The organism is Parapedobacter defluvii (genome assembly GCF_014642075.1).
GTDB lineage: Bacteria > Bacteroidota > Bacteroidia > Sphingobacteriales > Sphingobacteriaceae > Parapedobacter > Parapedobacter defluvii.
Genome location: NZ_BMIK01000005.1, coordinates 173,014 through 230,684, shown reverse-complemented (window position 1 = coordinate 230,684; position 57,671 = coordinate 173,014). Strand labels below are relative to the sequence as shown.

The window sequence follows — 57,671 nt, the reverse complement described above, 5'->3', positions numbered from 1 at the left end:
AATCCCAGCCATTGCTGCACACCGATTGAGGGCTTTATCTCCTTCTGAGGCACAAAAATTTCAGCTCCCGGTTTGATGGGAGGATAATTATTAAAAAACAGAAAGCGGTTCGTGCTTTTCACCGATCCATTTGCATATAGTACATAAACGCTTTTACGCAATGCACGTGAAGAAAAACCACCTGCTTGGGAAATATACTGTCTGAAATCTTTTGAAGGTGAGTACACAGCTGTAGACGGAGCTAATACTTCGCCGGAAATCTTCACAGTCTGTAATTCTTTCGGTACATGAATAACATCTCCATCTTCCAGGATAAGATCACCCCGATAGCCTGGCCTTTTCAGAATGTACTCCAAATTAATACCCACGAGATCGTTGTCAATATTTTTGTCGATATTAAGCTCGTTAAAAACCGAGGCATCGCTTTGTAGTTGTTGCAGCGCGAGCAGTCGGCTGTATTCCGCTTGTTTCTTCCGCTCTCTTTCAGCCACTTCCGCTCCCGTTTCATTCACTGTCGGTCCTTTACCGATCCATCCGCCACGCTTCAGCGATGCGCCATCCACATAAGCAAAAGGAGTGAGTCCGCCTGCTCGGTTAATAAGATCCGAAATACGCTCGTCTTTACGATTGATCGTATATAAACCTGGATATAACACTTCTCCCACTATGCGCACCGTCTTCTGTGTTTCATAACCGGTTGACGTACGGACCACCACCCGGTCAAAAGGCATCAACACGAAATCCTGATCTTCCTTACTCAATCCCTTATCGGCGTTCACCTGAAAGACCTCGGCGATGTGGGCTGATTGGGATAAAATGTCGGCATTTGTTACGCGCCTGGATATCTCGATCCGGCTACCGGATGCACTCTCACGGAAGCCTCCTGCCTGTATAATCAGGTCCTGTAGCGTAATCCCTTCCGCATAAGGGAACCTACCTGGTGACCTGACTTCACCATCAATGTCTATCGTATAAGCTTCGCGCAGGTCAAAGATGGAGGATATCGTAACAACGTCTTCCCGCTTCAATTCGATATCTGGTTCTGTGCCTGCAACAATGCCAGCCACATCGAATGATAGCTGTTCGTGTTGCGAATCGTCTTTCAAGCGCAGAATATTTCCCCGGTTTAAGAAAGCGTCTTCCTTCAGTCCCTCTGCCTTTTTGATTAACATAGATACAGTCAACCCCGGGCTCAGTTCATAGTCTCCCGGGCGAAATACAGCCCCCGCTATGCGCACCCGGTTCTCAAACCGGGTTAAAATGCGGTCCACCATATAAATATCCCCTGCCTGCGGTCTATAATGCGCATATTGGCTGCTGAGCAAATCCTCAATACGCTGTTCTGTTGCAGTTCTCTTTGTAATCTTAATCCTTGCCCGGTAAGCATTTTCGGTGAATCCGCCGGCATATGCCAACAGATCTTCAAATGTTTCACCTTCCTTTAGTTCAAATATCGCTGGACGCTTTACTTCACCCCGTACCTCCACTTTACTTTCGTAAGGCGGAACCATCAGCACATCCTGATCTTCTAAACGGACATTCTCTTTGAAGTTGCCTGAAATCAGAAAATCATAAATATCCAACCTGGCAATTTCCTTGCCCCCTCTGATCAGCCGGACATTTCTGAATGAACCGTTTTTTGATGGCCCTCCGGAATAATAAAGTGCATTGAATACCGTGGCTACTGAAGGAAGGGTATAAGTACCTGGTTTAACAATTTCTCCGGTTAGAATTACCTTAATACTTCGGATATTACCCAATGCAACCGTCACTTTTGTCCCACCTGTTCGAATTGCACTGTATATGGTGGCCATTTCGCTTCGAATACGTGCTGTGGCCTGTTCAATGGTCATTCCGGCGACCTGTACTATACCTACATATGGAATATTAATCATCCCTTCGGGAGTAATATTTAATGAATGATTTTCTTCGGATTTACCATAGATATCAATCAATATCTGATCACCTGGTCCAAGTACATAATCTTGCGGCGTAGCAAGTCGAAGGTTGGGTTCAAACAATGCCGGAGCTCCTTGAAATAAAGAAGCCCCAAAAACTGGTAATGTATCCTTAACCGTAGTATCGGGGGGAGTTGGTTTGGCAACTACCGTATCTATCATTTGGCGTTCCGGACGGTTTTGTACGGGACTGACTATTTGTGGACGGGTATTTGACGAGGCTTTCAGCGTTGCAATTCTAGTGCGCAATTTTTCAATCTCGGAAGCGGGCATCCCGCGCTGCAGTGCCGCCTGCGTCATTTCTTCTTCCGACAATCCCATAGACTCCGCCTGCCTTAGGTATGCCAAGATCTGTTCGTCCGATAAATCATCTACACGTACCTGAGAAAGGTTATCGGCACTGATAGTTTGGCTATAACAATTATATCCAAAAACCAGTAAAACAGAAACGAACAATATACTCAAATAAAAACCAATATAAATCTTCATAAATTGCAAAATAACTCAACGGCCTGTTAACAACTTGCGCTATGTTGGTATAGCCGAGCGTCAATCAACTAACAAAGAAACTGATTTTTATTTATACTAACGCCTTATACGATTTGAATTTCGTAAAATTAAGCATAAAAATTTTGTGTGAGCTTCTGTTTAATTTCAGATGCATTTACCGTATTAATTCGAAAGTAACGAACCACCCGCTATAACAATAACCAATTAGCCTATCGCATAAATTTAAAACCTATACATAAGTGAAGTAGCAAAATGCCAATTTGATCGATCCATGTGCTCGAAAGCCCAAAAACCTTCACTTGAATCCTTTAGCTCATTCAAATAATTATATGAATGAGAATATCGGAGTTTTCCCGAAACAGCGATTCGATCAAAATCCCATACGCCCACAGCAGCAACACCCAAATCAACCCAAGGTCTTCTTATATCACGATAAGCTTTGTAAAAAAAATCATTGTTATTCGTCAACCGATCAACTTCCACCCCCAGCTGTTTCAGCCCTCTTAACCAGCTAATTCCAATTGACTGTATGTTACTTCCGGGACCTATTCCCGCACCAAGTACTTGCCCTTGATTGGTATATCCATGCCTTACCCTATAATCTGTATACCACGAAGGGCTATTCCGCACATTCCGTGTTCTCGTTTTTTCCATTTGAGTACCTTCAACTTCTACTTGGATCATATCGCCCCGATGTGTATTCAATGGTACCAATTTTCTGAACCCAACAACATATGCACGGGAATGATCCAATTCAACCAACAGATCTCGTTGATCCCATGGAGGATCGGTACGTCCGTACTCAAAATAAATTTCAGCGTTCCCCTTCGGCATAACCCATCTAGCAAATATAGATGAATACACATCCCTATTCATCCGATCCTCTCTACTCTGTATTTTTTCAGGGGCATTATACGCATTCCTTGAACCCGGACCAAAAAGGGGCAGATACCCTTTCAGCCCACCCCCCAAATTTTCACTGTAAACAATAAAACTCCGAGCTAACCCAATGGATAATCCGGACAACCATTTAGGTTGGTAAGCAAGCACAATACCGGAAATGTACCGCCAATCATCAGGCTTAGGATTATAATATTCCTCCTTAAACTGCATTTCCTCTAATGGAGCTGGAACAAATCCACTGGCAGGAAGTTTGCCTGCTATCAATTGCCCCTCGAACGACCCTATTCGGGTCAATATCGGCCTTGTCGTATTCAATGTCAAATGAACAAAACCTGGTGCATTATTGGTCATCAATAACGAATTTTTACGCCCCGGGCCCCACCATATATTTTCCGTAGAAATCCCAAAGGAAACAGGATCATAGTTAAAACGTAAGCTGCTTTGACCTGGGAAAATTTTGGTGTACCTTCCATCACCAAAATACTCTGGAAGATCAATGTGATTGTTTAGGTCATACCAAATCGACCACATGTATTGATCGCCCCCCCTATAACCAGGGTTCTGTTTATTGGCTGCCGTTATGAATTCCGGATTTAATTGGATCGAAAACCACTTATATTCCGCATAAATTCCTGCACTGATCATCGTTTGATATCCTACCGAGGGTATCATAGGCCCGTCATTCCAACCATATCGATAAGTTGAATTGATTTGTTGCTTCCAAATTACCGGCATCAATTTAATCTTACCCTCACCATTTGCGAAATGTCCACCACCTAAAATATGCTGGGAGTTTTCATCCATCGGCCCTATCGATGCAGGCAACGGTCTGATAGCAAAGGAAATGGATGGGTCAAGTATTCCTTTTAGTTGATTAATTCGCTGTTGTTCTTCCAGCACAGAGTTACCAAGAGGTACCTGAGCCCAGCTCAAATCGTTTAAGCCAGCCAGAACAATCAATAAAACAACAGCAAATCGTGAAATGCTATACATAGTCTATATATGCTAATTTCAAAACTTATAATACAGCCCCAATTGAAACTGAACGTTAAACTTATCATTCCCACTAAAACTCCAATAACTATTGGCATTTGGGTTTGGCTTCACCTCTTGGTATTGATAATTCATGGCTTTAATAAAATGCAACTGGCTACTGAGTAAAAAGTTCTTGTAATCCCATTCCCCATATAGCGCCATGCTGATATCAACCCAATTTCTACGCATATCGTCAGAAATTAAATAGAAGAAATCATTATAATGTACATAACGTTGAAACTGTACACCGAGCTGTTTCATCGCTTGTATCCAAGAAATGTTCAACGTTTGCAGGTTACTCCCTGGATCGATACCTGCACCAAGCATCTGCCCAAGATGTGTATAACCATGCCGTACTTGCCCGTGACGATACCAAGGCCCCCCTCGTCTGATATCTTCCGTCGGACCTTCGGACTGCATCACCTCTAGGTTGACATTTAAATAATCGTCACCAAACCAATTAAGAGCCGTCATTTTACGAAATCCGAAAATATATGCCCGGGAGTGTTCTAACATCACGAATAAATCCCTTGAATTCCAGGGGTGGTCGTTTCGTCCGTACTCAAAATAAGCTTCGGCATTTGCCGACGGTATGAGCCAACGAACAAACGTCGATAATAGTTGATCACGGTCAATCCCTTCTCCCTCATTAGCTGCACTGTCACCTTCTCCACCATAAGACGACTTAACAGCAGGTTCGAAAAAGGGGAGATAATTTTTGAGACCTCCGCTTAGTGCTGCGCTATAAGCAACAAACGACCTTGAAAGCCCGATTGATAACCCGGGCAACCAAGTTGGTTGATAAGTCAATATGATCCCCGATAAATAACGCCAATCATCAGATTTAGGCCTGTAAAAGCCTTCATAATGATCCGAATTACCCATTTCTTTTGGGGGAAAACCCGATCCATCAAGCCTGCCCGCTATTATCTGACCTTCAAAATTCCCTATTGGTGTCTTCACCGGCTTCGTTGTGTTAAGCGTGAGATGAGCAAAACCTGGAGCCGTATTGCTTAACATCAATGAATTGTACAATCCTGGTCCCCACCAAAGATTTTCCGTAGACAATCCAACCGATACGGGATCGAAGGTAAGACGTATGCTGCTCTGGCCGAGAAGTGCCTTTGAATACCATCCCTCACCAAAACGTTCCGGTTTGTCAATAGTATTTCCCCAACGTGAGTACCAAGCTGACCATGCCTGCCGGGATTTTGCGTTAAATCCTTCATAGCGCTTGTTTTGTGCCAAGACATATTCCGGCCTCAACTGGATGCTTAAAAACTTATACTTAGCATAAACCCCTCCACTTAACATCATCTGATAACCTGCCGAAGGAATCATAGCCCCATCATTCCAACCATAAGGGATCGTGCTATTAATTTGGTGTTTCCATTGAAATGGTAAAATTTGCACATCGAGTCCCTCCTCTTTGTCAATCAGATGGGCTCTAGAGGCTTCGTCTCCTGGCAAAAAAATATTACGTCTGTTAATGACATTGTTTGTCAGCGGTCTGACGGAAAATGTAACGGTTGAGTCAAATTTTCCCAGTAGTTGTTCTCGACGGTAAAAGTCTTCCAATATGGGAGTGCCTACGGGGAGGTTCTGTCCCGACGCAGCATACCCTCCCGTCATCAAGAAGATTGTGGACACAACCACTCGGAACATATTACGATTAACAACCATATGAATTATTTGTAACGATGTTTGGTAAAGATAAACTATTGAACATAGAAAATCCCTTTTAATAAAACTACACTGAACATTCTATTTCTTTTAGATGAGGAAACGCGGCGATTTGTCGGTAATACATTTCTAACACTTGTCTCTCCGAAAACAACGCTTCTACCCTTGTCCTTGCCCGTTTTCCCATATTTCTTTTTTCGTCATTTGAAAGCTTAACAAAATCCTCCAATTTATGCGCCAGGGAATCGATGTCTCTCGGGGCAACAAGATAACCGGTTTGCCCGTCACTAACAACCTCTCTGCATCCCACGTTATCCGTTGTAATGGATGGCACTTCCATACTGCCCGCCTCTAGTAAGCATCTTGGTATACCCTCACTATAATAAGAAGGAAATACTAAACAATTCACTTTTTCCAGAAAGGGACGCACATCATCCGTATTCCCCCAATATTCGATGATTCCCTCCGCTTCCCATTCATGAACAGTTTTCCGGGTTATCGCAGTTGGATTAGCAGTATCCGTGAAGCCTAATAGCGCGCCTGTCACATTTAGGCCTTTTTCCTTTAATAAGGCTATCGCTTTGACAAAATCTTCCACTCCTTTGTCATATAATAACCTCCCAGCATATAAAAACTTCGGCGGCCTGTCATCCGGGAAGGGGATTGTACGCCGGAAATACATGGTGTCCACCCCCTCCCCCGGTATAAGCTGCATCTTGCCTTCATCTAAAATCTGATTTTGTTTAAAATAGTGCAGATCATCAGTGTTGAGAAACCAAACTTTTTCTGCATTTTTTAGCGAAAAGCTATATAACAATTTAACAATACGTGTCAATAATCCTCCTTTAGATATTCCGTAACCCAATCCGGTAATCACAGCGACAACGGGAATACTTACTAATTTTGATGCGACAACACCATAAATATTAGGTTTGATGGTGTATGTAAATACCAAATCGGGACGAAGGCTTTTCAACGCTTTTTTGAATTCCAAAAGTAAACGACAGTCGCCAAATGGATTGAACCCCCGAGCTGCAAGTTTTGTTATTGGCACGAATTTGACACCTAACGATTCAAGGTTCGCCACGTAGTTGTCGTAGGGAGCTAGTACATAAACATCAATTTTCTTCGCTATCAACGTCTTTAACAAGCCCTTTCTGAAATTATACATGCTCCACGCTGTGTTTGCGATAAAAGCAATTTTTTTTCTTACTATCAACTGTATTTCTGTATTCAATCGCTAAAAATATCAAATAATTGAATTTTTCTGATTTCTTTTTCCAAATCATTCTTTTCTTTCGCGGTTAAGGGTATATTCCGCATAGCAGTCAATACGTCTTGTCGACCAATCAATGCCATCAAGTAATACACCCCTGTCTTCAAATGAGTTTTATTCTGTTGCCAATATAACGAAACATTACTTAACACGCCTTTCCCATAAACTGCAAATACCTTTCTCAGGGTTTTCATACTTGCCGCGTAATTTGTTACATTGATTTTTCCTTCTCTTACGATGTACAGGTGTTCACGAACTCTTCCAAAATTCGAATGTCTATATGTTCTACACCACAATTCGTAATCTTCAGCCCTTACATATTCAGGGTCATAGGGGTTTTTAACAAACCATTCTCTTTTTCCTAAAACAGAAGCATGAAGAAGTAAGGCATGTTTAAGAACCTTCTTTTCATGCGTATCGATAACCTCTATCCCACGCTTTCCTACAGGCCGGCCGCACTCATTAATTGTATATGCACCTGTATCCACCAAGTCTATCTCTGGATTTTTTAACAAAAAATCTACCTGCTTAGCGATCCGGTTTGGCAGCATTAAATCATCAGCGTCCATCCGTGCAATGAACTTACCCTTCGCCAACGCACTTACCTGATTTAAACGATATATTAGACCTCGGTTATATCCGTCGTCTATGATTCGTATTCTAGTATCCTTTAATTCTTTGACAAGTTCCAAAGACCGATCAGTAGAACCATCATTCACCAAAATAAGCTCCCAATCAGCAAAAGTCTGGACAAAAACCGACTTTACTGCATCAAGCAATGTAGTTTCATTATTGAAAAAGGGGATTGCTATCGTTACCAATGGAGTTCTCACGATCTAATCATCTGGCTATCAAACATATCTTGAATCCGCTCAAAAGAAAAATACGCTTGCAATTCTTGGATACCGAAAAGATACTGAGCATAATGAGCGTCCCCATTTAAGATCAGTCGCTGTACATGATTTGCCATATCATCGTAACTTTCACAGAGAATGCCAGGGGTTGTGTTGCATAAACCGAAAAGATATTCTGAATATGCATTCTTTATACTTATCAAAGGGATACCAAAGGCTATCGCATCCATCATGGCTCCGCTACTAACCATCTCATATTGGTCATCTAAATACAAAAAAACAGCATAGCGCATTCTCAAACATTGTTCCATATATTTTTTGGCATCAATAAGAGTTAATGAAGATATATATTCAACAAACCCATTATGAAAAGGGCTAATATCGGGGAATACCTGACCGCTAATCAAAAAAATTGCCTTTCCTGACGTTACACTTTCCGCATTTTGCTTAGCCAAATCGAAAAAAAGATGTGAGTTTTTCGCCAGCTTAGCTGTCCCAATATGACCAAAGGCCATTTCTTGAACTTGGTGCTTATTAAACACCGCATGTTTATATTTGTCGTCGTAAGGATGGGGTATTTCGAGTATTGATGAAGGATCAATCAATTTGTCTTCTATCAGTTTTCCTTTAATTAGTTCATTGAGAACCAAAAATTTTCGATTCGGAAATTTCGCCTGAAGCGCTTTACGAACACATATTGCGTAAATTCTATCTACCTGCTTAACATTTTTAGACCTTAGTAATTGTAACTCTCCATGAAGCGTAATGATAATTTTGATATGCCTATATCTGGGAAGTCTCACCCACAAGTGAGTAAAATAATTTGCAAAAGGTGACATGGATGAGAAAAAAACAAGGGAAACTCCATTTTTGAAGGCTCTCCTTATCACACGAATAACATTAAAGCATTCAACAACTATTTTTATAACCCATCTGATTTTCCGCTTTGCTTTTGGTTCCAGAACAGTAATCGCCGAAAAGTCGACCTTCGAATCGTTATTGATGTTATCTGATAATTCCCCCCAATGAGAAGTTGACATATGGCAGTGAATGGCGTGTTTTTGGAAGGAGTTTATAACTAATTGGAGCAATTTACCGTTAATGAAGGCGTGCTCATTATGGGTCTTATTCATTTCACAGAAATATACCATAACTAACGCAAATTAACGCCTAAGATCATAAAATTTATTAAAAATTGTCTGAAATGGGACATAAAGGTCCCAGTAAGGATACATAAATAAATATAGTCTAAATGCTCCAAAAATCAATACTAAAATAAAAAAAAATATCTTGAGCTTAAAGTCATTAAGCGATATCAATAAATAACTCAATAAAAAAATTTCCATGTATAGAAATGGTAATGCAAGTCTTGTAATGACGGGTACACTCAGGATAAAAATAAAATAAATCATATTGCCAAAAACAAGCAGATTTAAATAACCTAGGTATCTAGGCAAAATATCCGTGGAGATATAGCATTGCCCATATATTAGCAACGGCAATATGAAAGTTCGTTTGAGCACTCCTAATGTATAGGATAAGTATGGGTTAGTATGGCTTGTCTCCAATCCTTCATCTCCATACAGTAGTAATTTCTCAGCCGTCGCCGCATCAACACCGATTATATTTACCACTAATTTGATAGCCCACCCCGACACACCAATTAACCCGACCGTAAACCCAACGATCAGCAACGTATATAACGCTGCATTAGTCAATTTGAATCGATAGAACCAATAAGCTAATAGAAAAAAAACAGCAGATATATGAATAGAGGCCGCCAACAATATGCAGCACAAAAAAGGCAGGAATCTTCGATACTCGATGTATTTCAATCCAAATAAACAAATAGACACCGCTGTGAATTGTCGAACGGAGAAAATATCCGCCAAGTAATAACAGTAATACAAAAACAACAAGACAAATAAAACAGAATGGTTTCTACTGAAAACTAACCCTTTAAGTCCAATTGTTATAACGGCTACGAAAAACAAAAACGAAGTATAATTCAGTCCTAATCGCGTTGAAAACAAATTAAGATAAGTGAATCCCGGTTCAAAGAAATTAAGTGTAGAACTATGAACGAAATGTTCAATATCGTCATAGAAATTATGGTAAGAGTCCCAATCGGGTCCCGTATCCCATCGAACTCCGCTTATTACGATGAGCAATATAAGTACTGTAGCAAAGAGTATTTTTTTGTATAAAAGATCTACCTTTACCAAATCCAATATGGTAAGTAGGGAAAGCAGTATAAAAACAACAATATAAATAATCACACTATTTACCTTATAAATACCAGCTATTCTGTCATTTCAACCAACTCTTAACCCAACATTTTATTTCACAATACCCTAAATATAACCAAATTCTAACAAGCGAAGGTTTTACCTCCATAGCGTGTAATACCTCCCTGGCGACTTCCCCTTTTTCTTTTAATTCAAGCACCTCCGAATGAAAAGGTAAATCCAGTATCCAACGGGCTTTTTGATATGCAGTGGTAATATCGATTATCCTCTTTTTCTTGAAAAAATCAGCGACCCAATTGACATATATAGTTTGAGCACGTACTTTTCGATGTAGTGTGAACCTATCGCTATTCAATGTTGTGATATTTAATCCGCTTTTCCGCCATCGGACTTTTACGCCCGGAATGGTTTTAATGGATTTTAAATAACCAAAGCTCATCCAGCTTGCATCGTCAGCACACCATGCCAAATCAAAATTAATAAATCCACCCATTTGTTCATAAGTAGACCTTCTGATGATATATTCCACTGCGAAACTACTTATTTGATAGTTAATTCTTTTAAAGAAAAAATCGCGCACTGCTAGTTTTTCAGGAAAACATTTAGGTGTCTTCAGTAATCTGCCTGTCTGGTCAATGATTAATGTATCAAAATGCAGAACATCATACTCAAGGCTTTCATTAACACATCGGTAAAATGCTTTGACACAACCACTTTCCATCAAATCATCATCAGCAAATAACCAAATCCACTCCTCTCCTTCAGATAATTCCACACACCGATTCCAATGACTCACCAAGTCTCGACTCCCCAAGTTATGTTCAAATCGATGATATACCAAATCTATGGAATCCACAAATTCATCGACAATACTTTTGAGGTCAAACGGGCTATCGTCATCCCCAATATACAGGGTAAAGTGCTGATCATTTTGGTCAGCTATACTTTGTAACGTTTCCTTCAAAAATTCAGGTTTATAAGCTGGAAGCACGATAGCCAATTTATTTTTCATAAACTTCAGTCTAATTCCGACGTATAAAACGAAAAATCACATTTAATCCTTTGGTTACAAGGATATTTCTCCATCCCCAATACTGCACGGAAAAGTACAGCAAGGTTGACAACAATACACCAAATGATAATGTAACAATCGTATTTAACTCAAAACTACCTACAAAGTAATAAACAGGTATAAATATCAACGACGACAAGAGCGCCTTAAACGGAAGCCTCCAATCAGGATTAAAATCGATAATCCGTAACGAAAACCTAATTAAAAAAACTAATACAACCAATTCGGCAACGAATGCGGCAATGGAAGCACCAATATATCCGAACTGTGGGATAAAGATGAAATTGACCGTCAAACTGGCTATCATACCAACACACGCCGCCCTAAAAAAAAGCCGTTCGTTATTCGATGGATTTAATATCTGCATTCCAAATATATTGCTATATCCAATAATTATGATAGTAGGCGCTATAATCTGTAAGGAATGGGTCGCCGGTAAAAATTCATCACCAGCAAACAAGCGGACAATTTCTTCAGCATACAGCATTAAGCCCACAACCAGTGGGATACTGAGCAAAGACACGTAAGAAAATGATTCGGTAAGAAGCTGTTTATTTCGCTCCAATCGTTTTTCATGAAAATTTTTGGCTATAGGTGGAATCATGACCATAGTCACTGCAGTTAAAACTGTAATAAGCACACGAGATACTTTTGTCGAAGTAGTATAATACCCTACCTCGACATCATCTTTCAGGAAACCCAGAATAGTCGTGTCTAATACCGTATAGACCTGAATCACCAAACTAAATGAAAGAATGTAGAGCATAGGTTTTAAATGGCGAAAAAGATTAAGATTAACAACTTTTAATTTCACTATGCCCCAAGCGTAATACATATTAAATAACATGCTGATCAATGCAGTGAGAAATATAATCGCATAGTAAGCGATTGTATCCTGCTCATTTTTGACAAAAATATAGATGAAAAAAATCGCAACTACTTTTGTTAATATCCCCCGGACGGTGATCAACTTAAATTGTTCCATACCTTGGAACAACCATTCCATTGTAAACACTTGTACGTACATAATTCCCACACTGATTATGAATAACGGTCGGTATTCATATAGTTGACCAACAGTCATAAACAAAAACACAAAAACGATGGATAAGATAAGTGTGGTGATGGAATGTATAATAATTATTTCGCTGAAAACAGCGGACCGGGCCATGTCATCCTGTTTATGCTTTGCGATTTCTTGTACCCCATAAACTGGTATTCCCAATGCAGCCAACACTATGAAATAATGAGTAAAATTCTCTACAAACCCGATACTTCCCATTCCCTTAGGTCCCAATACCCTGGAAACATAAGGAAACACTAAAACGGGAAATAAAACCTGGGTAGCAGATAAAACAATGTTATATGCCGCGTTTTTCTTTATATTGCTCACGCCGGTCCTTAGAAATGGGAGTGTTGCTTAATCCGTTGGTTTCTTCCGCCACGTACTACCGTCTGATGGGACAAAAGTACAAGAAAGAAAACAAACGTAGTTAAATTAGCGAGAATGTTCATAATTATCGTAAAACTCTTGGTATCGCCAAGCGTTTAGTATAAATAAAAAATCTATTAAAATGGACACAAAACTAATTACCAACCAAGCATATGTCAATGGAAAATTCGTTAAAGCAAGAAACAGTTTTGAAGTCACTAATCCCGCTACAGGGGAATTAATTACTTCTATTCCTGATTTGGATTTAAAAGTTTGCAAAAAAGCAATTGATGATGCACATATTGCATGGTTAAGCTGGCGAGATACCAATGTCACAACGCGGAGTGGTATCGTCCGGAAGTGGTATAATCTCATCATCGAAAATAAGCAAGAACTCGCCCACATCATGACCCAGGAGAGTGGAAAACCTTTGGCAGAAAGTCTCACCGAAGTGGATTATGGTGCCTCTTTTGTTGAATGGTTTGCGGAGGAAGCTAAACGGGCATATGGTGAAACGATCCCGGCCCCAAAAAAAGGGCAACGGCTCGTCACCATCCGGCAACCCATCGGTGTGGTTGCCGCCATTACTCCCTGGAATTTCCCCCTTGCCATGATTACCCGTAAAGTAGCACCCGCGTTAGCCAGCGGCTGCACGGTGATCTTAAGGCCGGCCTCACAGACTCCCCTTACAGCGCTTGCTGTCGCAAAACTGGCCCATGAAGCCGGATTTCCCGCCGGTGTCTTTAACGTGATCACGGGAAAGGACAGTAAAGGCATGGGTAAGGAATTTGCCACGAATGAGTTGATACGTAAGATATCGTTTACCGGTTCCACGGAAGTAGGCCGATCACTTATGGCCCATGCGGCAGGCACCATCAAAAAAGTGTCACTCGAGCTGGGTGGGAACGCTCCATTTCTTGTATTCGATGATGCTGATTTGGATGCAGCCGTAAAAGGAGCCATCGCAGGTAAATTTCGCAACTCCGGACAAACATGCGTATCCATTAACCGATTTTATGTGCAGGATGCCGTATTTGATAGCTTTGCTGAGAAACTGACCGCAGCCGTAAAGAAACTCAAGGTAGGAAATGGCCTTGATGAAGGAGTGGAGGTAGGTCCGATCATTAACAACGAGGGATTGGAAAAGGTAATGGCCCATGTAAAAGATGCGACTAATAAAGGAGCAACTCTACTTACCGGGGGTAAAATCAAAAAAGACCGCTTCTATCAGCCAACGGTTCTAACAGACGTCTCTCCTTCGGCGTTGATCGCCCAGGAAGAGACGTTCGGTCCTGTCTGCGCGTTGTTTCGGTTCAAAACCGAAGACGAAGGCATTGCAATGGCAAACGATACCGAATTTGGTTTGGCTGCCTATTTTTACAGCACCGATATCCATCGATGTTGGCGGGTTTCTGAACAATTGGAAGCAGGGATGGTCGGTATCAATACGGGTTTGCTATCCAATGCGGTAGCACCGTTCGGAGGTATTAAACAATCCGGAATCGGGCGGGAAGGTTCCAAACATGGTCTTGATGAGTATATGGAATTAAAATACCTTTGTTTTGGTGATTAACGCTCTCTGATTTTCTTGTACCACCTAACCGCAAGCATCAACATAACGGATAGCAGCAACAACCCCAGTACGCCATATATCCAATTGATTGCACTCTTAAGCACTACCGCGAAAACAATTGCAAAAAGTAGGACCGTAGCCAATTCATTCCACAACCTAAGCCGAATGGAAGTCCAACGGCTCGTTTCGTCCCGAAGCCTAAGCATGATCCGTTGGCAGACAAAGTGATAGGTAACCAATCCAAGGACAAAAACGAGTTTCACATGCATCCATCCTGTTTCCAATAGACCCGGTACGATGTAAAGCAGGCTCAGGCCAGCCAACACGGCCAAGTACATGGAAGGCGTTGTGATAATCCACCACAATTTGTTTTCCATTATCACAAATTGTCGATGCAAAACAGCATATTCATCTTCAGGCTTTTGCTTGGCTTCAGTATGATAAATGAATAACCTCACCATGTAAAATAAGCCCGCCATCCAGGTGATGACGAAAATAATATGAACAGCCTTGATGTAGAGGTACAACATCGGATTGAATACTGAGTATAGCATATCGAGTATTGCGTATTGTGATTGGTGAGTATCTCCTTACGCAGTACACTATACGCAAATCTAATAACTAAACTCCCTTACTACTTCGATTGCATATTTCACGTTATCAAACGGAATATCAGGCATAATTCCATGTCCAAGGTTAAAGATAAAACCGTCCTGTCCGCGCATCCGTTCGAATAAATGCAGAATTTTCTCTTTGATCACTTTTTTGTCGGCATACAACACGAACGGATCCAGGTTACCCTGCACGGCCACACCGCTCGGCAAATTATCTTTTACCTGTCGTAGATCCGCATTCCAATCGACTGAAACTACGTCGGGTCCAGCGGCCGCCATAAGCGGCGCAAACACCGAGCTTCCCTTGCAAAAAGAAATCACCGGCACACCGTTGCGTTGCAATTTCGAAAAAATGTAGGCATTATAACGATGTGAAAAGACCTGGTAGTCATCCCAAGCCAATGCCAATGCCCAACTGTCGAACAACTGCAAAGCATTCACCCCCGCCGCTAGCTGCATATTCAAATAGTCAACGGTCACATCTGCAATTTTCTGCAAAATGATATGAGCAAGTTCCGGTTCATTGTGCAGCAACAGTTTGGTACGTTTAAAATCCCTGGATGAGCCCCCCTCGACAAGGTAACTGAGCACCGTAAAAGGTGCACCGGCAAAGCCGATCAGGGGAATTGAGCCCTGTAAACGTTGTTGAATGACCTTGATCGCATCTGCAACATATTGCAATTTATCCAAAACATTGGTTTGTAATGCTTCGGCATCGGCATAACTGCGAACGGGATTGGCAAACCGAGGTCCCACCCCCTGTTCAAAACTAAGCTGCCCACCCATAGCCTCCCCGGTTACCAGGATATCCGAAAATAAGATAGCTGCATCTACCCCCAATAAATCAACGGGCAGCATCGTTACGTCGGCTGCTATCTCAGGGGTCTTACACATTTCCAGAAACGAATATCTGTTTTTTATATCCCAGTATTCTTTCATAAAGCGACCCGCTTGGCGCATCATCCAAACGGGAGGTCGTTCGGTTGGCTGCGAAAAAGCCGCACGAATCAGTAAGTTGTTCTTCAAATTATTAGTCACGATTGATCTTTAGGTATCTCGTTTTCGATTTTATTAATAATGTGTGCTACCCGCGAGGTCACCTCCAATTTACGAGCCACTTCGACGTAGGCTTTCACACGCTCGTAATTTTTTCGCCGAAGGTTAATGTTGGCAAGATTTACCAAAATAATGGCCTTATCATTGGGCCGCCGAAATGGCAAACGAGAAGCTAACTGAAAATGTCGTTCCGCCTCGTCATAATCCTCCGCTTTGAGCGCAAGGTTTCCCATCATAAATTCGTAATAATTACGCCTTCCTTTACGAAGCGATTCAGGTTTCTTGATATCTGCAAGCAGGTATCTTGCTCGTTCAAAATCCTGCTTCTGAAAAGCCTGCGTAGCAATAAACACGGTTCCCTCACGGTAATGGCTCCATGTAAGGTACGCCATAAACCCGATGATCATCCCCGATAATTGGTAGGCACGGGCGTATACCGTCCAAGCCAAAAAAAGAAAGGATATCACCAACACCAATGCACGCACCCTTGAGGTCATCATTAGCTCTGCGGATTGTCGGTAAATTTATAGCCTACGCCGCGGATAGAATGGAAATATACCGGGTGTTTCTGATCCGGCTCAAAATATTTCCTGAATGTAAGAATAAAATTATCGATGGTACGGGTGGACGGATACACATCGTAATTCCAAACCGTTTCCAATATCTGTTCGCGCGAGACCGCCTCATTGCGTCGTTCAATCAATAACTTAAGCAACATAGTCTCCTTTTTGGTGAGTGATGTCACTGTTCCATCAGCGTGATGCAGCTCAAACGAGTTGAAGTAAATGGTTTTATCACCGATGGTGTATGAATTCAATTCTTTTAATTCATCCCCTTTCATGCCCCGGCGCACAAGAATTCCCACACGGAGAATCAACTCCTCCAGATTAAAAGGCTTTACCAGATAGTCATCTGCCCCTTTCTTCAGTCCCGTAATACGGTCTTCGCTGCTGTTTTTAGCCGTCAGGAACATAATGGGTACTTCCGTGTTTTGCAAACGTATGGTCTCGGCTACCTGAAATCCATCGATCTCGGGAATCATTACGTCCAGAATAACCAGGTTAAACCGTTCTTCTTTAAATATTTTCAATGCCTTTTTTCCATCGGTGGCTGTGGACACCCGGTATCCCTCCAACTCTAGGTTAAGTTTAATGGCATCCAGCAAATGTTCCTCATCTTCTACCAGCAAAATGCGCTGTTTAGTTTGTTGCATAATGGTTATTAAATATGACTTCAAAAATGCTTCCGGAGGGCGTATTATCCTTCACACTTATCTGTGCGCGGTGTCTTTCCAAGACTGTTTTCACAATGTATAACCCCAATCCGGTACCTTTGGTTTTACGGGTATCTTCATTTCCTACCCGATAAAACTTGTTAAAGATAAGTTTCTTTTCATTGTCCGCAATACCGATACCATGGTCGGCCACACTGAACAATACATTATCGTCCTGGGCTGCAAGCTTAACCACTACATGCGCACAAGGTGGGGAATACTTGACCGCATTTTCAATCAAATTATTCACCACATTGGTAATAGCGAACCGATCGCCTTCGATTTGGATATTGGGTTGCAATTCAGTTTTGATCACCTGTGATGTACAGGAGTGGATTTGCAATCTACCTGCCACGCTCTTCACAAGTTCCGTCAGGTCGATTTGTTCTTTGGGGAAATTATAACGCAGATTCTCCAGCTTAGTAGCAATCAGCACATTACCAACCAAGTCATCTAAACGCTCAATATCCTTCAGCGAGTTAGACAAAAATTGATCACGCTGCTCCTTACTGAGGTCCCGTTTTAGAATGGTTTGAATGGCTAACTTGATGGATGCAAGTGGAGATTTCAGTTCATGGGTAACCGCCAACAGAAAATTTTGTTGCTGTTGCTGTATTTTATGCTCACGCACAAACGCTTTTTTCAATTTCAACGCGCCCACCACGAATATGAGCATGAAAAAAATCCCCTCCCCGATAATCATAATTTTCCGGTCGGGCTGGTTTTCAATAAGTAACACCCCCCACCACGCCAATTGCGCAGTAGCATAAAATACCAAGAAATAAAATAGCACCAACGGCTTTCGCATACCAAAACTCCTGAAAAGCAACCACAAAAGTATCGATTTACATCGGTTAGTTACAAACTGCGGTCTACATTATGACAATAATACGAAACTCTTATATAAACACAGGTAATCGGATTCAGCGGATTTACACGGATCAGCGACAATAAGCATCAGCAACCATCCACATATCAATATCGTCTGCATTCCGAACTTCGTATCCCAACTTCGTAATTTGTACCTACAACTTCGCACTCAGATATAGATCCTCGCACCCGAAAAGTTTCCACGGAATTCCCGTGGGGTACAATTTTTCTTCTGCTTGAATATTCTGTTGAAATTTGAAATATTGTTAAATCCACAGCCATATGCGATTTCCGCAATCGTTTGGTTCGTATCAATCAATAATCGCGTAGCATGGCCAAGCCGGATTTCATTCAGGCTATCGATAAACGTTTTTCCTGTACTTTTTTTGACAAACCTGCTGAATGAAGCTTCGTGCATATTGACAGAAGCAGCCATATCCGCCAGCGTTACCGGCTCGCTGTAATGTTCATTCAAGTATTCAAAAACCTTTACGATACGCCGGCTGTTCGATCGTGCATGGTCGCCATCAAACCCCGCACTGCTCAGTATCCGAATACCTTCGGACTGCGAGAGCCGGTGGAGAATCGCCATCAATTCCAACACCGAATCGAAGCCGGTCTTGGCTTTAAGCCCAATCAACCGATCCCTAAGCGAAAGAGTGGTTTCACGGCTAAACAGAATACCCTGTTGCGATTTATCAAACATCTTGCGGATAAAGTTCAACTGATTTTTGTGAAGAAAGTCCTCACTGAACAGATTACGATGGAATTGGATGGTCACCTCCGTTATTTCCCGGCTTTCGCAAGCATCATCAAACCAGCCGTGATAGAGATTTGACCCAACCAATACCAGTTCCACGTCGTCGATAGGGGATACATGGTCGCCCACGATACGTCGTGCACCCTTTGCATTGAGGATGAGGTTGAGCTCATATTCGTCGTGAAAATGTAATGGAAAATCAAAATGTTCCTTCACCCGCCAAAACAGTGTAAAACAGTCACTTTCCGTAAGCGGCGTTACTTCCCTGGTGATTTTTTGGGCCATGATATTCTGCATATAATTGGTGTCACAAAAATAAATAAAAAGGTGTTATGTAAAAATGCCATCCGCTGGCACAAAACTATCAGATCTTAGCCCTTTGCTATACCACACTAACCGATTGCAAGAACTTTATTATAAAACGCTAAAAAAGTATTATTTTCGAGCTCCATACATCCCGTATGTTTGCTTTTGTAATAACCAATTATTGACCTGCTATGCACATAATTAAACAAGCTGGTTTTTCACTTGTCACCTTTTACCTCGCAATGGGTTCCGCCATCGCACATTTATCACCCGAAACAGCGGCTTTATTGGGCACCCTGAAGTCAATAAGTGGCAGATACTTGCTATTGGGGCATCAAGACGCTGTAGCTTACGGCGTTAACTGGTCAGCCGAACCGGGTAAATCCGATGTAAGAAGCACAACCGGTGCATATCCGGCCGTGTACGGCTGGGACGTGGGACACCTGGAAATCGGCAAGCCGGCCAATTTAGACAATGTATCGTTCGACCTGATGCGTACCCGTATTATAGAAGCCTACAAACGTGGTGGCATCAATACCATCAGTTGGCATACCACCAATCCGGTAAACGGACAAAGTGCATGGGATACCACCCGCCACAGTGTGAAAGAAATCCTGCCAGATGGAATACACCATAATACCTATAATGAGTACCTCAACCAGTTGGTTGCTTTTTTCAAAAGCCTGAAAACGGAAGAAGGGATTGAAGTACCCGTTATTTTCCGTCCGTTCCACGAACATACGGGAAGCTGGTTTTGGTGGGGCGAAGCATTCTGCACACCGGAAGAATATGTGGCATTATGGCAATACACCATAGACTATCTCCGAAACAAAAATGGATTAGCGAATCTACTTATCGCCTATTCCAGCAGCACAATAACGTCCGAAGCAGATTACCTAGCGCGTTATCCCGGCAACAACTATGTAGACATTGTTGGATTTGACGATTATTGCATGGGTGACGAAGCAGCATATATTGAGCGGATGTCAACGAGTTTAGGTATCCTCACGAAGGTTGCCAAAGAGCTGGATAAAGTTCCCGCCATTACCGAAACCGGATACGAACAGATTCCCAATCCGAACTGGTTTACGCAGGTACTTTACCCCACTATTAAGGACTACCCTATTGCATGGGTACTATTGTGGCGCAATGCCATCAATCGGCCCAATCATTACTATGTGCCTTACCCATCACATCCCGCCGCCGCCGATTTCCGGAAATTCTACCGGATGCCCAAGGTACGGTTTGAAGACGGACTCGGCTCCCTTCATATTTATCAACCATCCACCCACTGATCGCATATGCTGCTCCAACCCATCGATATTATCATCATCCTGCTCTATTTGGCTGCCATGATTATACTGGGCGTCGTGCTAAAAAAGCGTGCACAGCGTGATAAAGAATCCTATTTATTAGGCGGTAAAAAACTACCGTGGTACATGTTAGGCATGTCCAATGCGTCGGATATGTTTGATATATCCGGAACGATGTGGATGGTCACACTGGCATTTGTATATGGCCTGAAAAGTATTTGGATACCGTGGCTGTGGCCGGTATTCAACCAGATTTTCCTGATGATGTACTTATCGGTATGGTTACGCCGCAGCAACGTTACGACGGGTGCTGAATGGTTGGGGACACGCTTTGGAACCAAAGGGCAGGGCATGCTGGCATCACATACGATCGTGGTCATATTCGCACTGATCAGTTGCTTCGGTTTCCTCGCCTACGGTTTCATTGGATTAGGTAAGTTTGTTGAAATCTTCATTCCGTGGAGTAGCATCAGACCGTACCTCCCTTTCACCATCGGGCCGGCGTATGTTCCGCATTTTTATGGCGTGGTTTTCTGCCTGTTCACAATGTTTTATTCCATTCTCGGTGGTATGACCAGTATCGTGATTGGAGATGCTGTCAAATACACAATCATGTCTGCCGCTGCTATTGTCATCGCTGTGATTGCCGCGCATCACTTGGCCCTCAAACCGCTGCTTGTCCCCGAAGGATGGCTTTCGCCATTTTTTGGATGGACGCTGGACGACTTAAATTGGGCAGGCATTATTGATGAAGTGAACAGCAAAATCCGAAGCGATGGATTCGATCTGTTTACCATCTTTTTCATGATGATGCTCTTCAAAGGGGTTTTTGCAAGCCTTGCCGGTCCGGCACCTAATTATGACATGCAAAAAATCCTGTCTACGAAATCTCCAAAAGACGCCGCAAAGATGAGCGGTTTAGTCTCGGTGGTATTACTGCCCATCCGTTACGCCATGGTCATCGGTTTCGCGGTGCTGGGTCTTTTGTATTACGATCAGCTCAATTTGCAATCGGCCAACGGCGTCGATTTCGAACGGATTTTACCTTCGGCTATCCTCCAGTTTGTACCCGTAGGATTAATGGGACTGTTACTTGCCGGCCTGATGGCGGCTTTCATGGGAACTTTTGCAGGCACATTGAATGCTGCACAAGCCTATTTCACGAACGATATCTATCTGAAATACATAAAGCCCAACGCATCAAACACGGCCATCCGTAATACCAATTACATCGCTGGCATTGCCATCGCTGTTATCGGCATTTCCCTCGGCTTTTTTGCGGAAGACGTAAACAGCATACTGCAATGGATTGTATCCGCATTGTATGGCGGATACATCGCAGCTAATATGCTGAAATGGTATTGGTGGCGGTTCAATGCATCGGGCTTCTTTTGGGGAATGCTAGCGGGCATCGTGCCGGCATTGGTGTTTCCCTTGTTATTTGATTTCTTGGATCTATATTATTTCCCCTTACTTTTTGTATTGTCGCTGGCTGGGTCCATCGTAGGGTCGCTATGCACCAAACCTACCGACACCGAAGTGCTTAAGGAATTTTACCGTACGGTAAAACCCTGGGGGGTTTGGAAGCCCATCCGGCTTATGGTTGCTGCCGATGACCCAACCTTCATTCCCAACCAAAATTTTGGCAGGGACATGTTTAACGTCGTGCTCGGAATCATCGGGCAATTGTGCCTCACCATTTTGCCGATGTATTTGGTACTGATGATGAAAGCAGAGCTCCTAGTCACCATCGTTCTGTTAGCTACGGTGGCCATAACCCTAAAGAAAACATGGTGGAATAAACTGGAAAATTAACTAGTTCAAAATAACAATTGTGTCTTTGTCTGTAACTGATTTCGAAGCAAAAAAGGCAGCCCTCATCAAGATGCATGGGGAACTGATTAATAGGAAAAACGAGGCTATATGGCCAGACAATGGTGTATTTACGCGGTTTCGTTATCCGGTCCTTACCGCTGCGCATGCACCGTTGGAATGGCAGTATGATTTTGATCGGTTTGCCAATCCTTTCCTGATGCAACGCATTGGCATCAATGCCACATTCAATGCTGGAGCCATCAAATGGCAGGATAAATACCTGCTGATGGTCCGCGTAGAAGCAACCGACCGGAAATCCTTCTTTGGCATTGCAGAAAGTCCCGATGGTATTGATCATTTCCGGTTCCGCAAGTATCCGGTAAGTATCCCTCAACTCGAAGACCCGGATACCAATGTGTATGATATCCGACTTACTCAACATGAGGATGGATGGGTTTACGGCCTTTTCTGTACCGAACGCCGCGATACCAGTGCACCTGAATCTGACCAATCTGCTGCCATTGCGCAATGCGGAATCATCCGCACCCGCGATATGGAACATTGGGAACGTCTCCCCGATCTAAAAACGAACTCGCCGCAACAACGTAATGTAGTGCTGCATCCCGAATTTGTCGATGGAAAATATGCACTGTACACCCGACCGCAGGACGGCTTCATCGAAGCTGGCAAAGGAGGCGGGATTGCGTTCGCACTGACCGGGAGCATGAAAAATGCGGTCGTGTGTCATGAACATATCATAGATGCGAAGAAATACCATACCGTATACGAAGCCAAGAACGGTCAGGGGCCTTCCCCGTTGAAAACCCCGGAAGGCTGGCTACATTTGGCGCACGGTGTACGCCATACGGCTGCCGGACTACGGTATGTACTCTATCTATTTATGACTGCCCTCGACGACGTCTCCAAAATCATCCATAAGCCCGCAGGATATTTCCTGGCACCGGAGGGCGATGAGCGCATTGGCGATGTTTCCAATGTTGTTTTCTGCAACGGTTGGGTCGCAGATGACGATGGCAAAGTTTTTATATATTACGCGTCATCAGATACACGCCTGCACGTGGCAACAAGTTCAATAGAACAGTTGATTGACTATGCGAAAAACACACCTGAAGATCGGTTTTTTTCCGCACTATCGGTAGAAAATATTCAAAAACTTACCCAGAAAAATGAACGTATTGAGCAACGCAACGCTGCACAATTTAAAAAGTATTGAATTTGAATCGGAGCTCAAACGCATATTGGACTATTGGAGCGATGTAGTCTTTGACGATACCAGCCTCCGCTTTTATCCGAAGGTTGATCATACCGATAAACCACATCCCAACAGCACGGCTGGCTCCGTCATGTATGCACGCATTTTATGGGCCTTTTCGGCAGGATACCATCACACCCGCACCCATCGGTACCTTGAGATGGCAAACATCGCTTATCAATATATCCGGCAGCATTTTATCGACCCGGAATATGGTGGTGTATATTGGTCGGTATATCCGGATGGAGGTGCGGCTGACAATCGCAAACAAATCTACGCTCTCGCATTTACCATTTACGGTTTGGCTGAATATTATAAAATACAGGACGATGATGGCATATTGGAAATTGCCAAAAAGCTTTATGATGTTATCGAACAGCATAGTTGGGATACCGATCAGGAAGGATATATCGAAGCATTCAGTAGAGACTGGACTCCAACCACACAATTAAAATTGAGTGAGAAAGACGACAATGAAAAGAAAACACTTAACACACATCTCCATCTATTGGAAGCTTATACGAACCTATACACTATATGGCCAGACAACACGTTAAAACAACGAATCGAGACGCTACTCGAACTTTTCGAAAAACATTTCGTCAATCAGCAAGGTCACCTGATCCTGTTTTTTAATGAGCATTGGCAAGCGAAATCCTCCCCCCTCCGGTCTTTTGGACATGAGATTGAAACATCATGGCTGCTGTGCGAAGCATCCCACGCGATTAACGGCACACGGATAGCCGACACGATTCGTACTCTGTCGTTGCGGCTAGCTGCGGCCAGCTCGAAGTGGGTAGACACATCAGGAGCATTGCACTATGAATTTAACCCAGCTACAAACAAGCTCGTTGCCGAGAAGCATTGGTGGGTACAGGCCGAAGCGGTAGTAGGCTTCTACCGTATCGGCATCCTGTCTGGCAACCGCCGATACCTGACAACCGCTTCACAGGCTTGGCAGTACATCAAGGGGTACCTCATTGACCAGCAAAGAGGTGAATGGTATTGGGGCAGAGATGAAAACGGACGCATCATGGATCGGGAAGACAAAGCTGGGTTTTGGAAATGCCCCTATCATAACAGTCGGTGCTGTTTGCAGATGATCCACCTACTCGGCCAATGATACAATACATATCTTAATGGTCACAGGATAAAGCTATCAGGTGTCTTTTTTATAATAATATGCAAAAATAGTATTAATACTTCAATAGAAATTAAGTTACATTTGAGACTGTTTAACAACCAATTTTTAACCTTATGATTCCACATTTATTAAAAAAAGCGGAACTACTTTTTTTGGCGTTGGCCATTATTCAGTTGGCAGTTGGGCAAGCCAACACCCAACGGCAGGTAAGCGGAAGGGTAATGGATGAATCGGGAGCGGTGCTTTCGGGTGTCTCGGTCACCGTGAAGGGCCTCCCCCAGTCTACCTCAACGGCAAACGATGGAAGTTACCGGATATCGGTATCCGCAGACGATGCTGTCCTCGTCTTTTCTTATCTGGGCATGCAAACGTTGGAGACAACCGTGGGTAACCGGAGTGTCGTCGATGTTTACCTGCAAACCGCCACCTCTGCATTAGACGAGGTCGTGATCATCGGATATGGTACCAGCAAACGAGGTAACCTAACCAGTGCGCAAACGACGATTTCTGCAGAAGACATCGGCAAGACAGTCAACACAACGATTGAGCAAGCGATCCAAGGTAGGTCCGCCGGCGTGTATATCACACAAAATTCAGGTCAACCGGGTGGTGGAATATCGGTAAATATCCGAGGTATCAATTCAATCAATGGTACGAATGAACCCCTCTACGTAATTGACGGCGTGCAGATGGCCGGTCAAGCGGTATCCTTCGGCGAACAGAGCTCATCCAACCCCTTAGCCGGACTCAATCCAGCCGATATCGAAGACATCCAAGTTCTCCAAGGGCCTTCCGCTACAGCGATTTACGGATCCCGGGCCACGAATGGAGTCCTGCTCATCACCACCAAGCGGGGCCAGGCCGGACAGACTAAAATCGACTATAGTGGCCAATACACCATTCAGACCGGTCCAAAACGGATGGAGGTCATGGACCTCAGACAATATGCTCAAATGGTCAACGAATACCACGAGATTGCAGGTGGTGAAACTCCCCAGCAATTCCTGGATCCTTCGTTGTTAGGAAAAGGTACCGATTGGCAGAAAGAGCTCTTCCGCAGTGCCCCCATGCATAAGCATCAGCTGAGCCTGGGCGGGGGGAACGACCGGATCACTTATTACCTGTCTGGCGAGTATATGGATCAGGAAGGTATAGCGCCTGGCTCAGGTTTCGAACGATATGGCAGCCGATTGAATATCGACGCCAAGCCCAGAAAGTGGTTGTCTTTGGGGGCCAACCTAAGTTTCAGCCAAACCGACGAGAGCCTCACCACCAGCCAGGAGAATATCATCTCAAACGGCCTTCAGCTTACGCCGCAGATTCCCGTCAAAAACCAAGACGGATCATGGGGAGGTGGCGATGACAACAACGGAGCGAACCAATTTGCGCCCGTAAACCCATTGGCTATTGCCAGCCTGACCACCAACGATCTTACCCGCAGGCAGTTTCTCGGCGGCATCAATGTGGGCATCAAAATCATTGAAGGCCTCGAATTCCGTTCTTCGTTCAATACCAACTTCGGCTTTGCCAATTCGGATTACTACATCCCCGTATACAAAATTGGATGGGCTGAAAATGCCACGGCATCGCTCCAGAGCCGGGGAAACCTAAACACCTATTGGAATTGGAATCAATTATTGGAGTACAACAAACAGCTTGGCAAGCACCACATTAACCTGATGGCCACACACGAGGCCCAAGCTTCCAACTGGAAGAACCTGGGCGGTCGCCGGACCGGATTTCTTACAAATGACATTCTAGACTTAGAGGCGGGCGACCCGCTCACTGCATCGGCGACAGGTGGCTCTGGCGACTGGGCCATGGAGTCTTATCTCGGCCGGATCAACTACAATTACGACGACCGTTACATCGTATCAGGAACCATCCGTACCGACGGATCGGTGAACTTCGGCGAAGAGAACAAATGGGGGATATTCCCATCAATATCCGCCGCATGGCGGGTCACACAGGAAGATTTTTTTAATGTTCCCGCCATCAGCGAACTGAAGTTGAGATTCGAAACAGGTACCACTGGAAATCAGGGAGGCAGCGGATACATCTATTCGCCCATGAGACCCGGAGCAACACCTTCTGGAACGGGATTCTTACCCAGCCGCTATAACAATCCTGGCCTGCAATGGGAAGAGACACTCACCTACAACTTCGGTATAAATTTCGGCCTGCTCAAAAACCGCATCGAATTGGAGGCCGACTATTACATCAAACAGACAGACAACCTGTTGATGGAAAATCCCTTACCGTGGTACATGGGTACCAACGGCGTGGGAGCCGTGGCTGCACCTCAGGTCAACATCGGCGCTTTGGAAAACAAGGGATGGGGAATCACACTAAACACGGTCAACATCCGGAACGAACAGTTCACCTGGCAGACAAACTTCAACATTTCCGGATTTAAAACAACCATCAAGAAGTTCTACTCCGATGCGGCACAGATCAACCGGACATCCTGGTGGCTTCAGGACTGGACACAGCAGTCTGTGGTAGGCATGGCCCCCTGGCAGTTCGTGGGTTATATCGAAGAGGGATTGTTCCAATCGATTGAAGAAATCAACAACAGTCCCGTACCAGTTGACAATAACGGAGACCGTATGCCTACCAACGAAAGCAACATATGGGTGGGCGACGTAAAATATAAAGACATCAGTGGCCCTAACGGTTCACCTGATGGCATCATCGACGTCAATGACCTTACCTTCATCGGAAATCCCTATCCGAAGTTCTTCCTCGGTTTCACAAATTCTTTTTCATATAAGGGGTTTGATCTCAGCATCTTGCTAACGGGAGCTTACGGCAACGATGTGTACAATTACATGGCAAAGGTTAATTCCAATCCCAACAACATCAACCTGAGCCGCAACCTGATGATCCGTGCCATGGATTATGCACGTCCGATCGTAGGCGAGAACGGCGAGGTACGACTGGAAAACCCAGGTACCGATGTTGCGCGCATCTCGCATGGTCCCAATGGAAACTACGACCGCCACACCAACAAGTGGGTAGAAGATGGTTCCTACCTGCGCATCAAAAACATTGCGCTGGGGTATAATCTTCCTTCTTCCCTGCTTGCGCGACTGAAAGTCTTGCAAAGCGCGCGGGTGGCCTTCAGTGCACAAAATGTGGCAACATTCACGAAATATACCGGATTTGATCCCGAAGTAGGGGCTTATATCGGTCGTGATGCCAGCAATCAAAACCAAGCCATCGGCCTCGACTTCGGTCGTTATCCGTTGACTCCAATTTATACATTCAGTTTGGGTATGAGTTTTTAATCGATGACAACCATGACACAGACAAGATATACTTTTGCAAAGGCACTCCTATTGACTTCCTTTGTAACTCTTCTAAGCTGCAATAAAAGCTTCCTGGAAAAGCCGCCGACGGATTCCATCGTTGACGCCAGCTTTTATAAAACCGACGATCAAGTATTGGCCGCTACCGCGCTACTGTACAGCCAAGTCTGGTTTGATTACAACGATAAGGCTTCGTATAACTTGGGTGATTTCCGTGCAGGAACAGCCTATTCCGCCTATAACGATCGGGGCAATGTACTCTTCAATACTACCGGGGATACTCCGGAAAACGGCACCGCCTGGCGCTCGTTCTTCATTGTCGTGGGGCAGGCCAATCTGGCCATACAGAACATCCAGAAATATGCAGGAGACGGTGTCTCCCCCGATATCAAGCGGATGGCAATTGCGGAAGCACGATTTATGCGGGCGCTGGCCTACCGCTTTCTCGTCATGAATTGGGGTGCTGTGCCAATCATCGAAAACAACCTCACGCTTCTGGCAGACACCACCATCCAACGCAACACGCCGGAAAGCGTGTGGCGGTACATCACCAATGAAATGCGCGCCGCTGCCGAAGACCTGCCTGAAACCCCTCTCCGTCCGGGACGACTTTCCAAATGGTCGGCAGAAGGTATGCTGGCACGCTTTTATCTCACGCGGGCAGGGGTGGTATCCGGCGGCTCCGGTAGCCGGGATCAGACATTCCTCGATAGCGCAAAATACTATGCTGACCGGGTAATCCGGATGAGCGGAGCATCCTTGCTTACCAACTATGCCGAACTGTTTCTTTATCCCTACGATAACAACGCCGAATCACTATTCTCCCTGCAGTGGACGTTTGCCCCCGGCGCTTGGGGAGTACAGAATTCGACTCCCGCTTACCTGGCCTATAGCGGCGATATCGCAAACGGCGATGGATGGGGTGGCGATAAAGGAGCGACCTGGTGGATGATATCGCTGTATGACGGCATTGTACCTACGGAAACAGGTTTGGCAGGGAGGACACTCGATCAGCGGTTGAAAGCGACATTCATGCTTCCCGGCGCACATTATTCGGAAATCACGCAATCCATTCCGGGTGGCAAGCAAGAGCTGGTTTTCCCCTTCAGTGGTACGGATGTGAATTTTCTCTCCATCAAAAAATACGTTACCGGAAAAGCCGAAGACGTAGGTGGGCAAGCCGCATCGCAGAACTATGGCCACGATACGTATATGCAACGGCTGGCTGAAATTTACCTGATCTACGCCGAAGCGGTATTAGGCAATGGCACCTCTACAACCGATGAAACGGCGATGGAGTACTTCAATAAAGTACATACCCGGGCAGGATTGCCACCGCGTGAAGAGCCGCTGACCCTGGATGCCATCTTGAAAGAACGCTTTATCGAATTTTCCATGGAGGGCATGGCCTGGTATGACCTCGTCAGCCTGCATTACCACAACCCGCAAAAGGCCTACGATATCCTGAATGCACAGGACCGTGAACGATTCTTTACGGAGCCCGACCAGTTTCCTAACCCAACGTCATGGAAATTTATAAAAACGCCTTGGGTAGATCCCGGTACAAGGAATATAAACGCGAACAGCGGTAACTTCCTGCTACCGATTCCGACAGCAGAGTTGAATCAAGCCCCCAACTTGCGTAAACCTCCGGTTGATTATTTCAATAAATAGTCCACTTAGTACAAAAATGAGATGAAACCATTGTATAAATCGATAATATACCTAGCCGTAGCCCTGTTAACCGCAGGCAGTTATAGCTCATGTTCGAAAGAAAGCACCGGCGGTGAGCCGCAGATCCGTTACATCCGTGTTACCGATCCCGACTCCGCCGACTCGCTCTTGGTAGGCGGCTATCAAAGTAACCTCATCGCTATCGTGGGGGAAAACTTAGGAGGTGCCCGGGAGGTCTGGTTCAACGACCAGCAGGCGGTACTCACCGCCACCTATGTGACCAACAACACCATCTTGGTGACTATTCCGAGTCAGGTACCCTCGGAAATCACCAATAAACTGCGGATCATCTTTGCAAACGGACATATCCTTGAGCATGATTTTGAAGTACAAATCAGTGAACCGCTGATTCTTTCCATGGATAATGAGTACACGCTGGCGGGGGAAGTAGCCACCATCCGGGGTAATTACTTTTACGAGCCCCTTACCGTTACCTTCACAGGTGGCGGCACCGGGGAGGTGATAGCTGTGGAAGATGACATTATCCGCGTCAGGATTCCCGCAGATGCACAATCGGGACCGATTACCATCAAAAGCAATTTTGGCGAAACCCCTTCCGATTTCTGGTACCGGGATAACCGGAACATCATCCTTAGCAGCGATCCGTTTACGGGATGGTGGAACGCTTCGTTCGTAGTCAGTAACCCAGGGGCAGGTGATCCCCCGGCCATCAACGGCAATTACATCCGTGTAACCCGCTCCATAGGCGCTTGGGCCTGGACGGAGGTAGCCGGAGGAGCAGCCGATGCCATGGGCGATATCAGCAAGAAGCTGCCCGATGAGGCTATCCTCAAACCGGAAAAATACGACCTTAAATTCGAGGTTAACACGCTGAAACCCTACAATAATAACATGATCAAATTCAACTTCGGTCTCCAAAGCGAAGTGAACGATGCCTATCAGTGGGCGCCACCTTTCGATACCGGCGGACAATGGCAGACGGTCGTTATTCCATTTGAGACCATTATCCAAAGTTACAAAGAGTTGGGTGTCACTCCGGTCGTCAATCCCAACGGATACTGGACCAGGGTGCTTATACATGGTCCAGGAGATTGGGATTGTGATATCGCCTTCGATAACTTTAGGGTGGTCCCGAAAATAGACGAAAGCAAAACTGAATGATGCCTAAAACACAACGACAATGAAACTTAACATACATATCAGGCAGGTATCCGCTTTGTTGGTGGGTATTGTCTTGCTAACAACATTATCATGCGAGAAAAAAGAACCGCTTTCCACTGCGGTGGAATTGCTCAGTTTCGGACCGTCAGGTGTCTCCCATGGCGAACAGATCCGATTCATCGGCAATAACCTCGACAAGGTAACGGCCATTGATCTCGTTGGGGCGAGCATACCGAGCAATGCTTTCATCGAGCATACATCCGAGCAGATCATCATCACCGTTCCCATCGAAGCCGAACATGGCCCGGTTACGCTTAAGACCCCAGCGGGCGATATTGTTTCAAAATCACCCCTAAATCTCAATGTTCCGGTCGAAATTACATCGATGACCGAAACTGTCAAGCCCGGTGAAACCGTTTCCATCCAAGGTGAATACCTCAATTGGATATCAGCGGTGACATTTGAAGGCGGTGCGGTTGTAACAACATTCGAAAGCCAATCTCGCACAGAATTGGTCGTCCGCGTACCGTTGGAGGCACAAACCGGCCTCCTGATCTTCTCCTGTGGGGGTACCGAACCTATTGAACTGGAAAGCGAGACTGAACTAGCCGTCACACTTCCCGCATTGACGGGGTTGTCGCCAAACCCTATTGAACGGGGCAAAACGCTGACCATAAACGGTACGGATCTCGACTTAGTTAACCAAGTATGGCTCAAGGGCGTAGCTGAACCTATCACGGACTTTAGCAACCAATCCGAACAGCAATTGACACTCACCGTACCTGAAGAAGCGACACGCGGTACGGTGGACATTGTGACGTTCTCAGGTATTACCATTTCCAGTACAGACATCCTTTCGTTCGTTGGCGACCCTGCGCCCTTAGATCCGCTGGCATTTCCATTGTTTGTCGATAAGCTGGAAAACAACGCACAGAACTGGGGTTGGGGAAGTACAGTAGATCTAAACAATACAGAAAACGTAAGGGACGGAGATGCAGCCATCAAAGTGAGTTACCAGGGCTCTTGGGGTGCCCTCAAGTTTGCCAATTTCAGCGTGAATGCCGCCGGGTACACGGAATTATCGTTTGCAATCTACGCGACTCCGGAAACCGACGGCCAAAAAATCAATGTCAGCGTCAACGGCGGTACCACCAATGTCATTACCCTCGAAGCCGGTAAATGGGTTGAGTATAAGCTATCCATGTCCGAGTTAGGCGATCCCGCAACGATTACCGAAATCACCATGCAGGAGACAGGTTGGTCCGGCTCAGTTTTCATCGATCATGTAGGACTGCGCTAACGGATTTTGTGCATATGAAGAAGTTAGCTCCGTGGTTGACAGTTCTCGCATTCACAGTGTGGGTTGCTTGTGGAAAGCCGAGCAAGGCGGATGATTCAGAGCCTGATCCGGAGGTCGTAACCCCTACCTTGACAGAAATCCGGGAACAGTTGGTCGATAAAAATGCGACCGATGAAACTGCCGCGCTATTCTACAACCTCAGAACAATGGCCGAAGAACACATTCTCTTCGGCCATCAAGACGCCACCAAGCGTGGCTTGGATAACCCCAACACCGAATGGGCCAACGAAGCGCATCTACCAATCGTATCCACTGAAAAATCGGATGTACAGACTGTTACAGGTGGGTATCCCGCAGTATATGGCCATGATTTCAATCACATCTCCGGTTTCTTTGATCCCGGAAACAGTTGGTTTGCCTATGAAAAGCAGATCGCACGCCAGCTTACTATCGAAGCTTACGACCGCGGCGGTGTCAATACCTACTGTTGGCACTACGCCAACCCGGTGTCAAAAGAAAGCTTCTATTGGAGTGAATCACCGGTAAAGGCAGTCAGCCGGATCCTGCCAGGAGGAGACCACCATGAAGTTTATAAAACCTCACTCGAAACCATTGCGGAATACGCCCGGTCACTGGTCGGTGCCGACGGCAAACCGGTACCCGTAATCTTCAGGCCTTTCCATGAGTTTGATGGCGATTGGTTCTGGTGGGGCCGGGCCCATTGCACAGCGGAAGAATATAAGGCACTTTACCGCTTTACCGTGGAATACCTGCGCGACGAACTCGATGTACGGAATTTTTTATACGCCTGGTCACCCGACAGAAATTTCAACACTGAATCACAATACGTTGAGCGTTATCCCGGTGATGACTATGTAGATCTGGTAGGTATGGACAACTACGGTGATCTGCAATCGGCGGCTACCCTTGCAGCAGCAGCCCAAAAAATGAAAATTGTTTCAGACTTTGCCGAACAACATCGTAAAGTGGCTGCACTCACCGAAACGGGGCTATCAAATCTTACCCAAGCCGATTGGTACACAACGGTGTTGCTCAAAGCACTTCGACTGCGACCTGTAAAACTTGCCTATGCACTTGCGTGGGCCAACCGGAAAGACGCCTTTTGGACGCCTTATCAAAACCATCCGGCGGCCGCAGATTTCAGGGCATTCAAGGCAGACTCATATGTCCTGTTCGGTGATGAAACACCCGCTATGTATAAATTGCCATGAAAAAAATAATTATCGCGTTTTACACCCTTTCCTTACTGGGCTGCACCTTGTTTAAAGAACAAAAAGCCACAACAGAAAAAGCATCTACACCCAGTGAGCAGCATGGATACCTGAAAATTTCGGGAAACCATATCGTAAATCAGCATGGCATATCGCCGCAGCTCCGTGGTATGAGTTTCTCCTGGAGCATCTGGGGTGGCAAAAAGTATTATACCCGAGAGGTGGTCGACTGGTTGGTAGATGATTTTCAGGTTTCGCTCGTCAGGCTATCCATGGCCATTGAACCAGACGGCGGATACCTGCAACATCCCGAAGAGCAGGCCGCACTCATCCAGCGGATCGCGGACCGGGCCATAAAACGGGGAATTTATGTAATCATCGACTGGCACGACCACAATGCCGATAAAAATATCGAACAGGCAAAAGTCTTTTTTACGCATATGGCACGCCGTTATGCAGGCACACCGAACATCATTTACGAAATATGGAATGAGCCCGAACGACAATCATGGCCAACTATCAAGGATTATTCCATTGCCCTTATCCAAGAAATCCGGAAATACGATACCGAAAATTTAATCATTGTTGGAAGCCCCCACTGGGACCAAGATGTAGATATTGCTGCTAACGATCCCATCATTGGTTATGATAACATTGCTTATTCATTCCACTTCTATGCCAGCGACCCTTATCATCAGGACAACCTGCGGAGGAAAGCTGAGACAGCGATGGCCAAGGGCCTTCCCCTGTTTATCACCGAGTGGGGTGTCGGTGAATCGAACGGCAACGGTCAATTCGATCTAACGAAAACGGCACAATGGATGAACTGGATGGAAGAACATCAATTAAGCTGGGCAAACTGGAATATCACAGATAAAGAGGAGACCACGGCAATACTCGCTCCTGGTGCCCCTACTGTAGGCAAGTGGACGCCAGATCACCTTACCCCCGCCGGGAAATACATCCGGCAACAGCTCCGAGAACTGAACGTACCCTAAAAAAAACCGTATCTTTGCATCATGCGGCATACAGGGAAAAAAGATATTTTCTTCGATCTGGATCATACCATTTGGGATTTCGAAAAAAACGCCGAAGAGGCGTTAAGGGAATTATTTGACACCTATAATTTCGATTCACTGGGCATCGATTCTGCCGGCGTGTTTATTGAAACTTATAACCGAAATAATCATCGGTTATGGGCACTCTATCATCACGGAAAAATTACGAAATCTGAACTTCGCGAAGCGCGTTTTGCCGATACATTTAGTGAACTGGAAATCGACCCCCGGTTATTCCCGAAGGCATTTGAAGAAGATTATCTCAGGCTGTGCCCTCAGAAAACCCACTTGTTCCCACATGTACATGAAACCCTCGGCTACCTCTGCGAAAAATATACTCTCCACCTTATTTCAAATGGCTTCGGAGACGCTGCGGAAACCAAGATCACCAAATGTGATCTTAAAAAGTATTTCTCCACCGTTGTGATTTCGGAAACGGTGGGTGTCCATAAACCCGATCCGCGGATTTTCCACTATGCGGTTAATAATGCGAAAACAGCAATTCCCGACAGCGTAATGGTTGGCGACAGTTTGGATGCAGACATACGCGGCGCACAGAATGTCGGCATGGACGCCATTTACTTCAACCCCAAAAGGGAAGAAGTACCAACGGATGTCAGGCGCAGCATCGGCACGCTTTACGAACTTACCCAACTCTTTTGACAGCCATCAAAACTGTTGCTCTCCTCCTCCATAATCTTCGGTATTCTCCCGTTTACGCTCCTCCCGCTTAAGGCTTTGATCGCCAAAACGATAATTAAATGACAGCATAAAGGTTCTGCGCATCCATCGATGTTCAAAATAACGATGGACTCCATTGCTGTGCGTATATCCCCCGAAACGCCGTTGGTTCAATAAATCCCGTGCGTTGAATAGAATACTTCCTTTACGGTTTAGCACATCCAGCTTAAGCCCTGCATCTATCACATAGTTTTCAATACCCTTCCCTTGTGCCATGATACGGGGTGCCTGGTATTCAAAACGGGCTTGAAGGGAAAGCCGTGGGATAAAACGGTAGTTCGTGGTCGCATTGGCATTCCAGCTAAACCCTTTCGAGGGATCGACCCCAAACGCTTCACTGCCTCTGAACCGCGTATGGTATGCATTGACATTGGCCATAACATCCCACTTTTTGGATAGATCCAATCGGGAAATCAATTCCAGCCCAGTTGATTCGTTACGGCTTATATTCTGCCATTGCATCAATGTAACACCTGTATTTTCGTCCACTTCCTGAATAATCGGTTGGGTTACATCATTTACAATGCGGTGATACACAGAAGAGGTGATCAACAAGGATTCCCAGGTTTTTGTATACCCCAATTCAAATGAATGAATATCTTCGGGCAACAGATTAGGATTGCCCTGACGATGATTCAGGTTGTCTGACACATCTACAAACGGATTTACCTGCCACCCTCTGGGCCGGCTTACCCGCCGCGTGTAACTCAATTGAAGTTGATTCTTATTTCCAAATTCCTGCGTGAGGAATACACTGGGATACACGCGGAAATAGTCCAATTGTCCGGAAATTGTCCGCTCATCCTCAGATAGACCTGGAGTAAGCAATCCCAATTCAGTGTCCAAATATGCCTGTTCCGCACGTAGTCCTACTTGGTAACCCAATTTATCCGTCAATTTATTTTGGTAGTTAACATACAAGGCATGTACACTACTCGTCATATCAAAATCGTTGCTGACCCGGTAATCCGGCATTAATCCCTGGGTTGAATCAGACTGAGAATACTGATAATCCATACTACGCCGGATAATCGTGCGATACCCGGCCTCCAACTTATGGTTTTCACCAAATGGCCGTACATAATCCAACTGAATATTGACATTACGCCCATCCTCCTTCGTGTCGTTGATCCTTGCTCTTTCATACCTCCCCGATGGGGGAACAGAATACTCCTGATCAAAAGAATTCACCCCTTCTTCCCCATCGTAGCCAAAAGCAACATTTGCGAGCAGCTCCTCACCATCGTGTTTAAAATCCTGTTTTACGTCCAATGCTACCTCATATCCGAAATCATCTTCATCCTGCCGGGAGAAACGACTGCTGCTACCCGATAGTTGTGGATGATTAAAATAATTATAAAACAAATCTTCATTACGCTCATTGCCACGGAAGCTTAGGTTTCCCGCCAATCCGATGAGTGTTTTTTCGCCGAGATAATAGTCAACACCAAGCTGTACATTGTGGTTAAGGCCGAGGCGGGCACTTTCACTGGTATTGTTGGTCAGGCTATTGTTTGCCAGTAATTCGGTATTATTCACTCCATCTCCAACCATATTCCGTCGGTTAAACGTGTAGCCACCGTAATAATTAACACTATTATTCCGGAAATTCAAGTTGACACCTGCCATGTAATTATTGTAAGAGCCACCTGAAAAATTGGCAGATCCGTTAAAACCTAAGTAGGTATTTTTCTTCAAGACAATATTAATAATGCCAGACTGGCCCTCCGCATCGTATTTGGAAGAAGGATTGGTGACCACCTCGATCCGTTCCACAGCATTGGCCGGCAATGACTGAAGAAATTGAGTCACATCACTACCTGCCAGCGCGGATTCACGGCCATTGATTAAAACACGGACACTGCTGGATCCCCGTAGACTCACTGTGCCATCCATATCCACTTGTAAAGAAGGTACGTTTGCCAGCAAGTCTGTGGCAGTTCCTCCCACGCTCAATGTACTCTCAGCCACATTAAAAATTTTCCGGTCTATTCCCAACTCCATTGCAGGAGGCGCACCTTGTACCACGACTTCTTCTAGCAACTCTCCCGTCGGTTTCAGCAAGATTTTACCCAAATTAACCGCCTCTCCTGCCTTCACCACCACATTTTCCGTTAGGTGATTTTCGTACCCCACATAAGTAATCCGCACAGCGTACGTGCCGGGTGCAATCTCTGTGAATAACACTTTACCGTCATCCACTGTCTGCATACCCTTCACATATGTATTAGATCCCTGCACTAATAAAGCAGCACTGGCAAACCCGATTGGGTCTCCCGATAGTTCGTCGATAACCACTGCCGAAACGGAAGCCTTCCCTGCCTGTGCGTTAACATCCAGCGACGTGGAGAAAATACTTAGTAAAATAACGTAACCGATCTTTATCCTGCTTGCAAAAAACATGTGTTTGTATTAAAAAATTAGTATCTGAGTAACCTGCCGCAAAGATTGTGCTTTTATTGAAACCACACATGTATGGTAACCGCAATATTACAGCACCGATATAGGTTCGCTTAGATTGTTACTTTGGTTCCAGAATTCACTCGATACTGACTGTCAACCCTTCAGACTTAAGAATCTTACGGTATATATCTACTTCGGTATAACTACCCTCCAATACGGGACATTTTCCTTCCGTGTGCACTTTCCACGCAATCTTCTCCGCCTGTTCCGCACTGTATTGCAAATGTTTAACCAAGCAATTGATTACATGCTCAAACGTATTGGTGTCATCGTTCCAAAGTATTAACCGATGGTTAGGCGTTACAGCAGCCAACACCTCTTCAAGCGTATAGGTTTCCTCCTGGGTTTCGACCGTCATCCCACAAAGTTACGCCTTTTTAAAAAAATTCCGTAACATTGTGGTAATAATCCTTTTTAAATCGCGCAGGTATGTACCAATCAAAAATTGCTGGAATGGGCTACTATGTCCCCAAAAACGTTTACACAAATGAAGATCTGACTCGTTTTATGGATACCAGCGATGAATGGATACAAGAACGGACAGGAATAAAAGAACGCAGGTTTGCGAACCGCATGGGCGAGACTACAACGACCATGGCCATCGAGGCCGCTAAAATAGCCATGGATCGGGCCGGCGTTACCACGCATGACATTGATTTCATTGTATTCGCCACCCTAAGCCCTGATTACTACTTTCCGGGTTGCGGTGTGTTGCTTCAACGTGAAATGGGTATGCGCGAAATCGGTGCCCTGGATGTGCGAAACCAATGTTCGGGCTTTGTATATGCGCTTTCCGTGGCCGATCAATTTATAAAAACAGGCACCTATAAAAATATTCTAGTTGTGGGCAGTGAGAAGCACTCTTTTGCAATGGATTTTCAGACACGGAGCCGCAATGTATCGGTAATTTTTGGAGACGGCGCCGGAGCTGTTGTACTACAGCCTACGCAAGAAAAAAATAAAGGCATATTAAGCACTCACCTTCACAGTGACGGAGCGGATGCAGAAATCCTCGCGATGTATTACCCCGGAGCGCACGCCAATAAATGGTTAACAGACAAACCACCGTTTCCCAATCAGGAACTGGGTGGCCTGTTCCTTACTACCGAGCAGTTGGAAAGTGGGGCCACACTCCCCTACATGGATGGTCCTGCGGTATTCAAGAAAGCTATCGTTAAGTTTCCTGAGGTCATCAGAGAAGCACTGGCAGCCAATAACCTATCCGAAAAAGATATCGACTTGCTCATCCCGCATCAAGCCAACCTACGCATCAGCCAATACGTCCAAAAGTTGTTGGGCCTTAGCGATAATCAGGTTTTTAATAACATCCAAAAATATGGTAACACGACAGCCGCATCCGTACCTATCGCCTTGTGTGAAGCTTGGGAAGCAGGGAAAATTAACACGGGTGATCTTGTCTGCCTAGCTGCTTTTGGTTCAGGTTTTACGTGGGCGAGTGCATTGATCAGGTGGTGATTTGAGGTTATCGGAAAGCCAGCTATCAGCTTTCAGCCTTCAACTGTGATCGCTGAAAGCTGATAGCCGAAAGCGGTCTATCCTACCGTATCAAGCGCTTCGAATGGAGAATTCTTGCTGATAAATTCAGGCACAATTTCTTTCATCTTACGAACAACTCCACTGCTGTTTTTCCGTTCATTCAGTGCAATAAGTTCATAAACAAGACGCTTGGCACTTTCGTGATTCAACGGATTGACCCGTGCGATATGTATTTTGTCATGGTGTGTGGGAACCACTTTCTCCCCATCACTTAGCAACTCTTCGTATAATTTCTCTCCGCTGCGTAATCCCGTATATACAATCTCGATATCTTTCTCGGGCTTAAGCCCCGCCAATTGAATCATCTTTCTTGCTAAATCAACGATTTTGACCGGCTTGCCCATATCGAATACATAAATTTCCCCACCTTTGCCCATCGTGCCTGCCTCCAGTACCAATTGTACCGCTTCCGGTATGGTCATGAAATATCTTGTAATCTCGGGATGAGTCACGGTCAACGGCCCGCCTTTTGCTATTTGTGCGGTAAACCTCGGTATCACGGACCCATTGGATCCCAATACATTGCCAAACCGGGTCGTAATGAAACGGGTACCCTTCACCTGTTTGGTTACCCCCGCTGCCGTATCGACCAAGTGAACGGATTGCTGTGCATCCAGGCTTTGCGTATAAATCTCTGCAATACGCTTAGAAGCCCCCATTACATTGGTAGGATTCACCGCCTTATCCGTAGATATCATCACAAACTTCTTCACACCGAAAAGTACTGACAGGTCGGCAACATTCTTTGTTCCTCCCACATTGGTACTCACTGCCTCCCCCGGATTCCGCTCCATCATGGGTACATGCTTATAAGCCGCAGCGTGATACACCAACTCGGGTCGGTAATCGTTGAATATCTGATGCATGCGCTCTAGATTCCGGATGTCGGCAATGGCGATAACGACATTACTTGAAGAAAATGTCTCCTCAATTTCCAGCTGAATCTCGTGCATGGGAGATTCTGCTTGGTCACAGAGAATAAGCATTTGAGGTTCGTAACGCAACACCTGCCGGACAATCTCCGAACCGATTGACCCAGCAGCACCCGTAATCAGTATTCGTTTGCCACAAAGATCATCACAGATTTTATCGTTATTAATTTTAATGGGAGCACGCTGCAACAGATCCTCAATCCGTAAATTCTTTATTTGCTGGATCCGTAACCTGCCGGATACCCATTCCGATGCCGGCGGTACCGTCAGGACTTTAATTCCCAATCGCAAACACCGTTCTACAATCACTTTTTTATCCCTACTTCCCAGGTGATCTTTTACAAAAATCATCTGGTCTATCGCATACTTATCTTTTAACGCAGCAAGGTCCTTTACATGGTAAACACGCTTTCGCTCTATATAGCTATTCAGTTTACCTCTGTTAGTGTCGATAAAACCAACAATGACAAACTTGGATTCCGTACTATTCTCCAGAGCCTGCTTAGCCATAATCGCATTCTGGTCGGCACCGTAAATCAATACACGCACGGTATCCACATCGCGCATCCGCCTCGTCAGCATAAAGTAAATACTCTTCACTGCGATCCGAAGCATGATAAGGAAAGACGTAGCGATAAAAAAATTGATCAACAAGACCAACCCCAATTGTTGATCCCTGATATGTAGCAACGGACCCAATACTAGGTAAGCAACCGCTATGTAAATAGCCGAATTGATCAGCATCGCCGAAAATATTTTCAGCATGTCCCGGGTATCAGAATAGCGGATCAACCCGGTGTGTATACGCATCAGGAAAAATACCGGCAGCGCAATCCCTACATACATACCCGTGTAAACAAAAAAATGCCCCCGGATGACGTCGTGGAAATTAAATTGCTTCGCAACAAAATAAGAGAGGGTAAACGACCAGGCCAATATCAGTACATCCAATAGTAGTATTGCCCAACGAGGCACGGTTTTAAAACGAAGTATCCGTTCTTTCATGTAAGTTTAATCAATGTAGCCACGACCCCTCTTCACGTAGATTAACGAATATAATCTTCTTTTTGCTACAACATGTGTACAAGAATTGCAATTATTGACTAAGTAAATGTAATCACCCCCAACTGCTCAATAACCTTGCCAAATGAAATAATATCATCAGCGAAATAATAACACAAAACTAAATGAATTGTTTACGTAAACCTATACCTAATAATGGGTATATTTTTAGAGATACGCAGTACAAAACTAAAAAGGGCCCTAAAGGCCCTTAAAATATACTTTTTCGGTTAATGTTACCCATTGGAAAGTGCTGCCGCGCCACTCACAATTTCCGTAAGTTCTGTGGTGATGGCTGCTTGCCTTGCTTGGTTATATGAAAGCTTGAGCGACTTCAATAACTCTCCGGCATTATCCGTCGCTTTATCCATCGCGGTCATGCGCGCACCGTGCTCGGAAGCATGCGAATCCAGCACCGCCTTGTAAAGCTGCACTTTGATGGCCTTCGGGATCAACTCATTAATGATCTTTTCCTTTGAAGGTTCGATAATGTAATCCACGTCATTTTTCGGACGGTTTGACTCAACGGTGGCAGGCACAAGCGGCAACAATTGCTCAGTAGTCAAGATTTGAACGGCAGCATTACGGAACCGGTTATAAACCAATTCCACCCGGTCATACGTTCCGTCTGAAAACCCCTTCATGATCGCTTCCGTAATCTTTGAGGTATTTTCAAAATTAAGCGCCGAAAATAGCTCATTGTTATCACCGATTACCTGGTACCGGCGCCTCTGGTAATAATCCTGTGCTCGTTTTCCAATGGCAACAATGCTTACGTTTCCTGCCTGCATTTGCTCACTGTATTTATCGGTGATCAACTGATTAGCTGTTTTAATAGCATTGGCATTGAATGCGCCAGCCAAACCTCTGTTTGACGCAATTACGACAATCAGCACCTTTGTTGGCTTACGGTCAACCGTATAGGGTGAAGTGCCATCTTCCACACTGGCAGATACGTTGGCCAATATCTCTCTTAGCTTCTCCGCATAGGGCCTCAATTGCACAATCGCATTTGTTGCCCGCTTCAGTTTGGCAGCGGAGACCATTTTCATGGCTTTCGTAATCTGCTGGGTAGAAGTAACCGACGCAATACGGTTCCGTACTTCTTTTAAATTTGCCATTTTCTATATCTGAGATATCAGATTTGAGATGTAAGACATGAGATTTGAGATGTCTGATATCTAATGTCTCATATCTCACGTCTACGTTAATACTTATCCGCTAATTCTTTCGCTATCGTATCCAATACGCCGGTAAGCTCGTCGTTGAACTTGCCTTCCTTCAATTCTCTCAACACTTCCGGATGACGCAACTCTAACTGGTGCAAGTATTCTGCCTCGAACTCCTTTACTTTATTAACCGGCACACTGCGGAACAAACCTTTTGTCCCGGCATAGATAATGGCCACCTGCTTTTCTACCGGTACCGGCGAAAATTGACCCTGCTTGAGGACTTCTACGTTGCGAACTCCCTTGTCTAACACAGCCTTCGTGGCGGCATCTAAATCCGAACCAAATTTAGCAAATGCTTCCAGTTCGCGGTACTGTGCTTGATCAAGTTTCAACGTACCGGCTACTTTCTTCATGGACTTAATCTGTGCATTACCTCCTACGCGCGACACAGAGATACCGACGTTGATGGCCGGGCGTACACCCGCGTTAAACAGATTGGACTCCAAAAAGATTTGTCCATCCGTAATGGAAATTACGTTTGTGGGAATATAAGCAGACACGTCCCCCGCTTGTGTTTCAATGATCGGTAATGCAGTGAGCGAACCTCCTCCCTTGACCAGCGGTTTAAGGGATTCCGGTAAATCGTTCATCTGACGTGCAATCTCGTCAGACGTGTTAATTTTAGCCGCGCGTTCCAATAGACGGCTGTGAAGGTAAAACACATCTCCCGGATAAGCTTCGCGACCGGGAGGGCGACGGAGCAGCAATGAAACCTCACGGTATGCCACTGCCTGTTTAGACAGGTCATCGTAAATAATTAAAGCCGGGCGGCCGGTATCCCGGAAAAACTCTCCAATGGCAGCACCTGCCATGGGTGCATAAAACTGCATCGGCGCCGGATCAGCGGCAGAAGCAGATACCACGATTGTGTAAGGCATTGCACCGCTCTCTTCCAACGTACGGACAATATTCGCAACCGTTGAGTTCTTTTGACCTACCGCTACATAAATACAATATACCGGTTCACCGGCATCATAAAATTCCTTCTGGTTGATGATGGTATCTATACACACAGCTGTTTTACCGGTTTGGCGGTCACCGATCACTAGCTCCCGTTGACCACGGCCGATCGGAATCATTGCATCAATCGCCTTAATTCCGGTCTGCAATGGCTCATTTACCGGTTGACGGTAAATTACACCCGGTGCTTTACGTTCGATGGGCATCTCATAGGTATCCCCCAAAATAGGCCCTTTGCCGTCGATAGGCTGCCCCAATGTATTCACCACACGCCCCAGCATGCCTTCGCCCACCTTAATGGATGCGATGCGTCGGGTACGTTTAATGGTATCACCTTCCTTGATTTCATCCGATTGACCCAGCAATACAACACCTACGTTGTCTTCCTCAAGGTTCAATACAATGCCTTGTAATCCGTTATCAAATTCAACCAATTCGCCGGATTGAACTTTAGTCAAGCCGTATATACGCGCAATACCGTCGCCTATCTGCAATACGGTACCCACTTCTTCCAATTCGGCTTCTGATTTAAAGCCCGACAATTGCTCTCTCAGAATTGCCGATACTTCATCTGGTCTTACCTCTATCATTTTAGTTGTATTAGGGGTTTTAGCGATCTAATAGTGATTATCAATTTATAACTTGCGATCCGAAATGACGTTCCAGTTTCTTCAGTTTACCGGCAATGCTGGCATCCACCTGCCGATCGCCGACTTTGACGATAAATCCACCGATCAATGATGGATCTACTTCATTTTTTAAAACCACATCTGCCTTTATCTCGCTCGCAATTACTTTCCGTAACGCGTCAATGTGCTGCGGTGAAAGCGCAACAGCGGAAATCACCGTCGCATGAGCAATCCCTTTCACCTCATCGTACTCACGGATAAATTCTTGGGCCGTGGCATACAGAATTCCGGCACGTCCTTTCCGCACCATGATATGAAAAAAAGCCGTAATAGAAGGATTTATCTTTTTCTCAAATAGTGCGTCAAGAATATTGGCCTTTTTATCCTGTTTCATGATGGGGTTCTTAAGCACCGCCTGTAGTTCTTTATTGGACCTCAGTACGGCAACGAACTGCTCCATATCCTGCTTCACCGACTCCAAGTTTCCTTGTTCCTGCGCCAAATCGATCAGTGATTTTGCGTATCGCGATGCTACTTTGAATTCCGACATGATCTTCCGTTAACGTTGTGTGAAATTAATTTAACTTCACGTCTTTTAGCAAATCGGCTACCAACGCCTCTTGCTTTTGTCCATCTTCAAACTCTTTCTGCAGCACTTTACGCGCAATCTCAAGAGAAAGAGAGGATACCTGATTCTTTACCTCGGCAAGTGCCCGTTTCTTCTGATCGTCAATTTCTTTTCTCGCCTGTTCAATCAATTTCGCTCCTTCGGTCTGGGCGGTTACTTTTGCGTCCGCCACAATTTGATCTTTCAGTTCTTTGGCCTCTTTCAGGATGATATCACGTTCCGCGCGGGCAGCTTTGAGCAACTGCTCATTTTCATTCGTCAGGCGTGCCATCTCATCCTTGGCTTTTTCAGCAGATGCCAGTGCATCTTCAATGGACTTTTCCCGCTCGCCGATAGCCTCCATGATGGGCTTCCAAGCGAATTTCCGCAAAAGTACCAACAATAAAAGAAAAGCGACCGCGGTCCAAAATACCAATCCGATGCTCGGATTACCAATATCAAAACTCATAGTTCAGTTTCTAAAATTCAAATGTCATGCTTGATGAAAGGCCGGACACAAAACCAACCGTCAGGGGTCCGGCCTTTTTTTGATTCAGTTCTCTTCGCCAGATTTATTACAATCCCATCAAAGACACTACGATTGCAAACAGAGCAGCACCTTCGATAAGGGCTGCTGCGATAATCATAGCGGTCTGAATTTTTGATGCAGCTTCCGGTTGCCGTGCAATACCTTCCATTGCTTTGCCACCTACCTGTCCGATACCGAGCCCGGCACCAATCACTGCTAATCCGGCACCAATTGCCGCAATTGAACCTACCATAACAATTTTAATTTAATGTATATATTTAATATAAGGAGTTACAATTTAATGATGTTCTTCTACTGCCATCCCGATAAACAACGCGGTTAATAACGTAAATATGAACGCTTGCAGTGCAGCAACCAGCAATTCCAATACGTTCATAAAAAGCACAAATGCCAATGAAACCGGAGCAATGGCCAAGGACTTGAACACAAAAATCAACGAAATCAAACTGAGTATAATGATGTGCCCTGCGGTGATGTTTGCAAATAAACGAATCATCAATGCAAACGGTTTGGATATCACCCCGACGAGCTCCACAGGAATCATAATCGGATACAGCCACCACGGCACATCCGGTAATAAGATGTGTTTCCAATAGTATTTATTGCCATTGATATTCACAACAATCAACACAATAAAGGCCAATACAAACGTCACTGCAATATTACCAGTCACATTGGCTGCCCCCGGAAATATGGGAATCAATCCCAATAAGTTATTAAACCAAATAAAAAAGAAAATAGTCAGCAAAAGCGGCATAAAGCGTGCATATTTATGACCGATATTGGGGCGCGCAATGTCATCCCTAACAAATAGAATAATCGGTTCCAGAAAAGACTGGAGCCCCCTGGGTGCCTTACCCTCCCGTTTTTTATATGCACCGGCAACGGATGTGAATATGAGCAACAACAGGATGACTGCCAAAAACATCGACGCGACGTTTTTTGTAATTGAAAAATCCCAAACGTTCTGCGAGGCGGCTTCGTCTACTTCGCCGCCGGCTCCCACTACCCTGATCTTCTTCTTGTCGACCAATCGATAAGTATAATATTTCCCCTGATAATCGTGTTCACCGTGATGAAACTCCGAAGAAAGAAAAACTTCTATACCCTTGTCCGTATACAGGATGACGGGAAGCGGGATGGACGTATGACCCCAAAGATGCCAATCGTGCGCATCACTGATGTGCTCCATGATCATTTTGGTAGGCTCAAATTCTTCTTCTCCATGGGCTTCATGGCTGACGGAAGCGGCTGTATCAGCCACCGCCGCTTTGGCTGAATTTGTAACGGAAAAGGTCGCTAAAACGGCGAAAATTGCTAAGAAGCTGATTTTTTTTGAATCGAAAAAGTGCCTAAAATCCATCTATTCCCAATTTTTTACATCTGATTTTGGTCGCGCAAGTTACGCAACAAACATGTAACTTCAAAGACAGTGAACAAGAAATATAATGAAAAAAAATTAAGTGCCGTAAGCATCTTATTTTCAGGATATTTAATTATTAATACAGCCACAATGGCCAAACAGGCAAATAGTTTAATAAAAAGCGCACCGAGCAGGCTATAAACAGACAATTCCCCCCCTTTCCGGATGCCCAGATCACTGAGTATATATGCAACCAAGGTTAAAACGAACACAGCCACAAAAAGTAACCAAAAATGAGGACTAAGAATGGAGGCTTCTCCATACAAAGTAGAGAGAGCGACAGCAGCACAAGCTACCCCCAACCCGAACAAATGATAATATATAATAAAACGGGGAAGCGTCATCTCACCAGGTGATTTCCCCTTTGAAAACAAATTCAGCCGGTCCTTCCAGGAAAACCTCGGTAAAACGATCTGCGGTTTTAGTAAAACGGATATTCAGCCTCCCTCCCGCCACGCGTATCGGGGTCTCTACCTGCCCCTCAACTTTGTTTAATTTTGCCATTGCCAATGCGACAGCTGTCGCACCAGTGCCACATGCTAAGGTCTCATCCTCGACACCCCGCTCGTAGGTTCTCACGTAATACCCATCTCCTTCGGCTTCCACAAAATTCACGTTGATGCCTTCCTTGCTAAAGGGATTGCTGTATCGGATGTGACGTCCGGCCTCGACTACCGGGTAGGTGTCAAGACCTACCACCTGCTTGACATAATGCGGGGAGCCGGTATTCAGCAAATAAGCATCCCCTTCCTCCCGTATCTCTGAAACATCAACCATTTTGAGGCTAATCCAACCCACTGTGTCATGCATCCGGGCATGATGAACACCATCTACTGCCAGAAAGTCAGTTTCAGAACCAATAATTCCCAGGTCTTGCGCAAAAGCCACAATACACCTGCCCCCATTACCACACATACTTCCCTCCCGGCCATCGGCATTGAAGTACACCATCTCAAAATCGTATCCCTCCACCTGCTGCAAAAGCATTAAACCATCGCCACCGATGCCAAATCTTCTGTCGCAGAGACGACGTACCAAATCGGCATTATTCGCATCAAAAGCTCCATTTCTATTATCAAAAACAATAAAATCGTTGCCTGCACCCTGGTATTTGTAAAAGATATGTGTATTCATCTATATGCTTCTTAACTGTCTTTTGTATCCGTGCGCCAAAGGTAGTTATATCCGCGGAGATGCTTTAACATTATTTAACAGAAAAGTACTGCCACTTACTTGCTTTGGAGCCGCAAATGGTATTACATTTGAACAACTTTTTACAGCAATAAAAAGTTCGGCTTATAACAATTGGAGTAACATGAAACCTGCCACGTCAGCGACTTTCGTAAACACCCTGTCATGCAGGTTTCATGAGGCAATTAAAAAACAAATTTAGTATATGAATGAAACCTGCATGAGTTTACCACACAAGAAATACACGTAACTCACGCAAGCTTTATTACTTTTAAAAAACAAATATGCAAATGAAAAAACTAGGATTAACTTTATTAACTGCGCTGATTGGTGGCTTGATAGCTGTTGGCAGTTATAAACTGTTTGAGAACAAACAGGAAAGCAAGATGTCATTTGAGGAACGTCAAGAATTGCATTATGCGAATAATCCGGTTCCCAATGTAGTATCGTCAACGGGAAATCCGGATTTCACCCAAGCCGCGGCTATGGTGGCACCGGCCGTGGTGCACATCACAACGACCTATCCAGGGCGTTCGGGGGGTGGCTATGGCGGCGATCCCATGGATCTGTTTGAGGAATTTTTCGGCATGCCCCGTCAACGGCAACAGCGTTCACAACCGCCCGCGAAGGCAACGGGGTCAGGCGTCATTATTTCGCAGGACGGGTATATTGTGACCAATAACCACGTGGTGGAAGACGCCAATAAAATAGAGGTACAGTTGACCGACAAACGTGTACTGGAGGCCAAGATTATTGGACGCGACCCGAATACCGACCTTGCGTTGATCAAAATCAATGAAAAAGGCCTTCCTTTTGTGAAGTTTGGTGATTCAGACAACGTTCGTATCGGCGAATGGGTATTGGCAGTGGGTTACCCACTCGGGCTGGAATCAACGGTAACAGCGGGCATTGTAAGCGCTACAGGCCGTTCCACAGGAATTATTGCAAACGAACTCCGGCAACGCCAATTTCAGCAAAGAGGCTATCCGCAGTCTGAGGAAGAGGTTCCGGTGAGCACTGCCGTCGAATCCTTTATCCAAACCGATGCGGTGATTAATAAAGGAAACAGTGGCGGGCCCTTGGTCAATACCAATGGTGAGCTGATCGGTATCAATTCCAACATCATGACACCTACCGGTACGTATGCCGGGTATGGTTTTTCTGTACCAGTTAACCTGGTCAAGAAAATTGCGGACGATTTCATTAAGTATGGTACGGTAAAACGTGGTCTAATTGGCATTACCTTTACCGAGCTCAATCCTACCACAGCCAAAAAATTGGAGATTAGTGATATCAATGGCTTGTATGTCCAAGACGTTGTGTCTAAGGGCGCGGCGGAAGAAGCAGGGATTAAAAAGGGCGATATCATCACGAAACTAGACGGACGCGTGATCACTTCATCTTCAGATTTACAGGAACGTATCTACCGTTTGCGGCCAGGTGATAAGGTAAAATTGACTTACAAGCGGGATGGTAAAGAACGGGATGTGACTGTCACCCTGAAGGAAGATACCCGTTCTTCAGAAAGCAAAACGGAGGACGAGGAAACAAAACGCAGTGCTACCGAAATCTACAACAAGCTGGGTGCCGGTTTCGTGCCCGCAACCGATGCCAAGAAAAAAGAACTCGGGGTGTCTTCCGGCGTAGTCGTTACCCAAGTGCACCAGGGAGGATTATTTGATTACTTCAATGTACAACGGGGACTGGTAATCACCCACATCAACGGCAAACCGGTAAACAGCGCTGATGAGGTTGAAGCAGCATTGGCAGACTCCGAGCGGGGTATCGTCCGTATCGTGGGCGTACCTCAACGAGGCAGCCGCGTAGAGCTTAATGTACCCATTGAATACTAGATACAGCTATCAATTAAATAAAAAAATCCCGGCTGGAACCAGCCGGGATTTTTTTATTAATTTAACAATTAACCATTCCTAATCATTAACAATATGCATCAAATGCAGCAACTAGGTTATCTGCAATCATCTGGGCTGGCCGGCCTTCAATTTGATGGCGTTCAATCATATGCACCAATTTGCCGTCCTTAAACAAGGCCATGGCCGGCGATGACGGCGGATACGGCAGCATATAGTTACGCGCCTGGTCAACCGCATCTTTTTCCATCCCTGCAAAAACGGTGACTACTTTATCAGGCCGTTTCTCATTTTTGAGGGAAGCAACTGCTGCTGGACGCGCATTGGCAGCCGCACAACCGCATACGGAATTAACCACAACAAATACCGTCCCCTCTTGCTTAATGGCTGCATCCACCTCCTCAGGTGTTCTTAATTCTTCGAAACCGACATCCGTCAGTTCTTTGCGCATCGGCGCTACCAAGTATTCAGGATACATAGCGTTTAGTCCTTTCTGTTTATGAGTTCAACAATTATTTTGCAAAGATAAGAGGCTACTGAACCTTAAACAAGTACAATCGTTCAATTGAATGTCAGAATTCAGCCCCGTGCTGACTTTTTTTGTGAGTGGCTTATGAAAACCCTATCTTTGCTGAATTATTTTAAAAACAATTGCAATGTCTGTAGATACCACGTACACACCTTATAAAGTAAAGGATATCAGTCTCGCCGAATGGGGCCGTAAAGAAATTGAATTGGCTGAAGCCGAAATGCCGGGCCTGATGGCATTGCGGCAGGAATTCGGTGCTTCCCAACCGCTTAAGGGGGCACGTATTGCCGGTTGTCTGCATATGACGATCCAAACAGCGGTGTTGATCGAAACACTTATCGAATTGGGTGCGGAAGTTACCTGGTCGTCCTGTAATATATTTTCCACACAGGATCATGCCGCCGCAGCCATCGCTGCTGCCGGAATACCTGTGTATGCCTGGAAAGGAATGAACGAATCCGAATTCAATTGGTGCATCGAGCAGACACTTTTCTTTGGCGAAGAACGCAAGCCGCTCAATATGATTCTCGATGACGGGGGTGACCTGACCAATATGGTTTTCGACAAATATCCCGAATTAATCAGCGGGATTAATGGTTTATCGGAAGAAACGACTACAGGCGTACACCGGCTCTATGAGCGCATGAAAAACGGAACGTTACACCTTCCCGCCATCAATGTGAACGACTCGGTAACCAAATCCAAGTTTGATAACAAATACGGCTGCCGTGAATCACTCGTAGACGCCATCCGCCGCGCAACGGATCTTATGTTGGCCGGAAAAGTGGCTGTTGTAGCCGGTTACGGTGATGTGGGAAAAGGCTCCGCAGAATCACTGCGCAGCGCAGGTGTGCGGGTTATCGTCACGGAAATAGACCCCATCTGTGCCCTGCAAGCAGCCATGGAGGGATACGAGGTGAAAAAGTTCGCCAATGCCATTAAAGAAGCAGATATCGTAGTTACCGCTACCGGCAACCGCGACATTGTCCGCGCCGAGCACTTCAAAACCATGAAAGATAAGACCGTTGTTTGTAACATTGGTCACTTCGATAACGAAATCGACGTCGCTTGGCTCAATCAGAACTATGGAGATACGAAAGTAGAAATCAAACCACAGGTAGATAAATATACCATCGAAGGAAAGGATATTATCCTACTGGCAGAAGGCCGGCTGGTTAACCTCGGTTGTGCCACTGGGCATCCCTCATTCGTAATGAGCAACTCGTTCACCAATCAAACGCTGGCTCAAATTGAGTTGTGGACGAATCGTAAAAACTATGAAAATAAGGTATACACACTTCCAAAACACCTCGATGAGAAAGTAGCTCGGTTGCACCTTGCCAAAATCGGCGTGGAGTTGGACGAGCTTGATCCGCATCAAGCAGCGTATATCGGTGTACCGATGGAGGGCCCGTATAAACCCGATCATTACCGTTATTAACAAATAGAAGGCATCAAATTGATGCCTTCGCTCTTTTAGCTTAACATACGATCGGAGCAATTGAAATGATGTTTTTTCAACTGTCCTTATCAATGTTTTACAAGAGTCTATGATTGCCTGCTAGACAAAAAATTAGCAACCGCTATCCGTGCATTCTGAAACCGCTCTTCACCCAAGCCGGAGACGACTTGATATGTCGCGTGGATCGCGCGTAATTCATCGTGCCATACTTGCATGAAATGTTCACGGAGATTCGGAAAATCCCGCAATGGATCATCTACCCAAGGCAAGTCAATATCCATTAACAAGTAGAAATCGTAATAAGCAGACTGGATTTCATCTGTCACGACGGAAGGCGTACCGCCGAAAAGATGATCGCACCAAACCTTTATCGTGAGCAATGTCGTATCGCAGATCAATATATTATTCTGTGCAAGCGGCACTAGACTACGCTCCAAGGCCAATTGCCCATAGAACATATTTAACTCATCCTGCAGGGAATATTCACGGTTAAGGTCACGGCAATACTCCCTCGCATACTCCGGAACATATACCGTTCCATACTGTTTTGCTAACCTTTCGGATAGGATTGATTTACCGGTAGACTCCGGTCCCACCACCGCTATCTTCACCAACTTAGAAACATTCAGTTTAGTCATCCTGCATAAAAAAGAAATGCCATTGGCGTTTAAACCAATGGCAAACTTATCAAAATTTTCAGTGGCTATGCTTAAAAAACGTAGCGAGCGGTTAAGCCACCATTGAATAGGAACCCACCGATTCCACCGTATGACTTCACAAAGTGTGCTGTGGGTCTAATATCAGCAGAAAAAGCAAACGGTGCATTTTTCAACTTGTAATCAACACCGCCTGTAGGGAAAATACCCACAGAAATACCCGACCAGTCGTCGTAGTCAGAGAAGGTATTGGCTATGATAGCACCTCCACCCACAAACCACTTGAATCCTTCAATCGTACCAATGGGAAAATGGTGTTGATACGCTCCTGATAGAGACAGGTTGGTAACCCCATCGCTGAAACCACCATAAGAAACGGTTGGCTTAACGCCTAAATCAAACTCCAAAGCCCCTTGTTCCGACATGAAGGTTTTAAAGGCAACGCCGATTAAATCGTAGTACCCTCCGCCAAAACGGATACCGATTGAATTTTTGTAATCACTCTGCGCAGAAGCGGTAAGCGCAAATGCTGCAAAAAAGGTCAACAATGTCAATTTAATTTTCATGGTCTTAAATTTTTCTGAATTTACGCCCAAAAGTAAGATATTCTGCGATTAGCAGAAAAATAATTTAAACAATTAGGAAAAAATACCTAAAAATAGGTAGCCCGTAGGGGTACACATCAACGGGGTTAACGGCTTTCTCAAAAATTATTAACTATTTATTCCATTAAAAAACATACCTTTGCACTCCGACAAAACAGTCGGAATACCTTCCAACATAACACAGGCATTTCATGCTGTTTTGGCGATCAAGCTTATCGTTGAAATTGTTAACGTTTTTCACCATATAATGCCCAGAAACACTTCCATCAATTCTGTTTTAATCATCGGCTCTGGCCCCATTGTCATCGGACAGGCTTGCGAGTTTGACTATTCCGGATCACAGGCTTCCCTTTCACTGAAAGAGGAAGGTATTGAAGTATCCATCATTAACTCTAACCCGGCAACAATCATGACCGATAAAGTGATTGCTGACCACGTGTACTTATTACCCCTTACCTGTGAAAGCATCGAAAAAATCCTGCAAGAGCAGCACATCGATGCTGTATTACCCACCATGGGGGGGCAAACGGCGCTTAATCTATGCATCGAGGCTTCTGAACGCGGACTTTGGGAAAAATACGGAGTTAAAGTCATCGGCGTCGATGTAGCTGCTATCGAAAAGACAGAAAACCGGGAAGAATTCCGCCGCTTGATGGTGGATATCGGTGTGGGTGTAGCCAGGTCAAAAATTGCCAATTCCTTTCTGGAAGGTAAAGAGGCTGCACAACAAATCGGATTCCCACTGGTCATCCGACCCTCTTATACCTTAGGCGGTACCGGCGGCGGCTTCGTCCATAAAAAGGAAGATTTTGAAGCTGCGTTAAGCCGGGGATTACAGGCCTCCCCCACGCACGAAGTCCTCGTAGAACAAGCCGTATTGGGCTGGAAGGAATTTGAGCTGGAGTTATTGCGTGACAGCAATGACAACGTCATCATCATCTGTACCATTGAAAACTTTGATCCAATGGGCATCCATACGGGCGATTCGATTACCGTAGCGCCGGGCATGACACTGAGCGACCGCTGCTACCAGGAAATGCGTAATCAGGCCATTAAGATGATGCGGGCCATTGGTAACTTCGCCGGCGGCTGCAACGTGCAGTTTTCAGTTAACCCCGAAAACGAAGACATCATTGCCATCGAAATCAATCCGCGTGTATCCCGCTCTTCAGCGCTGGCTTCCAAAGCAACGGGATATCCAATTGCCAAAATTGCCTCTAAGCTGGCTATCGGTTATAACCTTGATGAAATCGAAAACCAGATAACGAAAACTACATCTGCTTATTTCGAACCCACGCTTGATTATGTCATCGTAAAGGTGCCCCGTTGGAACTTTGCCAAGTTCAAAGGTGCGAACCGTGAGCTCGGACTACAGATGAAGTCCGTTGGTGAGGTGATGGCCATCGGCCGTACGTTCATCGAAGCGTTACAGAAAGCCTGCCAAAGCCTTGAAACGGGACGCCATGGCTTAGGGGCCGATGGCAAACAGTTGCGCGACTTAGAGGAAATCATGAACAGCCTTGAACATCCGAGCAGCGACCGCATCTTCCATATCAAAGACGCTTTCGAACTGGGTGTACCACTCGAATCCATCCGTAAGGCCACATATATTGACAAATGGTTCCTCCTGCAAATCCAGGAATTGGTAACCCTGGAAGCCGAACTTCGACGGTATCAGCTTAACAATATTCCGAGAGATTTCTTTCTGACGCTGAAACAAAAAGGATATTCCGATGTACAGATTGCCTGGTTACTGGGCAATGTAACCGAAGACGAGGTATACAACCGACGCAAGGAACTTGGCATCCGGCGGGTATACAAAATGGTGGATACCTGCGCAGCGGAATTCCCGGCACAAACGCCCTACTATTACTCGACCTTTGAGGACGAAAATGAATCTATCGTATCCGACAAGAAGAAAATCATCGTCCTCGGCTCAGGCCCGAACCGCATCGGGCAGGGTATTGAGTTTGATTACTCCTGTGTACATGGGCTGCTCGCGGCCAAAGAAGCCGGATACGAGTCTGTCATGATAAACTGCAATCCCGAAACAGTGTCCACAGATTTCAACATGGCGGATAAATTGTATTTTGAGCCTGTTTATTGGGAACACGTCCGCGAAATCATTGAGCTGGAAAAACCGGAAGGAGTAATCGTCCAATTAGGCGGACAGACCGCACTCAAAATGGCAGAGCAGTTGGAATCAAACGGTATTAAAATCATTGGAACTTCCTTCCAGGACATGGATTTGGCCGAAGATCGGGGCCGCTTCTCCGATCTGCTTAAATCGCTGGATATCCCTTATCCGAAATACGGAGTTGCGGAGAGTGCCGAGGAAGCTTTGAAGGTAGCCAAAGAGGTGGGGTATCCGGTACTCGTACGCCCAAGTTACGTATTGGGTGGTGAGCGCATGAGTATTGTCATCAACGACGAAGAGCTGGAAAGGGCCGTCGTAAAACTATTGCGTAACCTCCCCGGCAACCGTGTACTCATTGACCACTTCCTCGACCGGGCCGAAGAAGCCGAGTCTGATTCGATCTGCGACGGAGAAGACGTGCATATTATCGGTATGATGGAGCATATCGAACCTGCGGGCATCCACTCAGGTGATTCCAGCGCTGTTCTCCCTCCTTTCAGTCTTTCGGAGCATGTACAGGGCAAAATGGAGGAGTATACGATCAAACTGGCCAAAGCGCTCAATGTAAAAGGCCTGCTGAATATACAGTTTGCCATCAAAGATGAAAAAGTGTATGTGATCGAGGCCAATCCGCGGGCGTCCCGCACCGTACCTTTCATTGCCAAAGCTTACGATGTACCCTACATCAATATCGCTACCAAAATAATGTTGGGTGTGAATAAACTAAAGGATTTTAACATCGAACGCAAACTTACCGGTTATGCCATCAAGGAACCGATCTTTTCGTTTGATAAATTCCCTGATGTCGACAAACAACTCGGCCCGGAAATGAAATCGACCGGTGAGGCTATCCGCTTCATCAAAGATTTGGATGACCCCTTTTTCCGGGAGATGTACGCCAAAAAGTCGATGTACCTCAGCAAATAATAGTCACTTTAAAACAAAACAATACCGTATTCGGCATCGTCTCGATGTTGAATACGGTATTGTTTTATTATCCTTTCATTATCGATTCCAGTTACTATCATTAGCTTATAGAAAAGTAGTACGTAAATTATTCATAGGTTATAGGTATTTTCCCCTATAATGTCCCTATGAAATCCCTATAAAGTACCTATTACTACCCAATTGCTTGAAGCAACAATAACCTATTTATTTTTATTTGGTAAGGAAACACCTACCTGCCTATTCCCGAATCACAATTTGAATTTGGTCGGTAGACAACGTTGATAAACGTTCATTTTTTTCGGACCGTCCCAACCCACCCAGTACCGGCACCCCATTTACGTAATGCTGGATGTAATACCTCCCCCTGTAATCCACATGCTGTAAAAACTTGACCATCTCTTGCAGGTCTGCCAAACCAATTAAATCGCTGTGCACCGTTGTCCGCACCTCAAACGATACATCCGAACGGTTGAGCAAGGATAGGCTTTCGACAAACTCCGAAAACAATCCCGATTTGGTAACGGCGTGGAACCGATGTTCCAGTGCCTTGAAATCCAGGGCAACGTAATCAACCAGTTGCCGGGTCATCAACTCTTCCAGTACCCTTGGTCGTGAACCGTTGGTGTCGATTTTCACGTCAAAGCCATATTCCTTAACGGTTTCAAGCAACGGAAAAATCGTGGGATGCAATGTGCATTCACCCCCGCTCAACACCACTCCCTGCAGCAATCCCTGGCGCGACCGGAGGAACGTCAACGCCTCGGCAATGGACAGACGGCCTTTTCCCAGCACGATATCGGGATTATAGCAATACACGCAACGCATGTTACAGCCTGCAAACCAAAGGATGCAGGCTGTTCTGCCCGGGTAGTCCAATAACGTGAAGGGGGTAATGTTATAGATGGGTGTCGGCACTTCGTTCGGTAAAATGCATGCGTTGCCGATGTTCCCCCTTCTTCCCGATATTGAAACTTTCTACCGGGCGATGATATCCCATAACCCGTGTGTAAACCAAGCATTTGCTACGCTTCTCCTGATTTTGCTGCAAAACCAGGTCATGTTGCTGTTGTATATCCATCTTGTATTGAATTTTGGTGAGTGGCTAAAATTAGATCGTCGCATTTCGGACAGTACTCATGCTCGCCATTGAGGTACCCATGCACGGGGCAGATGCTGAATACCGGCGTGACGGTGATATAGGGCAGTTTGAAATGGCTGATCACCGTCCGCACGAAGTTACGGCAGGCCTCTGGCGAGCTGATCCGCTCGCTCATATACAGGTGCAGTACCGTACCACCGGTATATTTGCATTGCAGCGTATCCTGCAACAGCAGGGCTTCAAACGGATCTTCGGTATGGTCTACAGGCAGTTGCGAGCTGTTGGTATAGT

Annotated in this window: 48 protein-coding genes (2 of these 48 only partly in view); 16 read left to right on the top strand and 32 right to left on the bottom strand. The window is 45.2% G+C overall.

Annotated features, from left to right (window positions below; all coding sequences use genetic code 11):
- The 9 genes from IEX60_RS10320 to IEX60_RS10280 form a co-directional block, all read right to left on the bottom strand.
- On the bottom strand, positions 1-2,447 hold the 5' portion of the coding sequence (locus IEX60_RS10320; protein WP_188750212.1) for an SLBB domain-containing protein. Its footprint begins 52 nt before the window's first position; only the first 2,447 of its 2,499 coding nucleotides appear in the window; its start codon is at positions 2,445-2,447; the stop codon falls past the left edge of the window.
- Between the two features lie 243 nt (positions 2,448-2,690).
- Positions 2,691-4,364: a capsule assembly Wzi family protein gene (locus tag IEX60_RS10315; protein WP_188750210.1), complete on the bottom strand. Its 1,674-nt coding sequence runs from the start codon at positions 4,362-4,364 to the stop codon at positions 2,691-2,693.
- Positions 4,365-4,382: 18 nt separating this feature from the next.
- Positions 4,383-5,984 carry a capsule assembly Wzi family protein gene (locus IEX60_RS10310; protein WP_229717509.1) on the bottom strand — a complete coding sequence of 534 codons (1,602 nt, stop codon included), beginning with the start codon at positions 5,982-5,984 and terminating at the stop codon, positions 4,383-4,385.
- Positions 5,985-6,156: 172 nt separating this feature from the next.
- Positions 6,157-7,326 (bottom strand): glycosyltransferase family 4 protein, encoded by a 1,170-nt coding sequence (locus tag IEX60_RS10305; RefSeq protein ID WP_188750208.1) that lies wholly within the window; start codon positions 7,324-7,326, stop codon positions 6,157-6,159.
- Positions 7,323-8,198, bottom strand: coding sequence for a glycosyltransferase family 2 protein (locus tag IEX60_RS10300; RefSeq protein WP_188750206.1), 876 nt, complete (start codon positions 8,196-8,198; stop codon positions 7,323-7,325). Before IEX60_RS10300 ends, IEX60_RS10305 begins: the two co-directional genes overlap by 4 nt.
- Entirely contained in the window at positions 8,195-9,352 is a 1,158-nt protein-coding gene (locus tag IEX60_RS10295) for a hypothetical protein (RefSeq protein ID WP_188750204.1), read from the bottom strand. The genes IEX60_RS10300 and IEX60_RS10295 overlap by 4 nt, the downstream gene beginning before the upstream one ends.
- A 30-nt stretch (positions 9,353-9,382) precedes the next feature.
- A complete protein-coding gene (locus IEX60_RS25135) occupies positions 9,383-10,498 on the bottom strand; it encodes an EpsG family protein (protein WP_188750202.1) in 1,116 nt (371 codons plus the stop codon).
- A 31-nt stretch (positions 10,499-10,529) separates the two neighbouring features.
- On the bottom strand, positions 10,530-11,480 hold the full coding sequence (locus IEX60_RS10285) for a glycosyltransferase family 2 protein (protein WP_188750200.1): 951 nt from the start codon (positions 11,478-11,480) through the stop codon (positions 10,530-10,532).
- A gap of 10 nt (positions 11,481-11,490) precedes the next feature.
- Positions 11,491-12,933 (bottom strand): flippase, encoded by a 1,443-nt coding sequence (locus IEX60_RS10280; protein WP_188750198.1) that lies wholly within the window; start codon positions 12,931-12,933, stop codon positions 11,491-11,493.
- A gap of 181 nt (positions 12,934-13,114) precedes the next feature.
- Between IEX60_RS10280 and IEX60_RS10275 the strand changes: the two genes are divergently transcribed.
- Positions 13,115-14,545, top strand: a complete 1,431-nt coding sequence (locus IEX60_RS10275; protein WP_188750196.1) for an NAD-dependent succinate-semialdehyde dehydrogenase — start codon at positions 13,115-13,117, stop codon at positions 14,543-14,545.
- Here the strand turns inward: IEX60_RS10275 and IEX60_RS10270 are convergent.
- From IEX60_RS10270 to IEX60_RS10245, 6 genes are all read right to left on the bottom strand, one after another.
- On the bottom strand, positions 14,542-15,075 hold the full coding sequence (locus tag IEX60_RS10270) for a CopD family protein (protein ID WP_188750328.1): 534 nt from the start codon (positions 15,073-15,075) through the stop codon (positions 14,542-14,544). The two genes, IEX60_RS10275 and IEX60_RS10270, sit on opposite strands and share 4 nt — an antisense overlap.
- A gap of 84 nt (positions 15,076-15,159) precedes the next feature.
- Entirely contained in the window at positions 15,160-16,185 is a 1,026-nt protein-coding gene (gene hemE, locus IEX60_RS10265; protein WP_188750194.1) for a uroporphyrinogen decarboxylase, read from the bottom strand.
- 8 nt (positions 16,186-16,193) lie between these two features.
- Positions 16,194-16,715: a hypothetical protein gene (locus IEX60_RS10260; protein WP_229717508.1), complete on the bottom strand. Its 522-nt coding sequence runs from the start codon at positions 16,713-16,715 to the stop codon at positions 16,194-16,196.
- Entirely contained in the window at positions 16,715-17,428 is a 714-nt protein-coding gene (locus IEX60_RS10255; protein WP_188750192.1) for a response regulator transcription factor, read from the bottom strand. Before IEX60_RS10255 ends, IEX60_RS10260 begins: the two co-directional genes overlap by 1 nt.
- Entirely contained in the window at positions 17,415-18,296 is an 882-nt protein-coding gene (locus tag IEX60_RS10250; RefSeq protein WP_188750190.1) for a sensor histidine kinase, read from the bottom strand. The genes IEX60_RS10255 and IEX60_RS10250 overlap by 14 nt, the downstream gene beginning before the upstream one ends.
- A 231-nt stretch (positions 18,297-18,527) precedes the next feature.
- Complete coding sequence (locus IEX60_RS10245) at positions 18,528-19,403, bottom strand: AraC family transcriptional regulator (protein ID WP_188750188.1); 876 nt, start codon at positions 19,401-19,403, stop codon at positions 18,528-18,530.
- Between the two features lie 212 nt (positions 19,404-19,615).
- Here IEX60_RS10245 and IEX60_RS10240 point away from each other — a divergent pair, with 212 nt between their 5' ends.
- From IEX60_RS10240 to IEX60_RS10190, 11 genes are all read left to right on the top strand, one after another.
- A complete protein-coding gene (locus IEX60_RS10240; RefSeq protein ID WP_188750186.1) occupies positions 19,616-20,719 on the top strand; it encodes a glycoside hydrolase family 26 protein in 1,104 nt (367 codons plus the stop codon).
- Between the two features lie 6 nt (positions 20,720-20,725).
- Positions 20,726-22,552: a sodium:solute symporter family protein gene (locus IEX60_RS10235; protein ID WP_188750184.1), complete on the top strand. Its 1,827-nt coding sequence runs from the start codon at positions 20,726-20,728 to the stop codon at positions 22,550-22,552.
- A 25-nt stretch (positions 22,553-22,577) separates the two neighbouring features.
- Complete coding sequence (locus IEX60_RS10230) at positions 22,578-23,786, top strand: glycoside hydrolase family 130 protein (RefSeq protein WP_373285039.1); 1,209 nt, start codon at positions 22,578-22,580, stop codon at positions 23,784-23,786.
- A complete protein-coding gene (locus IEX60_RS10225) occupies positions 23,740-24,948 on the top strand; it encodes an AGE family epimerase/isomerase (protein WP_188750181.1) in 1,209 nt (402 codons plus the stop codon). Before IEX60_RS10230 ends, IEX60_RS10225 begins: the two co-directional genes overlap by 47 nt.
- Before the next feature lie 134 nt (positions 24,949-25,082).
- Positions 25,083-28,259 carry a SusC/RagA family TonB-linked outer membrane protein gene (locus tag IEX60_RS10220; protein ID WP_188750180.1) on the top strand — a complete coding sequence of 1,059 codons (3,177 nt, stop codon included), beginning with the start codon at positions 25,083-25,085 and terminating at the stop codon, positions 28,257-28,259.
- Positions 28,260-28,271: 12 nt separating this feature from the next.
- Positions 28,272-29,954: a RagB/SusD family nutrient uptake outer membrane protein gene (locus IEX60_RS10215; protein ID WP_188750178.1), complete on the top strand. Its 1,683-nt coding sequence runs from the start codon at positions 28,272-28,274 to the stop codon at positions 29,952-29,954.
- A 21-nt stretch (positions 29,955-29,975) separates the two neighbouring features.
- A complete protein-coding gene (locus tag IEX60_RS10210; RefSeq protein WP_188750176.1) occupies positions 29,976-31,136 on the top strand; it encodes a glycan-binding surface protein in 1,161 nt (386 codons plus the stop codon).
- 19 nt (positions 31,137-31,155) lie between these two features.
- Positions 31,156-32,436, top strand: coding sequence for an IPT/TIG domain-containing protein (locus IEX60_RS10205; protein ID WP_188750174.1), 1,281 nt, complete (start codon positions 31,156-31,158; stop codon positions 32,434-32,436).
- 14 nt (positions 32,437-32,450) lie between these two features.
- On the top strand, positions 32,451-33,668 hold the full coding sequence (locus IEX60_RS10200; RefSeq protein ID WP_188750172.1) for a glycoside hydrolase family 26 protein: 1,218 nt from the start codon (positions 32,451-32,453) through the stop codon (positions 33,666-33,668).
- Positions 33,665-34,666 (top strand): glycoside hydrolase family 5 protein, encoded by a 1,002-nt coding sequence (locus IEX60_RS10195; protein WP_188750170.1) that lies wholly within the window; start codon positions 33,665-33,667, stop codon positions 34,664-34,666. The genes IEX60_RS10200 and IEX60_RS10195 overlap by 4 nt, the downstream gene beginning before the upstream one ends.
- 21 nt (positions 34,667-34,687) lie before the next feature.
- Positions 34,688-35,389, top strand: coding sequence for a YjjG family noncanonical pyrimidine nucleotidase (locus IEX60_RS10190; RefSeq protein ID WP_188750168.1), 702 nt, complete (start codon positions 34,688-34,690; stop codon positions 35,387-35,389).
- A gap of 6 nt (positions 35,390-35,395) precedes the next feature.
- Here IEX60_RS10190 and IEX60_RS10185 read toward each other — a convergent pair whose 3' ends face one another.
- Both IEX60_RS10185 and IEX60_RS10180 read right to left on the bottom strand, forming a co-directional pair.
- Positions 35,396-37,870: a TonB-dependent receptor gene (locus tag IEX60_RS10185; protein WP_188750166.1), complete on the bottom strand. Its 2,475-nt coding sequence runs from the start codon at positions 37,868-37,870 to the stop codon at positions 35,396-35,398.
- A gap of 136 nt (positions 37,871-38,006) precedes the next feature.
- Positions 38,007-38,288 (bottom strand): ATP-dependent Clp protease adaptor ClpS, encoded by a 282-nt coding sequence (locus IEX60_RS10180; protein WP_188750164.1) that lies wholly within the window; start codon positions 38,286-38,288, stop codon positions 38,007-38,009.
- A gap of 71 nt (positions 38,289-38,359) precedes the next feature.
- Here IEX60_RS10180 and IEX60_RS10175 point away from each other — a divergent pair, with 71 nt between their 5' ends.
- Positions 38,360-39,406 (top strand): 3-oxoacyl-ACP synthase III family protein, encoded by a 1,047-nt coding sequence (locus IEX60_RS10175; protein ID WP_188750162.1) that lies wholly within the window; start codon positions 38,360-38,362, stop codon positions 39,404-39,406.
- Positions 39,407-39,483: 77 nt separating this feature from the next.
- Here the strand turns inward: IEX60_RS10175 and IEX60_RS10170 are convergent, their stop codons facing one another.
- The 9 genes from IEX60_RS10170 to dapF form a co-directional block, all read right to left on the bottom strand.
- Positions 39,484-41,424 carry a nucleoside-diphosphate sugar epimerase/dehydratase gene (locus IEX60_RS10170; RefSeq protein WP_188750160.1) on the bottom strand — a complete coding sequence of 647 codons (1,941 nt, stop codon included), beginning with the start codon at positions 41,422-41,424 and terminating at the stop codon, positions 39,484-39,486.
- Between the two features lie 293 nt (positions 41,425-41,717).
- A complete protein-coding gene (atpG, locus tag IEX60_RS10165; RefSeq protein ID WP_188750158.1) occupies positions 41,718-42,602 on the bottom strand; it encodes an ATP synthase F1 subunit gamma in 885 nt (294 codons plus the stop codon).
- 86 nt (positions 42,603-42,688) lie between these two features.
- The gene (gene atpA, locus IEX60_RS10160) at positions 42,689-44,263 is read right to left on the bottom strand and encodes a F0F1 ATP synthase subunit alpha (protein WP_188750156.1); all 1,575 of its coding nucleotides are present in this window, start codon (positions 44,261-44,263) and stop codon (positions 42,689-42,691) included.
- 40 nt (positions 44,264-44,303) lie between these two features.
- A complete protein-coding gene (gene atpH / locus IEX60_RS10155; protein WP_188750154.1) occupies positions 44,304-44,852 on the bottom strand; it encodes an ATP synthase F1 subunit delta in 549 nt (182 codons plus the stop codon).
- A 25-nt stretch (positions 44,853-44,877) separates the two neighbouring features.
- A complete protein-coding gene (locus IEX60_RS10150) occupies positions 44,878-45,378 on the bottom strand; it encodes a F0F1 ATP synthase subunit B (RefSeq protein WP_188750152.1) in 501 nt (166 codons plus the stop codon).
- 106 nt (positions 45,379-45,484) lie between these two features.
- Positions 45,485-45,691, bottom strand: coding sequence for an ATP synthase F0 subunit C (gene atpE / locus IEX60_RS10145; protein ID WP_079716302.1), 207 nt, complete (start codon positions 45,689-45,691; stop codon positions 45,485-45,487).
- 45 nt (positions 45,692-45,736) lie between these two features.
- On the bottom strand, positions 45,737-46,822 hold the full coding sequence (atpB, locus tag IEX60_RS10140) for a F0F1 ATP synthase subunit A (protein WP_188750150.1): 1,086 nt from the start codon (positions 46,820-46,822) through the stop codon (positions 45,737-45,739).
- A gap of 14 nt (positions 46,823-46,836) precedes the next feature.
- The gene (locus tag IEX60_RS10135; RefSeq protein ID WP_188750148.1) at positions 46,837-47,226 is read right to left on the bottom strand and encodes a hypothetical protein; all 390 of its coding nucleotides are present in this window, start codon (positions 47,224-47,226) and stop codon (positions 46,837-46,839) included.
- A 1-nt stretch (position 47,227) separates the two neighbouring features.
- Complete coding sequence (dapF, locus tag IEX60_RS10130) at positions 47,228-48,016, bottom strand: diaminopimelate epimerase (protein WP_188750145.1); 789 nt, start codon at positions 48,014-48,016, stop codon at positions 47,228-47,230.
- 347 nt (positions 48,017-48,363) lie between these two features.
- Here dapF and IEX60_RS10125 point away from each other — a divergent pair, with 347 nt between their 5' ends.
- A complete protein-coding gene (locus IEX60_RS10125) occupies positions 48,364-49,926 on the top strand; it encodes a Do family serine endopeptidase (RefSeq protein ID WP_188750143.1) in 1,563 nt (520 codons plus the stop codon).
- Positions 49,927-50,011: 85 nt separating this feature from the next.
- On the opposite strand, the gene IEX60_RS10120 is transcribed toward IEX60_RS10125, so the two are convergent.
- Positions 50,012-50,422: a BrxA/BrxB family bacilliredoxin gene (locus IEX60_RS10120; protein ID WP_188750141.1), complete on the bottom strand. Its 411-nt coding sequence runs from the start codon at positions 50,420-50,422 to the stop codon at positions 50,012-50,014.
- Between the two features lie 178 nt (positions 50,423-50,600).
- Between IEX60_RS10120 and ahcY the strand changes: the two genes are divergently transcribed.
- Positions 50,601-51,914, top strand: a complete 1,314-nt coding sequence (gene ahcY, locus IEX60_RS10115; RefSeq protein ID WP_188750139.1) for an adenosylhomocysteinase — start codon at positions 50,601-50,603, stop codon at positions 51,912-51,914.
- 107 nt (positions 51,915-52,021) lie between these two features.
- Here the strand turns inward: ahcY and IEX60_RS10110 are convergent, their stop codons facing one another.
- Complete coding sequence (locus tag IEX60_RS10110) at positions 52,022-52,573, bottom strand: AAA family ATPase (protein WP_188750136.1); 552 nt, start codon at positions 52,571-52,573, stop codon at positions 52,022-52,024.
- A gap of 71 nt (positions 52,574-52,644) precedes the next feature.
- Complete coding sequence (locus IEX60_RS10105; RefSeq protein WP_188750134.1) at positions 52,645-53,157, bottom strand: hypothetical protein; 513 nt, start codon at positions 53,155-53,157, stop codon at positions 52,645-52,647.
- A 286-nt stretch (positions 53,158-53,443) separates the two neighbouring features.
- On the opposite strand from IEX60_RS10105, the gene carB reads away from it, so the two are divergent.
- Complete coding sequence (carB, locus tag IEX60_RS10100; protein ID WP_188750132.1) at positions 53,444-56,260, top strand: carbamoyl-phosphate synthase large subunit; 2,817 nt, start codon at positions 53,444-53,446, stop codon at positions 56,258-56,260.
- Between the two features lie 258 nt (positions 56,261-56,518).
- Here carB and IEX60_RS10095 read toward each other — a convergent pair whose 3' ends face one another.
- The 3 genes in view from IEX60_RS10095 to IEX60_RS10085 are tightly spaced (each overlapping or abutting the next) and all read right to left on the bottom strand, a layout consistent with a single transcriptional unit that may run on beyond the window.
- Complete coding sequence (locus IEX60_RS10095; protein ID WP_188750131.1) at positions 56,519-57,196, bottom strand: anaerobic ribonucleoside-triphosphate reductase activating protein; 678 nt, start codon at positions 57,194-57,196, stop codon at positions 56,519-56,521.
- Positions 57,177-57,359 (bottom strand): anaerobic ribonucleoside-triphosphate reductase, encoded by a 183-nt coding sequence (gene nrdD, locus IEX60_RS24970; protein WP_188750128.1) that lies wholly within the window; start codon positions 57,357-57,359, stop codon positions 57,177-57,179. The genes IEX60_RS10095 and nrdD overlap by 20 nt, the downstream gene beginning before the upstream one ends.
- A protein-coding gene (locus IEX60_RS10085) for a ribonucleoside triphosphate reductase (protein WP_188750126.1) crosses the window boundary here: on the bottom strand, positions 57,337-57,671 show its 3' portion. It continues 1,789 nt past the right edge of the window; the window shows 335 of its 2,124 coding nt (coding positions 1,790-2,124); its start codon lies beyond the right edge, outside the window; its stop codon occupies positions 57,337-57,339. Before IEX60_RS10085 ends, nrdD begins: the two co-directional genes overlap by 23 nt.

Bases quoted from the DNA above. Each gene is read 5' to 3' on its own strand.
- IEX60_RS10315 (WP_188750210.1), bottom strand. From the start codon at position 4,364: ATGTATAGCATTTCACGATTTGCTGTTGTTTTATTGATTGTTCTGGCT.
- IEX60_RS10295 (WP_188750204.1), bottom strand. From the start codon at position 9,352: ATGAATAAGACCCATAATGAGCACGCCTTCATTAACGGTAAATTGCTC.
- IEX60_RS10285 (WP_188750200.1), bottom strand. From the start codon at position 11,480: ATGAAAAATAAATTGGCTATCGTGCTTCCAGCTTATAAACCTGAATTT.
- IEX60_RS10275 (WP_188750196.1), top strand. From the start codon at position 13,115: ATGGACACAAAACTAATTACCAACCAAGCATATGTCAATGGAAAATTC.
- IEX60_RS10270 (WP_188750328.1), bottom strand. From the start codon at position 15,075: ATGTTGTACCTCTACATCAAGGCTGTTCATATTATTTTCGTCATCACC.
- IEX60_RS10260 (WP_229717508.1), bottom strand. From the start codon at position 16,715: ATGATGACCTCAAGGGTGCGTGCATTGGTGTTGGTGATATCCTTTCTT.
- IEX60_RS10255 (WP_188750192.1), bottom strand. From the start codon at position 17,428: ATGCAACAAACTAAACAGCGCATTTTGCTGGTAGAAGATGAGGAACAT.
- IEX60_RS10250 (WP_188750190.1), bottom strand. From the start codon at position 18,296: ATGCGAAAGCCGTTGGTGCTATTTTATTTCTTGGTATTTTATGCTACT.
- IEX60_RS10245 (WP_188750188.1), bottom strand. From the start codon at position 19,403: ATGGCCCAAAAAATCACCAGGGAAGTAACGCCGCTTACGGAAAGTGAC.
- IEX60_RS10240 (WP_188750186.1), top strand. From the start codon at position 19,616: ATGCACATAATTAAACAAGCTGGTTTTTCACTTGTCACCTTTTACCTC.
- IEX60_RS10235 (WP_188750184.1), top strand. From the start codon at position 20,726: ATGCTGCTCCAACCCATCGATATTATCATCATCCTGCTCTATTTGGCT.
- IEX60_RS10225 (WP_188750181.1), top strand. From the start codon at position 23,740: ATGAACGTATTGAGCAACGCAACGCTGCACAATTTAAAAAGTATTGAA.
- IEX60_RS10220 (WP_188750180.1), top strand. From the start codon at position 25,083: ATGATTCCACATTTATTAAAAAAAGCGGAACTACTTTTTTTGGCGTTG.
- IEX60_RS10215 (WP_188750178.1), top strand. From the start codon at position 28,272: ATGACACAGACAAGATATACTTTTGCAAAGGCACTCCTATTGACTTCC.
- IEX60_RS10210 (WP_188750176.1), top strand. From the start codon at position 29,976: ATGAAACCATTGTATAAATCGATAATATACCTAGCCGTAGCCCTGTTA.
- IEX60_RS10205 (WP_188750174.1), top strand. From the start codon at position 31,156: ATGAAACTTAACATACATATCAGGCAGGTATCCGCTTTGTTGGTGGGT.
- IEX60_RS10200 (WP_188750172.1), top strand. From the start codon at position 32,451: ATGAAGAAGTTAGCTCCGTGGTTGACAGTTCTCGCATTCACAGTGTGG.
- IEX60_RS10195 (WP_188750170.1), top strand. From the start codon at position 33,665: ATGAAAAAAATAATTATCGCGTTTTACACCCTTTCCTTACTGGGCTGC.
- IEX60_RS10190 (WP_188750168.1), top strand. From the start codon at position 34,688: ATGCGGCATACAGGGAAAAAAGATATTTTCTTCGATCTGGATCATACC.
- IEX60_RS10185 (WP_188750166.1), bottom strand. From the start codon at position 37,870: ATGTTTTTTGCAAGCAGGATAAAGATCGGTTACGTTATTTTACTAAGT.
- IEX60_RS10180 (WP_188750164.1), bottom strand. From the start codon at position 38,288: ATGACGGTCGAAACCCAGGAGGAAACCTATACGCTTGAAGAGGTGTTG.
- IEX60_RS10175 (WP_188750162.1), top strand. From the start codon at position 38,360: ATGTACCAATCAAAAATTGCTGGAATGGGCTACTATGTCCCCAAAAAC.
- IEX60_RS10170 (WP_188750160.1), bottom strand. From the start codon at position 41,424: ATGAAAGAACGGATACTTCGTTTTAAAACCGTGCCTCGTTGGGCAATA.
- atpG (WP_188750158.1), bottom strand. From the start codon at position 42,602: ATGGCAAATTTAAAAGAAGTACGGAACCGTATTGCGTCGGTTACTTCT.
- atpA (WP_188750156.1), bottom strand. From the start codon at position 44,263: ATGATAGAGGTAAGACCAGATGAAGTATCGGCAATTCTGAGAGAGCAA.
- atpH (WP_188750154.1), bottom strand. From the start codon at position 44,852: ATGTCGGAATTCAAAGTAGCATCGCGATACGCAAAATCACTGATCGAT.
- IEX60_RS10150 (WP_188750152.1), bottom strand. From the start codon at position 45,378: ATGAGTTTTGATATTGGTAATCCGAGCATCGGATTGGTATTTTGGACC.
- atpE (WP_079716302.1), bottom strand. From the start codon at position 45,691: ATGGTAGGTTCAATTGCGGCAATTGGTGCCGGATTAGCAGTGATTGGT.
- atpB (WP_188750150.1), bottom strand. From the start codon at position 46,822: ATGGATTTTAGGCACTTTTTCGATTCAAAAAAAATCAGCTTCTTAGCA.
- IEX60_RS10135 (WP_188750148.1), bottom strand. From the start codon at position 47,226: ATGACGCTTCCCCGTTTTATTATATATTATCATTTGTTCGGGTTGGGG.
- dapF (WP_188750145.1), bottom strand. From the start codon at position 48,016: ATGAATACACATATCTTTTACAAATACCAGGGTGCAGGCAACGATTTT.
- IEX60_RS10125 (WP_188750143.1), top strand. From the start codon at position 48,364: ATGAAAAAACTAGGATTAACTTTATTAACTGCGCTGATTGGTGGCTTG.
- IEX60_RS10120 (WP_188750141.1), bottom strand. From the start codon at position 50,422: ATGTATCCTGAATACTTGGTAGCGCCGATGCGCAAAGAACTGACGGAT.
- ahcY (WP_188750139.1), top strand. From the start codon at position 50,601: ATGTCTGTAGATACCACGTACACACCTTATAAAGTAAAGGATATCAGT.
- IEX60_RS10110 (WP_188750136.1), bottom strand. From the start codon at position 52,573: ATGACTAAACTGAATGTTTCTAAGTTGGTGAAGATAGCGGTGGTGGGA.
- IEX60_RS10105 (WP_188750134.1), bottom strand. From the start codon at position 53,157: ATGAAAATTAAATTGACATTGTTGACCTTTTTTGCAGCATTTGCGCTT.
- carB (WP_188750132.1), top strand. From the start codon at position 53,444: ATGCCCAGAAACACTTCCATCAATTCTGTTTTAATCATCGGCTCTGGC.
- nrdD (WP_188750128.1), bottom strand. From the start codon at position 57,359: ATGGATATACAACAGCAACATGACCTGGTTTTGCAGCAAAATCAGGAG.